General features: G+C 60.5%; 56 protein-coding genes, 1 other RNA gene and 1 pseudogene (1 of these 58 running past the window's edge). 35 read left to right on the plus strand and 23 right to left on the minus strand.

Annotation, left to right across the window (positions count from 1 at the left end):
- Positions 1–61: 61 nt before the first annotated feature.
- Complete coding sequence (locus EJA70_RS16610) at positions 62–352, minus strand: hypothetical protein (protein WP_008084563.1); 291 nt, start codon at positions 350–352, stop codon at positions 62–64.
- 123 nt (positions 353–475) lie between these two features.
- On the opposite strand from EJA70_RS16610, the gene EJA70_RS16615 reads away from it, so the two are divergent.
- Positions 476–1,135, plus strand: a complete 660-nt coding sequence (locus EJA70_RS16615; protein WP_158832093.1) for a glutathione S-transferase family protein — start codon at positions 476–478, stop codon at positions 1,133–1,135.
- A gap of 119 nt (positions 1,136–1,254) precedes the next feature.
- On the opposite strand, the gene argH is transcribed toward EJA70_RS16615, so the two are convergent.
- Complete coding sequence (argH, locus tag EJA70_RS16620; protein ID WP_008084559.1) at positions 1,255–2,649, minus strand: argininosuccinate lyase; 1,395 nt, start codon at positions 2,647–2,649, stop codon at positions 1,255–1,257.
- A gap of 336 nt (positions 2,650–2,985) precedes the next feature.
- On the opposite strand from argH, the pseudogene EJA70_RS31390 reads away from it, so the two are divergent.
- The 8 genes and pseudogenes from EJA70_RS31390 to EJA70_RS16655 form a co-directional block, all read left to right on the plus strand.
- Positions 2,986–3,126: pseudogene (locus tag EJA70_RS31390) on the plus strand (sensor histidine kinase); the annotation flags it as partial.
- Positions 3,123–3,869, plus strand: coding sequence for a LytTR family DNA-binding domain-containing protein (locus EJA70_RS16625; RefSeq protein ID WP_007911111.1), 747 nt, complete (start codon positions 3,123–3,125; stop codon positions 3,867–3,869). The pseudogene EJA70_RS31390 and the gene EJA70_RS16625, both read left to right, overlap by 4 nt.
- Positions 3,870–4,008: 139 nt before the next feature.
- Positions 4,009–4,950 (plus strand): hydroxymethylbilane synthase, encoded by a 942-nt coding sequence (hemC, locus tag EJA70_RS16630; protein ID WP_158832095.1) that lies wholly within the window; start codon positions 4,009–4,011, stop codon positions 4,948–4,950.
- Complete coding sequence (locus tag EJA70_RS16635) at positions 4,947–5,708, plus strand: uroporphyrinogen-III synthase (protein WP_158832097.1); 762 nt, start codon at positions 4,947–4,949, stop codon at positions 5,706–5,708. Before hemC ends, EJA70_RS16635 begins: the two co-directional genes overlap by 4 nt.
- A 16-nt stretch (positions 5,709–5,724) precedes the next feature.
- On the plus strand, positions 5,725–6,870 hold the full coding sequence (locus EJA70_RS16640) for a uroporphyrinogen-III C-methyltransferase (protein WP_158832099.1): 1,146 nt from the start codon (positions 5,725–5,727) through the stop codon (positions 6,868–6,870).
- Positions 6,867–8,105: a heme biosynthesis protein HemY gene (locus EJA70_RS16645; protein WP_158832101.1), complete on the plus strand. Its 1,239-nt coding sequence runs from the start codon at positions 6,867–6,869 to the stop codon at positions 8,103–8,105. The genes EJA70_RS16640 and EJA70_RS16645 overlap by 4 nt, the downstream gene beginning before the upstream one ends.
- Positions 8,106–8,323: 218 nt before the next feature.
- Entirely contained in the window at positions 8,324–8,875 is a 552-nt protein-coding gene (locus EJA70_RS16650) for a disulfide bond formation protein B (RefSeq protein ID WP_158832103.1), read from the plus strand.
- A gap of 184 nt (positions 8,876–9,059) precedes the next feature.
- The gene (locus EJA70_RS16655; RefSeq protein ID WP_064116385.1) at positions 9,060–9,518 is read left to right on the plus strand and encodes an Rsd/AlgQ family anti-sigma factor; all 459 of its coding nucleotides are present in this window, start codon (positions 9,060–9,062) and stop codon (positions 9,516–9,518) included.
- A gap of 59 nt (positions 9,519–9,577) precedes the next feature.
- On the opposite strand, the gene EJA70_RS16660 is transcribed toward EJA70_RS16655, so the two are convergent.
- Entirely contained in the window at positions 9,578–10,243 is a 666-nt protein-coding gene (locus EJA70_RS16660; RefSeq protein ID WP_158832105.1) for an FKBP-type peptidyl-prolyl cis-trans isomerase, read from the minus strand.
- A 192-nt stretch (positions 10,244–10,435) separates the two neighbouring features.
- Here EJA70_RS16660 and EJA70_RS16665 point away from each other — a divergent pair, with 192 nt between their 5' ends.
- Positions 10,436–11,671: an AlgP family protein gene (locus tag EJA70_RS16665; protein WP_158832107.1), complete on the plus strand. Its 1,236-nt coding sequence runs from the start codon at positions 10,436–10,438 to the stop codon at positions 11,669–11,671.
- Here the strand turns inward: EJA70_RS16665 and EJA70_RS16670 are convergent.
- Positions 11,668–12,129: a TIGR02444 family protein gene (locus tag EJA70_RS16670; RefSeq protein WP_158832109.1), complete on the minus strand. Its 462-nt coding sequence runs from the start codon at positions 12,127–12,129 to the stop codon at positions 11,668–11,670. The two genes, EJA70_RS16665 and EJA70_RS16670, sit on opposite strands and share 4 nt — an antisense overlap.
- A gap of 50 nt (positions 12,130–12,179) precedes the next feature.
- Here EJA70_RS16670 and EJA70_RS16675 point away from each other — a divergent pair, with 50 nt between their 5' ends.
- From EJA70_RS16675 to EJA70_RS16685, 3 genes are all read left to right on the plus strand, one after another.
- Complete coding sequence (locus EJA70_RS16675; RefSeq protein ID WP_158832111.1) at positions 12,180–14,090, plus strand: ATP-binding cassette domain-containing protein; 1,911 nt, start codon at positions 12,180–12,182, stop codon at positions 14,088–14,090.
- Positions 14,090–14,671, plus strand: coding sequence for a mechanosensitive ion channel family protein (locus tag EJA70_RS16680; RefSeq protein WP_008084536.1), 582 nt, complete (start codon positions 14,090–14,092; stop codon positions 14,669–14,671). Before EJA70_RS16675 ends, EJA70_RS16680 begins: the two co-directional genes overlap by 1 nt.
- A gap of 153 nt (positions 14,672–14,824) precedes the next feature.
- Positions 14,825–15,457, plus strand: a complete 633-nt coding sequence (locus EJA70_RS16685) for a LysE family transporter (protein WP_158832113.1) — start codon at positions 14,825–14,827, stop codon at positions 15,455–15,457.
- 183 nt (positions 15,458–15,640) lie between these two features.
- On the opposite strand, the gene EJA70_RS16690 is transcribed toward EJA70_RS16685, so the two are convergent.
- From EJA70_RS16690 to EJA70_RS16710, 5 genes are all read right to left on the minus strand, one after another.
- Positions 15,641–16,384, minus strand: coding sequence for a penicillin-binding protein activator LpoB (locus tag EJA70_RS16690; protein ID WP_158832115.1), 744 nt, complete (start codon positions 16,382–16,384; stop codon positions 15,641–15,643).
- 3 nt (positions 16,385–16,387) lie between these two features.
- The gene (lpoB, locus tag EJA70_RS16695; protein ID WP_008084530.1) at positions 16,388–16,975 is read right to left on the minus strand and encodes a penicillin-binding protein activator LpoB; all 588 of its coding nucleotides are present in this window, start codon (positions 16,973–16,975) and stop codon (positions 16,388–16,390) included.
- A gap of 36 nt (positions 16,976–17,011) precedes the next feature.
- On the minus strand, positions 17,012–17,386 hold the full coding sequence (locus EJA70_RS16700) for a YcfL family protein (protein ID WP_008084528.1): 375 nt from the start codon (positions 17,384–17,386) through the stop codon (positions 17,012–17,014).
- Positions 17,387–17,401: 15 nt separating this feature from the next.
- A complete protein-coding gene (locus EJA70_RS16705; protein WP_158832117.1) occupies positions 17,402–18,796 on the minus strand; it encodes a COG3014 family protein in 1,395 nt (464 codons plus the stop codon).
- 208 nt (positions 18,797–19,004) lie between these two features.
- On the minus strand, positions 19,005–20,405 hold the full coding sequence (locus EJA70_RS16710; protein ID WP_158832119.1) for a COG3014 family protein: 1,401 nt from the start codon (positions 20,403–20,405) through the stop codon (positions 19,005–19,007).
- Between the two features lie 191 nt (positions 20,406–20,596).
- Here EJA70_RS16710 and EJA70_RS16715 point away from each other — a divergent pair, with 191 nt between their 5' ends.
- Entirely contained in the window at positions 20,597–22,492 is a 1,896-nt protein-coding gene (locus EJA70_RS16715) for an FTR1 family protein (protein ID WP_158832121.1), read from the plus strand.
- A 111-nt stretch (positions 22,493–22,603) separates the two neighbouring features.
- Positions 22,604–23,059, plus strand: coding sequence for a YaiI/YqxD family protein (locus EJA70_RS16720; RefSeq protein ID WP_127930187.1), 456 nt, complete (start codon positions 22,604–22,606; stop codon positions 23,057–23,059).
- 88 nt (positions 23,060–23,147) lie between these two features.
- On the opposite strand, the gene elbB is transcribed toward EJA70_RS16720, so the two are convergent.
- The gene (gene elbB, locus EJA70_RS16725) at positions 23,148–23,816 is read right to left on the minus strand and encodes an isoprenoid biosynthesis glyoxalase ElbB (RefSeq protein ID WP_008084520.1); all 669 of its coding nucleotides are present in this window, start codon (positions 23,814–23,816) and stop codon (positions 23,148–23,150) included.
- Positions 23,817–23,931: 115 nt separating this feature from the next.
- Between elbB and EJA70_RS16730 the strand changes: the two genes are divergently transcribed.
- On the plus strand, positions 23,932–25,167 hold the full coding sequence (locus tag EJA70_RS16730) for a sterol desaturase family protein (protein WP_158832123.1): 1,236 nt from the start codon (positions 23,932–23,934) through the stop codon (positions 25,165–25,167).
- On the opposite strand, the gene EJA70_RS16735 is transcribed toward EJA70_RS16730, so the two are convergent.
- Entirely contained in the window at positions 25,148–25,798 is a 651-nt protein-coding gene (locus EJA70_RS16735) for a DedA family protein (RefSeq protein WP_158832125.1), read from the minus strand. The two genes, EJA70_RS16730 and EJA70_RS16735, sit on opposite strands and share 20 nt — an antisense overlap.
- A 207-nt stretch (positions 25,799–26,005) precedes the next feature.
- Here EJA70_RS16735 and hemB point away from each other — a divergent pair, with 207 nt between their 5' ends.
- Both hemB and ppk1 read left to right on the plus strand, forming a co-directional pair.
- Entirely contained in the window at positions 26,006–27,019 is a 1,014-nt protein-coding gene (gene hemB / locus EJA70_RS16740; RefSeq protein ID WP_158832127.1) for a porphobilinogen synthase, read from the plus strand.
- Positions 27,020–27,037: 18 nt separating this feature from the next.
- Complete coding sequence (gene ppk1 / locus EJA70_RS16745; protein ID WP_008084505.1) at positions 27,038–29,260, plus strand: polyphosphate kinase 1; 2,223 nt, start codon at positions 27,038–27,040, stop codon at positions 29,258–29,260.
- Between the two features lie 163 nt (positions 29,261–29,423).
- Here the strand turns inward: ppk1 and ppx are convergent, their stop codons facing one another.
- From ppx to EJA70_RS16770, 5 genes are all read right to left on the minus strand, one after another.
- Complete coding sequence (gene ppx, locus EJA70_RS16750) at positions 29,424–30,926, minus strand: exopolyphosphatase (protein WP_158832129.1); 1,503 nt, start codon at positions 30,924–30,926, stop codon at positions 29,424–29,426.
- A gap of 235 nt (positions 30,927–31,161) precedes the next feature.
- Entirely contained in the window at positions 31,162–31,899 is a 738-nt protein-coding gene (locus EJA70_RS16755) for an amino acid ABC transporter ATP-binding protein (RefSeq protein WP_008081407.1), read from the minus strand.
- Entirely contained in the window at positions 31,886–32,536 is a 651-nt protein-coding gene (locus tag EJA70_RS16760) for an amino acid ABC transporter permease (RefSeq protein ID WP_158832131.1), read from the minus strand. Before EJA70_RS16760 ends, EJA70_RS16755 begins: the two co-directional genes overlap by 14 nt.
- A complete protein-coding gene (locus EJA70_RS16765; RefSeq protein WP_158832133.1) occupies positions 32,533–33,207 on the minus strand; it encodes an amino acid ABC transporter permease in 675 nt (224 codons plus the stop codon). The genes EJA70_RS16760 and EJA70_RS16765 overlap by 4 nt, the downstream gene beginning before the upstream one ends.
- A 21-nt stretch (positions 33,208–33,228) precedes the next feature.
- Positions 33,229–34,014, minus strand: coding sequence for a transporter substrate-binding domain-containing protein (locus EJA70_RS16770; protein WP_158832135.1), 786 nt, complete (start codon positions 34,012–34,014; stop codon positions 33,229–33,231).
- Positions 34,015–34,270: 256 nt separating this feature from the next.
- Here EJA70_RS16770 and EJA70_RS16775 point away from each other — a divergent pair, with 256 nt between their 5' ends.
- From EJA70_RS16775 to EJA70_RS16805, 7 genes are all read left to right on the plus strand, one after another.
- Positions 34,271–34,978 (plus strand): FadR/GntR family transcriptional regulator, encoded by a 708-nt coding sequence (locus EJA70_RS16775; protein WP_158832137.1) that lies wholly within the window; start codon positions 34,271–34,273, stop codon positions 34,976–34,978.
- Between the two features lie 120 nt (positions 34,979–35,098).
- A complete protein-coding gene (gene trxA / locus EJA70_RS16780; protein WP_003206727.1) occupies positions 35,099–35,428 on the plus strand; it encodes a thioredoxin TrxA in 330 nt (109 codons plus the stop codon).
- A gap of 251 nt (positions 35,429–35,679) precedes the next feature.
- Positions 35,680–36,939: a transcription termination factor Rho gene (gene rho / locus EJA70_RS16785; RefSeq protein WP_003229334.1), complete on the plus strand. Its 1,260-nt coding sequence runs from the start codon at positions 35,680–35,682 to the stop codon at positions 36,937–36,939.
- A gap of 198 nt (positions 36,940–37,137) precedes the next feature.
- A complete protein-coding gene (locus EJA70_RS16790; protein WP_158832139.1) occupies positions 37,138–39,135 on the plus strand; it encodes an acyltransferase family protein in 1,998 nt (665 codons plus the stop codon).
- 69 nt (positions 39,136–39,204) lie between these two features.
- Positions 39,205–40,671 (plus strand): 4-hydroxy-3-polyprenylbenzoate decarboxylase, encoded by a 1,467-nt coding sequence (gene ubiD, locus EJA70_RS16795; protein WP_008081413.1) that lies wholly within the window; start codon positions 39,205–39,207, stop codon positions 40,669–40,671.
- Positions 40,671–41,639, plus strand: a complete 969-nt coding sequence (locus EJA70_RS16800; RefSeq protein WP_158832141.1) for a CDP-6-deoxy-delta-3,4-glucoseen reductase — start codon at positions 40,671–40,673, stop codon at positions 41,637–41,639. The genes ubiD and EJA70_RS16800 overlap by 1 nt, the downstream gene beginning before the upstream one ends.
- Before the next feature lie 222 nt (positions 41,640–41,861).
- Positions 41,862–42,530: a gamma-glutamylcyclotransferase gene (locus EJA70_RS16805; RefSeq protein WP_008081415.1), complete on the plus strand. Its 669-nt coding sequence runs from the start codon at positions 41,862–41,864 to the stop codon at positions 42,528–42,530.
- Here EJA70_RS16805 and glpT read toward each other — a convergent pair.
- On the minus strand, positions 42,506–43,855 hold the full coding sequence (gene glpT, locus EJA70_RS16810; RefSeq protein ID WP_008081416.1) for a glycerol-3-phosphate transporter: 1,350 nt from the start codon (positions 43,853–43,855) through the stop codon (positions 42,506–42,508). The genes EJA70_RS16805 and glpT overlap by 25 nt on opposite strands.
- A 223-nt stretch (positions 43,856–44,078) precedes the next feature.
- Here glpT and EJA70_RS16815 point away from each other — a divergent pair, with 223 nt between their 5' ends.
- Positions 44,079–44,711: a flagellar basal body-associated protein FliL gene (locus tag EJA70_RS16815; RefSeq protein WP_158832143.1), complete on the plus strand. Its 633-nt coding sequence runs from the start codon at positions 44,079–44,081 to the stop codon at positions 44,709–44,711.
- 176 nt (positions 44,712–44,887) lie between these two features.
- Positions 44,888–45,496, plus strand: coding sequence for a TonB family protein (locus EJA70_RS16820; RefSeq protein ID WP_158832145.1), 609 nt, complete (start codon positions 44,888–44,890; stop codon positions 45,494–45,496).
- Between the two features lie 51 nt (positions 45,497–45,547).
- Here EJA70_RS16820 and EJA70_RS16825 read toward each other — a convergent pair whose 3' ends face one another.
- Positions 45,548–46,525 (minus strand): NADPH:quinone oxidoreductase family protein, encoded by a 978-nt coding sequence (locus EJA70_RS16825; protein ID WP_158832147.1) that lies wholly within the window; start codon positions 46,523–46,525, stop codon positions 45,548–45,550.
- 150 nt (positions 46,526–46,675) lie between these two features.
- On the opposite strand from EJA70_RS16825, the gene EJA70_RS16830 reads away from it, so the two are divergent.
- Positions 46,676–47,083: a flagellar basal body-associated protein FliL gene (locus EJA70_RS16830; protein ID WP_045123128.1), complete on the plus strand. Its 408-nt coding sequence runs from the start codon at positions 46,676–46,678 to the stop codon at positions 47,081–47,083.
- A gap of 141 nt (positions 47,084–47,224) precedes the next feature.
- Here EJA70_RS16830 and EJA70_RS16835 read toward each other — a convergent pair whose 3' ends face one another.
- Positions 47,225–47,677 carry an EVE domain-containing protein gene (locus EJA70_RS16835; RefSeq protein ID WP_158832150.1) on the minus strand — a complete coding sequence of 151 codons (453 nt, stop codon included), beginning with the start codon at positions 47,675–47,677 and terminating at the stop codon, positions 47,225–47,227.
- Positions 47,678–47,874: 197 nt separating this feature from the next.
- Between EJA70_RS16835 and EJA70_RS16840 the strand changes: the two genes are divergently transcribed.
- Entirely contained in the window at positions 47,875–48,030 is a 156-nt protein-coding gene (locus EJA70_RS16840; RefSeq protein WP_008081430.1) for a hypothetical protein, read from the plus strand.
- A gap of 36 nt (positions 48,031–48,066) precedes the next feature.
- Here the strand turns inward: EJA70_RS16840 and EJA70_RS16845 are convergent, their stop codons facing one another.
- The 4 genes from EJA70_RS16845 to EJA70_RS16860 form a co-directional block, all read right to left on the minus strand.
- Positions 48,067–48,672, minus strand: a complete 606-nt coding sequence (locus tag EJA70_RS16845) for a 5-formyltetrahydrofolate cyclo-ligase (RefSeq protein ID WP_123454492.1) — start codon at positions 48,670–48,672, stop codon at positions 48,067–48,069.
- 79 nt (positions 48,673–48,751) lie between these two features.
- Positions 48,752–48,930: non-coding RNA, 6S RNA (gene ssrS / locus EJA70_RS16850), on the minus strand.
- 30 nt (positions 48,931–48,960) lie between these two features.
- A complete protein-coding gene (locus EJA70_RS16855) occupies positions 48,961–49,278 on the minus strand; it encodes a cell division protein ZapA (protein ID WP_008081434.1) in 318 nt (105 codons plus the stop codon).
- Positions 49,275–49,484 (minus strand): TIGR02449 family protein, encoded by a 210-nt coding sequence (locus tag EJA70_RS16860; protein WP_007911197.1) that lies wholly within the window; start codon positions 49,482–49,484, stop codon positions 49,275–49,277. The genes EJA70_RS16855 and EJA70_RS16860 overlap by 4 nt, the downstream gene beginning before the upstream one ends.
- Before the next feature lie 130 nt (positions 49,485–49,614).
- Between EJA70_RS16860 and EJA70_RS16865 the strand changes: the two genes are divergently transcribed.
- From EJA70_RS16865 to EJA70_RS16890, 6 genes are all read left to right on the plus strand, one after another.
- A complete protein-coding gene (locus EJA70_RS16865; RefSeq protein WP_016985920.1) occupies positions 49,615–50,175 on the plus strand; it encodes a YecA family protein in 561 nt (186 codons plus the stop codon).
- Positions 50,176–50,202: 27 nt separating this feature from the next.
- Complete coding sequence (pepP, locus tag EJA70_RS16870; protein ID WP_158832152.1) at positions 50,203–51,537, plus strand: Xaa-Pro aminopeptidase; 1,335 nt, start codon at positions 50,203–50,205, stop codon at positions 51,535–51,537.
- Positions 51,534–52,721, plus strand: a complete 1,188-nt coding sequence (gene ubiH, locus EJA70_RS16875; RefSeq protein WP_158832154.1) for a 2-octaprenyl-6-methoxyphenyl hydroxylase — start codon at positions 51,534–51,536, stop codon at positions 52,719–52,721. The genes pepP and ubiH overlap by 4 nt, the downstream gene beginning before the upstream one ends.
- Entirely contained in the window at positions 52,714–53,199 is a 486-nt protein-coding gene (locus EJA70_RS16880) for a DUF4442 domain-containing protein (protein WP_158832156.1), read from the plus strand. Before ubiH ends, EJA70_RS16880 begins: the two co-directional genes overlap by 8 nt.
- 9 nt (positions 53,200–53,208) lie before the next feature.
- On the plus strand, positions 53,209–54,426 hold the full coding sequence (locus EJA70_RS16885) for a 2-octaprenyl-3-methyl-6-methoxy-1,4-benzoquinol hydroxylase (RefSeq protein ID WP_178116880.1): 1,218 nt from the start codon (positions 53,209–53,211) through the stop codon (positions 54,424–54,426).
- A gap of 246 nt (positions 54,427–54,672) precedes the next feature.
- A protein-coding gene (locus EJA70_RS16890) for an extracellular solute-binding protein (RefSeq protein WP_158832160.1) crosses the window boundary here: on the plus strand, positions 54,673–55,487 show its 5' portion. The gene runs 190 nt beyond the window's last position; only the first 815 of its 1,005 coding nucleotides appear in the window; its start codon is at positions 54,673–54,675; its stop codon lies beyond the right edge, outside the window.

A 55,487-nucleotide genomic window follows, 5' to 3' on the forward strand; every position in this document is an offset into this window, starting at 1 on the left:
GCCTTCGGCAGCTCCTACAGGGGATTTATGTAGGAGCTGCCGCAGGCTGCGATCTTTTGATTCAGGATTTTTCTGGCGGCAACTCAGGCAGCGCACGCAGGGCCGCTTCGTACCATTCAGTATCAAATGCGCGATCTTCATCGAGCATCGCGTCGATTTCGTAGGCCAGCACGTGCGCCATCAGATTGAGGATTTCTTCGCGCTCGACGCCGACCAGGGTCAGTTTGTTGAACGTCGCTTTGGCGGCCGGCGGGTTGTCGCTTTCGATCTGGTTCTCGATGGCTTCGATCAACGTCGCTTCGGTGAACTCTTCTTCGTCGTTGTCATTGTCGATGTCTGTCGGCTCGCTCATGGCAGGCTCCTCAAGGAAAGGCGCCAGTTTACCCGCATTCAACGGCGTGATGCTGCTGGCGGGATTGGCCTGCACGTTCTATAAACAGGCACTGCCCACCCCGCACGGCCTGGAGGCTATGTGATGCTCAAGCTTTATGGATTCTCAGTCAGCAACTACTACAACATGGTCAAACTGGCGCTGCTGGAAAAAGGCCTGTCGTTCGAAGAGGTCACGTTCTACCCGGCGCAAACCCCGGAGTCCCTGACCATCAGCCCGCGCGGCAAAGTGCCGGTGCTCGGCGTCGATGGTGGTTACATCAACGAAACCGCGATCATCCTCGAATACCTGGAGCAGACCCAGAAAGGCACAGCGCTGCTGCCGAGTGATCCGTTCGAGCGTGCGCAGGTGTTGGCGATTGCCAAGGAAATCGAGCTGTACATCGAGCTGCCGGGGCGTGCCTGTTATGGCGAAGCATTTTTCGGCATGACTTTGCCGGACGCGATCAAGGAAAAGACCAAGACTGAATTGTTGCTGGGTTTTGCGGCCTTGGGCCGACACGGCAAATTCGCCCCGTACGTGGCGGGCGACAGCTTGAGTATTGCCGATTTGTACTTCCTCTACAGCGTGCCGCTGGCCTGTGCGGTCGGGCATAAGCTGTTCGGGATTGATTTGCTGGCGGAGATGCCGCAGGCGAAGGCGTTGCTGGAGCGGCTTGAGCAGAATCCGCATGTGCAGAAAATTGCGGCGGACAAGGAGGCGGTGATGCCGGCGTTTTTGGCGATGATCGCTGCCAAGAAGTGATTTTTGTAGCGTTCTGAAGTCAGTCATCGCTGGCAAGCCAGCTCCCACAGGTCTTTGGGTCGAACCAAAATTGTGTTCCAGCAAAGAACCCTGTGGGAGCTGGCTTGCCAGCGAAGCTTTTAGCGGCTGGCGATCAGCGCTTGACCGCGCACCACAGCAGCCTTGACCTGCGCCGGCGCAGTCCCGCCGATATGGTCACGGGCATTCACCGAGCCTTCCAGGGTCAACACGGCAAACACGTCCTGCTCGATCTGATCGCTGAACTGGCGCAGTTCTTCCAGGCTCATCTCGGCCAGATCCTTGCCCGTGTCCACGCCGTACTTCACGGCATGGCCAACGATTTCGTGGCAATCACGGAACGGCAAACCACGGCGCACCAGATAATCCGCCAGGTCGGTCGCGGTGGAGAAGCCACGCAGCGCCGCTTCACGCATGATCGCGTGCTTCGGTTTGATCGCCGGGATCATGTCGGCAAAGGCGCGCAGCGAGTCGCGCAGGGTGTCGGCGGCGTCGAACAGCGGCTCTTTGTCTTCCTGGTTGTCCTTGTTGTAGGCCAGCGGTTGGCCTTTCATCAAGGTCAGCAGGCCCATCAGTGCGCCGAACACACGGCCGGTCTTGCCACGTACCAGCTCTGGCACGTCGGGGTTTTTCTTTTGCGGCATGATCGAACTGCCGGTGCAGAAACGGTCCGGCAGATCGATGAACTGGAACTGCGCGCTGGTCCACAGCACCAATTCTTCGGAGAAACGCGACAAGTGCATCATTGCGATGCTCGCGGCCGAGCAGAATTCGATGGCGAAATCGCGATCGGAAACGTTGTCCAGCGAGTTGCCGCCAACCGCGTCAAAACCCAGCAGTTGTGCGGTGTATTCGCGGTCGATCGGGTAGGTGGTGCCGGCCAGCGCGGCGCTGCCCAATGGCATGCGGTTGGTGCGCTTGCGGCAGTCGACCAGACGCTCGTAATCGCGGCTGAGCATTTCGAACCAGGCCAGCATGTGGTGCCCGAAGGTCACTGGCTGCGCGGTCTGCAGGTGAGTGAAGCCCGGCATGATGCTCGCAGCTTCGCGCTCGGCTTGCTCCAGCAGGCCTTTTTGCAGACGGGTGATTTCGGCGAGGATCAGGTCGATCTCGTCACGCAGCCACAGGCGGATGTCGGTGGCCACCTGGTCGTTGCGGCTGCGCCCGGTGTGCAGTTTTTTGCCGGTGACGCCGATGCGGTCGGTCAGGCGTGCTTCGATGTTCATGTGCACGTCTTCGAGGTCGATGCGCCAGTCGAACTGACCGGCCTCGATTTCGCCCTGAATGGTGTTCAGGCCGTCGATGATGCTGTCGCGCTCGGCATCGGTCAGCACGCCGACCTTGGCCAGCATGGTGGCGTGGGCGATCGAGCCCATGATGTCGTGGCGATACAGGCGCTGGTCGAAAGTGACGGAGGCGGTGAAGCGGGCGACGAAGGCGTCGACGGGTTCACTGAAGCGGCCGCCCCAGGACTGATTGGTCTTGTCAGTGCTCATGAATTCGCTCGTATCGGCTTGAAGAAAAAAGGCGTGAAACGCTGGCGCGGATAATAACAGGGTTGCCCAGACTGTCGCTGACACCGGTCGATACGTTTTTTTCTCATTGGCTCAGTCATAGTCGGCGCTGCGCCCGGGAGATATGCGCAAGGATATTTTCCGATTGAGCAATATCGGCCCGACGAGCGTCTACAGTAGGACATAAGGGTCGGCGCGACTTTCGATCGCGCAAAGGTCTGGCCGCCGACTATAAGAAGAGGGGGGTGGGTGTAATTGTCCTTCGGCAATCCCCGTGAGAAACGCAGGAAACAGCGGGCTTTGAGCAGTACGACACGGACACTGGCAAATATTGCTGGCCGACGTACGGCACTTTTTGGCGCTCGGGCTAGTCTTAGCGTGGATCGCGGTGACGGACGTCACTTCACCTGTCTACGCTATCCTTGTGCGAGACTCACGCAGGAATCCAGCGCAATATGAATGTCCTGATCGTTGATGACGAACCACTGGCTCGCGAGCGCCTCAGCCGAATGGTGAGCGAGCTCGAGGGTTATACAGTTCTGGAGCCCAGCGCCACGAATGGCGAGGAGGCGTTGGCACTGATCGACAGCCACAAACCGGATATCGTGCTGCTTGATATCCGCATGCCGGGCCTCGACGGCCTGCAAGTTGCTGCCCGTCTGTGCGAACGAGAAACGCCGCCCGCCGTGGTGTTTTGCACCAGCCCCGATGAATTTGCCGTGGAAGCCCTGCAGGCCAGCGCCGTGGGCTATGTGGTGAAACCCGTGCGAACCGAACATCTGCATGACGCCCTGAAACGGGCGGAACGTCCCAACCGGGCGCAACTCTCGGCCCTGACCCGTCCCGCTGCCGAAAGTGGCACCGGCCCGCGCAGCCACATCAGCGCCCGCACCCGTAAAGGCATCGAACTGATCCCGCTGGATCAGGTGGTCTATTTCATTGCGGACCACAAATACGTGACCTTGCGCCACGAGGCCGGCGAAGTGCTGCTCGACGAGCCACTGAAGGCTCTGGAAGACGAATTCGGCGAACGCTTTGTGCGTATCCACCGCAACGCCCTGGTCGCCCGCGACCGCATCGAACGTCTGCAACGCACGCCGCTGGGGCATTTCCAACTGTTCCTCAAAGGCCTCAATGGTGATGCGCTGATCGTTAGCCGTCGGCACGTGGCCGGTGTGCGCAAAATGATGCAGGGCCTGTAATCCGGACATTTCCGGGCGGCTCACACTTCTTTCCATCGGGCATTGCAGGCCAGGGAGGCCGCGCCGACTCTGATTCAAGTCAAAGTGGATTTGGCTGAGCTGTTATTATCCGCCGTATCTATTCAGTACGGATTGATCCATGTCCTCTCGCGAAATCCGCATCGCCACCCGTAAAAGTGCGCTGGCCCTCTGGCAGGCCGAATACGTCAAAGCCCGTCTGGAGGCGGCCCATCCGGGCCTGCTGGTGACGCTGGTGCCCATGGTCAGTCGCGGCGACAAGCTGCTCGATTCGCCACTGTCTAAAATCGGCGGCAAGGGCCTTTTCGTCAAGGAACTGGAAACCGCGCTGCTGGAAAATCAAGCCGACATCGCCGTGCATTCGATGAAAGACGTGCCGATGGACTTCCCTGAAGGCCTCGGTCTGTTCTGCATCTGCGAGCGCGAAGACCCGCGCGATGCCTTCGTTTCCAATACCTATGAAAGCCTTGAAGCGTTGCCTGCCGGCAGCATCGTCGGCACCTCCAGTCTGCGTCGTCAGGCACAACTGCTGACCCGTCGCCCGGATCTTGAGATCCGCTTTTTGCGCGGTAACGTCAATACGCGTCTGGCCAAGCTTGATGCTGGCGAGTACGACGCGATCATCCTCGCAGCGGCCGGCCTGATCCGCCTCGGTTTCGAAGAGCGCATCACTTCGGCAATCAGTGTCGATGACAGCCTGCCGGCCGGTGGCCAAGGTGCGGTCGGTATCGAATGCCGCAGCGCCGACACGCAAATCCACGCCTTGCTCGCACCGCTGCATCACGCCGACACTTCGTCGCGCGTGACTGCCGAACGTGCCCTCAACAAACATCTGAATGGCGGCTGCCAAGTGCCGATCGCCTGCTACGCCGTGCTCGAAGGCGAGCAGTTGTGGTTGCGTGGTCTGGTCGGCGAGCCGAGCGGTGGCAAGCTGCTCAGCGCTGAAGCCCGTGCGCCACGTGCTAATGCCCAAGCATTGGGTGTGCAGGTAGCTGAAGATCTGTTGAGCCAGGGCGCCGCCGACATTCTCAAAGCGGTCTACGGCGAGGCAGGTCACGAGTGACCGCTTGGCGCCTGCTGCTGACGCGCCCTGCGGAAGATTGTGCGGCGCTCGCCGAGACGTTGGCGGCGCAGGGCGTTTTCAGTAGTTGTCTGCCGCTCCTGGACATTGTCGCGCTGCCAGTCTCTGACAAGATTCGTCAGGCGATTGCGCAGTTGCCGGGTTGCAGCGCGGTGATCGTGGTCAGCAAACCGGCGGCGCGCATTGCACTGGATTTGCTCGACGGCTCGCCTGCGCTGACGATGCCGTGGTTCAGCGTCGGTGCGGCAACCGCGCAGATTCTTCGCGATCATGGCCTGGATGTCAGCTTTCCCGCCGACGGTGATGACAGCGAAGCGCTGCTGCAGTTGCCGCGTCTGCGAGAGGCGGTCAGCCGACCGGGTGCGCAGGTGTTGATCCTGCGCGGGCAGGGCGGGCGCGAGCTGCTCGCCGAGCGTTTGCGTGAGCTAGGTGCTAGTGTCGAATATCTGGAATTGTATCGACGTGACCTGCCAGCCTATGCACCGCACGCGTTGCCGCAGCGTATCGCAGCGGAACGCCTGAACGGGCTGGTGGTCAGCAGTGGACAGGGTTTCGAGCACCTGCGCGAAATGGCCGGCGATGCCTGGCCCGAGATTGCGCAGCTGCCGTTGTTTGTTCCAAGCCCAAGGGTCGCCGAGCTGGCACGTGCCGCCGGGGCTAAAACAGTTGTGGATTGCCGCGGCGCGAGTGCCGCGGCTTTGCTGACGGCGTTACGGGAGCATCCCGGGCCCGTTCTCTAATGCAAAGGATGGATACGTGAGCGAAACAGCCTTGCCAAAAGATGATGTCCAGCCTGTCGTGCTTGAAAAGCAGGTTGAAACTCCACCGCCGGCCAATGAGCCGCGCCGAGGCAATGGACTGGCCATCGTCGCCCTGTTGCTCGGTGCTGCCGGCGTCGCGATCGGTGGCTGGGGTGTCTGGCAGGTCCGTCACCTGCAGACCAACACCCAACAACAGTCGGGCCAGGTGCAGGCGCTGAACGATCAGGCGCAGAGCCTGAAACTCAACGAGCAGCGTCTGACCGAGCGCCTCGCGCAGTTGCCGGGCGCCGACGAACTTGCCGAGCGCCAGCGTCTGGTGACGCAGCTTCAGGGCGATCAGCAACGCCTCAACCAACGCTTGGAAACCGTCCTCGGGGCGAGCCGCAAGGACTGGCGTCTGGCCGAGGCCGAACACCTTCTGCGTCTGGCCAGCCTGCGTCTTTCCGCGTTGCAGGACATCAGCAGCGCGCAGGCACTGGTGCAGGGCGCCGACGAAATTCTCCGCGAACAGAACGACCCTGGTTCTTTCGCTGCCCGCGAGCAAGTGGCGAAAACCCTGGTGGCCCTGCGCAGCACCGCGCAGCCGGATCGCACTGGGCTGTTCCTGCGCCTCGGCGCGTTGCGCGATCAGGTCATCGACCTCACCGAGCTGGCGCCGGAGTACAAGGATCGTGGCGAATCGTTGCTGGGCCTGACTGCCGACGGTGACGGCGCCAGTCGCTGGGCACAGTGGTGGGATCAGGTTTCGCGTTACATCCGTATCGATTTCAACGCCGACAAGAATGTTCGGCCGCTGCTGGCCGGGCAGAGCCTGAGCCAGGTACGTCTGGCCCTGAGCCTGGCGCTGGAGCAGGCGCAGTGGGCTGCGCTCAACGGACAGGCGCCGGTTTATACCCAGGCACTGGCCGAGGCGCGTGACGTGCTCAAAGGCAATTTCAATCCGGACAACCCGCAGAGCAAAGTGATGCTGGAGCAGGTTGGCGAATTGAGCAAAGAGCCGGTCACGGTCAACACGCCGGATCTGGCCGGCACTCTCAGCGCGGTGCGGGCGTATCTGGAACGGCGCAACGTCAATGCTGAAGAATCGGTGAAACCCTTCGCCAAGCCTGCCGCCAATACCGCGCAGGAGGCGACGCCATGAAGCGCCTGTATGTGATCGTGTTCCTGGTGATCGCGGCGACGGCGGCGCTGGGCCTGGCCATTGCTCAGCATTCCGGTTACGTGCTGGTCGCCTACAAGAGCTTTCGCTACGAAGCGAGCCTGTGGGCAACGCTGGCGGTCATCGCGGTGCTGTGGCTGCTGATCTGGGGCATCAAGGCGTCGGTCGAGCTGGTGATGACCTCCAGCGGCGTGGTTAATCCATGGTCACGGCGCAACCGCAGCCGTCGCGTGCAAGTGGCGATCGAACACGGTCAACTGGACCTGGCCGAAGGGCGCTGGGCCAGCGCGCAACGTCATCTGCATCGCGCGGCTGAAGCCGAACGCCAACCGTTGCTGTACTACCTCGGCGCTGCGCGCGCCGCCAATGAGCAAGGCAATTACGAAGAATGCGACCGTCTGCTGGAGCGTGCGCTGGAGCGTCAGCCGCAGGCCGAACTGGCGATTGCACTGAGCCATGCGCAACTGCAAACCGATCGTGGCGATACCGATGGGGCGCTGGTCACACTGCAAGCGATGCACGAGCGTCATCCGCACAATGCGCAGACGTTGCGTCAGTTGCAGCGCCTGTATCAGCAGCGTGGTGAATGGTCGGCGGTGATTCGCCTGCTGCCGGAGCTGCGCAAGGACAAGGTCCTGCCAGCGGCCGAACTGGCTGAACTCGAGCGACGCGCCTGGGGCGAGAACCTTTCGCTGGCGGCGCATCGCGAAGAGGACGGCACGGTGGGCCTGCAATCGCTCAATCGGGCATGGCAGCAACTGACTTCCGCGCAACGTCAGGAATCGCCGCTGGTGCTGGCGTATGCCGAGCAACTGCGGCAGTTGGGCGCTCAGGTGGAAGCCGAGGAAGTCTTGCGCGGCGCCATCAAACGCAAGTTCGACAGCCATCTGGCCCGCCTGTATGGCCTGGTGCGCGGCAGCGATCCGGCGCGTCAGTTGCAGACGGCTGAAGGCTGGCTCAAGGAGCATCCGAACGATCCGAGCCTGCTGCTGACCTTGGGGCGTCTGTGCCTGCAAACCAGCCTGTGGGGCAAGGCGCGCGATTATCTGGAAAGCAGCCTGCGCGTGCAGCGCAATCCGGAAACCTGCGCGGAACTGGCGCGTTTGCTGGCGCAGCTGGGTGATACCGAGCGCAGCAACCAGCTGTTCCAGGAAGGCCTCGGTTTGTTGGATGAGCGCCTGCTGGCGGCGCCGTTGCCGGTACCTGCTCGCGCCTGAAAACACGGGGGAGTTCGCTCCCTCGTTTTCGTTTCGCGACTATTGATTACCTGCAAATCAGCCTCGAAGGCAAAGTCCTACAGCGTGCTTTACCTTTTCCTCTCTACCCTGTCGGGTTTTCCCTACACCTTTACCGAAGTGTCGCCAGCCCACCGCCTTGAAAGGCTGACGCGCTTTCCTCTACCGTAACTGCCTGTCTCTACTGTTACGGAAAAGCCATGTCGTTGGCCTGCTCACGCTCCTTGTTTTTCATGGCTTTCACTGCGGGGGCCGTTGCCCTGGGAGCTTCCTATTACCTTGAATACGCGGTTGGCCTGGTGCCGTGCAGCCTGTGCCTGGTGCAGCGATTGTGCATGACGCTGCTCACAGCCTGTTGCGGACTGGCGGCGGTGCACGGCCCGCAACGCCTCGGTCTGTCGTTCTATTGGGTGGCCGCGCTGGGTGCCAGCCTCGGCGGAACCACTGCGGCCTGGCGACAGGTGTTGTTGCAGAGCGATCCGGTGTTGCAGTTGGCAAACTGTTCACCCGATCCCGCCACCTTGTTCAGCAACCTGCCATGGCTGTGTGCGGCGGTGCGGATGTTTAACGGCAGCGCCGATTGCGCGGAAATTTCCTGGACGCTGTTTGACCTGAGCGTTCCAGAGTGGAGCTTGCTGTTCTTTATGGCCGTCTCCGTGCTGGCGTTTTTTCAACTCGTGCGACAGGTCTGGAACGCTCTGCAACGACCGCTCAGCGGCGAAGCGTCGCACCGGGGGTTGGTCAGGGATTAAACACTTGTATGAACTTTATCTCCTGCGTACCTTGAAGCCATAGGCGCGCGGGCATAATCTGGCCCGCACGTGTCATTGGATTTATGTTGCTCGATGACGCTCTGCCCGTCCGCACTCCAAGCGATAAACCAGAAGAGAGGCGCGGGTGTAGAGCAGCATGACCCACAAGGGAAGAGAGATCGCCATGCTCGAAAGTTGTCAGAATGCTCAGGAACGCTGGGGTGGAGTTCATCTGCTGATCGACCGCTGGTTGCAAGAGCGTGAAGATCTGATCGGTGCCTACGACAAACTGGGTGCACAGCCTGAGTCGCTGTCCGAGAGCCGCAAGCCCTTGCAGGAGTTCTGCGGTGTGCTGGTCGATTACGTATCGGCCGGGCACTTCGAAATCTACGAACAGCTCACTGGCGAAGCCAAGGCGTTCAACGACAAGCGCGGCCTGGAACTCGCCGAGACAATCTATCCGCGCATCGACGTGATCACCGAGAAGCTGCTCGCGTTCAACGATCTGTGTGATGAAGGCAAATGCGTTGCCGAGAAATTCAAAGAGCTGGGTGGTTTGCTGCACGAGCGCTTCGAGCTCGAAGACTGCCTGATTGAAGTGCTGCACACAGCGCACAAGGAAGAGGATCCGGTTCAGGCCTGATCCTTTCTACCGATCAAAAAAAACGGTGCGCCCACAGCGCACCGTTTTTTATTGCCTGCTCAACTGGTCGCGCCGCGCAATTCCACTTCAAACACCAGCGGTGTGAATGGCGCGATCAGGTCACCGGCACCGTCCGCGCCATACGCTTGATCCGATGGAATCACCAGGCGCCATTTCGCGCCCACCGGCATGTTTTGCAAAGCGGTGCGCCAACCGGCGATCACGCTGTCGAGGTTGAACCATTGTGGCTGAGTGTTCTGATCGAACACGGTGCCGTCGGGCAAGCGACCGACATACAACACCTGCACTTTTCCATCCGGCCCGGCTTTGGCGCCAGTGCCTGGCGTCAGCTCGGTCAGGAGGATGCCGTCGGCCAATTCCTTCACGCCCGGTTTGGCTTTTTCTGCCGTGAGAAACCGCTGCTCGTTTTCCATCGCGGCATCACTGGAAGGCTGCGCCGAATGTTCGGCATTTTGTGCTTCGTGATCAGCCAGAATCTGTTCGATACGTGCTTCGCTCAGTGCCAGCGGCTTGCCTTGATAGGCTTGCTGCAAGCCTTCGACCAACGCTTGAATCTGCAACTGCGGGACTTCCTGACGCAGGCGTTCACCCAGGCTTGCACCAAGACTGTAGGCGAGATCGTGAGCGTCATTCGCGGTGGTTTTTTCGTCGGCGTGAGCCACTGAAAAAACCATGCAGAGGGATAAAAAAAGGTAGCGCGACATGGGCACTCTCCGTCCTGAGATGCGGTGGATTATGCCAGCGCAAACGTCTGCAACGGTGAACTGCTTTTGACTTGTCGAAGAACATTTTCACTTCGTTGCAACGCAACCGTTTCGATACTGTCAAGATGACCTAGCGGCGGTAGCAGCAGAGGTCTAGTATGAGCCGCATTCACGTCAGCCAGGAGGTAAACCATGTCGGCCACCAAGAAGCCTGTAAACACTCCGTTGCACTTACTCCAACAACTCTCGGGCAGCCTGCTCGAGCATTTGGAAAACGCTTGCTCGCAAGCCTTGGCTGATGCTGAAAAACTGCTCGCCAAACTGGAAAAGCAACGCGGCAAGGCGCAAGAAAAACTGCACAAATCGCGTACCAAATTGCAAGACGCAGCAGCTGCCGGTAAAGCCAAGGCACAGACCAAAGCCAAAGGCGCAGTGAAAGAACTGGAAGACCTGCTCGATGCGCTCAAGGATCGTCAGTCCGACACCCGCAGCTACATTCTGCAACTCAAGCGCGACGCCCAGGAAAGCCTGAAACTGGCCCAGGGTGTTGGCCGCGTTCAAGAAGCCGTGGGCAAAGTATTGTCGACTCGCTCGGCCAAACCAGCAGCGGCACCAGCGAAGAAAGCTGCTGCAAAACCTGCTGCAGCCAAAGCTCCAGCGAAAACTGCAGCAGCCAAGCCTGCTGCAAAAGCGGCTGCTAAAACCGCTGCCAAGCCTGCTGCAAAAGCACCGGTGAAAGCCGCTGCAAAACCAGCGGCCAAAGCAGCTGCAAAACCTGCAGTGAAGAAATCTGCTGCGGCGAGCGCTGCAAAACCGGCGGCTAAAACCACAGCGGCAAAACCTGCTGCGCGTACTGCCGCTGCCAAGCCGGCTACCCGTGCCGCTGCTGCTAAACCAGCCGCAAAACCAGCTGCTGCCAAAGCTGCTCCAGCGAAAACCGCCGCTGCTAAACCGGCCGCCAAACCTGCTGCCAAAGCTGCGGCAAAACCTGCTGCGGCAAAACCAGCTGCCAAGACTGCCGCTAAACCAGCAGCAGCCAAGCCTGCGGCAAAAGCACCAGCCAAAGCTGCTGCCAAACCGGCTGCAAAACCAGCCGTGAAAGCCGCCGCCAAACCGGCAGCCAAGCCAGCCGCTAAACCGGCCGCTGCTGCCAAACCAACGACTGTTGCCGCCAAGCCTGCTGCTGCAAAACCAGCCGCCAAGCCAGCTGCAAAACCTGCCGTTAAAAAGCCAGCCGCTGCCAAGCCAGCCGCTGCCAAGCCAGCTGCCGCCAAACCGGCTACCGCGCCTGCCGCCAAACCTGCCGCACCGGCTGTGTCGGCTGCGCCAGCGGCACCTGCTCCAGCCGCTACCACCTCGACCCCTTCGACTGCGTCATCGCCAGCCGCTGTGTCGAGCACCAGCAACAACCCAACCAGCGCTTCCTAAGTGCCGGTAGCCGCGACGCGCAGCACTTGCAGCGCGTCGCGGTTCGGGCTGGCTGCCATGCCGGCCAAGCCTTCCAGCCAGGTCATCGAACCTGCCTCGTTTCGCGTCCACTCCTGCGCCACACCCTCAAGCCGTGACAGCAACACTCGCTCAGCTTCCAGCTCAAGTGACTTGATCTGCTCGCGCATGCCTTTCAACACCGCATCATCCACCGCACGGGTTTTCCATTGCATGCGCAGTGCCCGCAGCGGCTGCACTACCTCGATATCCCACGGCTCGGTCAGCGCCTGAAGCTGGCGAACGCGTTGTTCATCGCAAGTCACCCCGCGTTGTTCCAGCCACAAACCACACAGCAGCAGGCACACATTCGCGCCCGCCGTTTGCAGTTGCAGGCAGGCGTCTTCCACGCCCGGACGGGCGTAGGTGGCAAGGGAAAAGCTCCACAGGTCAGAGGACATCGTGCTACTCGCGCCAGTTGTGAGCGAAGCTGGTAGACTCCGCCGCCATTATGATCCGACTTCAGAACCTGACTTTACAGCGTGGCCCGCAACGTCTGCTAGAAGACGCCGAGCTGACCCTGCACGCCGGCCACAAAGCCGGCCTCATCGGTGCCAACGGCGCCGGCAAATCGAGCCTGTTCGCTTTGATTCGGGGCGAACTGCACCCGGACTCGGGTGACTGCTTCCTGCCGGCTGACTGGCGCATCGCCCACATGCGCCAGGAAATCGAGACGCTCGAGCGCCTTGCCGTCGACTATGTGCTCGATGGCGACCTGCGTCTACGCGAGGTGCAACGTGACCTCGCTGCCGCCGAAGCGGCGCATGACGGTGCCGCTCAGGCCCGCCTGCACTCGGAACTCGACAGCGCCGACGGTTACACCGCCGATGCGCGAGCGCGCAAGTTGCTCGCCGGTCTGGGTTTCACCAACGAGCAGATGGATCGTCAGGTCGGGGATTTCTCCGGTGGCTGGCGGATGCGCCTGAACCTGGCGCAAGCCTTGATGTGTCCTTCGGACTTATTGCTGCTCGACGAACCGACCAACCACTTGGATCTCGACGCAATCATCTGGCTCGAAGAGTGGCTGAAAAGCTACCCGGGCACCTTGCTGCTGATTTCCCACGACCGCGATTTCCTCGACGAAGTCGTCGATCACGTCGCGCATGTCGATCAGCGCAAGATCACCCTCTACCGTGGTGGCTACACCGCGTTCGAGCGCGCGCGTGCCGAGCGTCTGGCCCAGCAGCAGCAGGCCTACGAGAAGCAGCAGGCGCAACGTGCGCACATGGAAAGCTACATCGCCCGCTTCAAGGCGCAAGCCACCAAGGCCCGTCAGGCACAGAGCCGGATCAAGGCCCTGGAGCGGATGGAAGAGTTGTCGGCAGCTCACGTCGATTCGCCGTTCGACTTTGTCTTCCGCGAGTCGACGAAAATCTCCAGCCCGCTGATCGACCTGTCCGATGCGCGCCTGGGTTACGGCGACAAAACCATCCTCGAGAAGGTCAAGCTGCAACTGACCCCGGGTGCACGGATCGGCCTGCTCGGGCCGAACGGCGCGGGTAAATCGACGCTGATCAAGAACCTCGCCGGCAAGCTCTCACCGCTCGGTGGACGCCTGACCCGTGGCGAGAACGCCGTGGTCGGCTACTTCGCTCAGCATCAGCTCGACTCGCTGGATTCCAAGGCCAGCCCGTTGCTGCACATGCAGCGTCTGGCACCGAGCGAACGCGAGCAGACCCTGCGCGACTTCCTCGGCGGTTTCGACTTCCGTGGCGCGCGCATCGATGAGCCGGTGCTGAATTTCTCCGGTGGCGAAAAGGCGCGTCTGGCCTTGGCGTTGATCGCCTGGGAACGTCCGAACCTGTTGCTGCTCGACGAACCGACCAACCACCTCGACCTGGAAATGCGCCTGGCGCTGACCATGGCGCTGCAGGAATTCAGCGGCGCGGTATTGGTGGTGTCTCACGATCGGCACTTGCTCAAAAGCACCACCGACAACTTCTACCTGGTCGCGGACGGCAAGGTCGAAGAGTTCGATGGCGACCTCGAAGACTATGCGCGCTGGCTGGTGGAATACCGCCAGCGCAACGCGCCGGTCAGCAACACTCCGGCCAACCCGGACAAGACTGACAAGAAGGCTCAGCGTCAGGCTGCAGCTGCCTTGCGTCAGCAACTGGCGCCGCACAAGCGCGAAGCCGACAAGCTTGAAGCTGAACTGGGCAAGCTTCACGAGAAGCTCGCCAAGGTCGACGCCAGCCTCGGCGACAGCGACATCTACGAGCCGGCGCGCAAGAACGAGTTGCGTGATCTGTTGGCCGAGCAAGCCAAGCTGAAGGTTCGCGAAGCCGAGCTGGAAGAAGCGTGGATGGAAGCCCTCGAGACGCTGGAAAGCATGCAGGCGGAGCTGGAGGCGCTGTCCTGATGGAAGCGTTCAAGCTGCCGCTGCCGGCGATGTGGGTCGAGCCAATCTGGCTGGGCGTGCAGATTCTGCTGATCCTGCTGGCCGGTTATCTCGCCCAACGCTTCGTTGCCAAGTGCCTGACCCGCTTGGGTGAGCGTTATCCGTTCCCGCCGCAGTTGCTGATGCCGCTGCGTGGCGTGCTGCGCTGGCTGATCATGGGCAGCGCGGTGATCTTTGTTTTGGAACGCCTCGGTGTTTCGGCCACGGTGTTGTGGACGGCGCTGTCGGGTTTCGTCGCGGTGGCGGCAGTGGCGTTCTTCGCGATGTGGAGTGTGCTGTCGAACCTGCTGTGCGCGATTCTGATCTTTACGGTCGGGCCGTTTCGGCTGGGCGATATCGTTGAACTGGTCGACACCACGGACAAGCCTGGCGTGAAGGGGCGGGTGGTGGCGATCAATCTGCTTTACACGACGTTGATCGAAGCGGAAGAGTTGGGGACGGGGAGCGCGATGGTGCAGGTGCCGAACAGTTTGTTCTTCCAGCGTTCGGTGCGGCGTTGGCGTGGGACGGATGTGTTTCCGTCTAGCGGGTTTGAGAAGTAGCTTTTCCAAGCAAGATCAAAAGATCGCCGCCTGCGGCAGCTCCTACAGGGATCGCATTCTCATGTAGGAGCTGCCGCAGGCGGCGATCTTTTGCTTTTAGCTCCGATCCGCATTAGCTTGAGCGTCTGTCACGATTCAGATGCGAGGTGTGCGATGGAGCTTCAAACATGGCTGGCGTTTTTTGCCGCCTGCTGGGTGATCAGTCTGTCCCCGGGTGCTGGCGCCATTGCGTCGATGTCCAGCGGTCTGCAATACGGTTTCTGGCGCGGTTACTGGAATGCCCTCGGCCTGCAGATTGGCCTGGCGGTGCAGATTGCGATTGTCGGCGCCGGCGTTGGCGCGATCCTGACCGCTTCGGCGACTGCCTTCCACGCGATCAAATGGTTCGGTGTCGCTTACCTCGTGTATCTGGCCATCAAGCAATGGCGCGCGCAGCCCATGGACATGAGCGATGACGCGGCGGTGCGGCCGATCGGCAAGCCGCTGGCATTGGTGTTCCGTGGTTTTCTGGTCAACATCAGCAACCCCAAGGCGCTGGTGTTCATGCTGGCGGTGCTGCCGCAGTTCATCAATCCGCATGCGCCGCTGCTGATTCAGTACGTGGTGATCGGCGCGACCATGATCTGCGTCGACCTGATTGTGATGGCCGGTTATACCGGTCTGGCCTCGAAGGTGCTGCGTCTGTTGCGCACACCGCAGCAGCAGAAGCGCATGAACCGCGCGTTTGCCGGGCTGTTCATTGGCGCGGCGGCGTTTATGGCGACGCTGCGCAAAGCAGCCGCCTAAACCTCACAGACACACAACTGTGGTGAGGGGATTTATCCCCGATGGGCTGCGCAGCGGCCCCTTCTTTTAAGATCAAGAGGGGGCCCGCTTCGCGAGCCATCGGGGATAAATCCCCTCACCACAAAGTCCACAGCACAAGAGTCCCCAGCACAAAGTTCACATCAGATTTGTGCAGGCCTGCAATCAGCGCAGGATCACCGGCGCAGTATCGCGCGGCAGGTTGTTGCGCTGCGGTGCTTCGCGCGGCTGCTCGTAACCGCCACCACCGAGCTGCATGCTCAGTTGACCGGCTACGTCTTCACCCAAGGCCTTGGACACGTCACGTACCACCCGTGGGCGGTTCAGTGAGATCTTGATGTCGCGATGGTTCACCAGTTTGGTGTCCTGCGCTTCGCCCATCGCCGTGAAGGCCGAGGTGATCTCGAAGGTCTTGGTGTTGATCAGGCTGAAGTCCGCCACCAGCGTCAGGCCCAGCACCGCCGAATAGCTGTCGGTGTTCGCCAGCTCGTTGATGTCCTGGGTGAAGTCGATGTCCGACACCGTCCCGAACAGCACATAGTCGGCACCTTTGAAGTTGCCGGCCTTGATCCGCTTGATCACATCGTAGATGTCACCCTTGGACGAAGCGGTGTACGGCGTGCCCTGGATCAGCTGGAACATGCCGGTGCGGAGAATTTCACCCTTGATGTCGCCGGTGAATTTACGCAGCTCGGCCTGCTCGATGTAGCTGGTGTTCGCTTCGTACTCGTTGTAGTTCGACGAGCCGCTGGAGCTGTAGTAACCCTCGCGGTAATTGTTCTGCGACGAAACGATGTGGATGTATTGCTCCACACGTTCCTGGTACGCCAGATCCGTTACCGCGACTTTCGGGGCCGCTTGCACGCTGAACGCGCAAGCCAGGGCCATCATGCCAATCCATGCGCGCATCAATTAACGCTCCGTGGTTTTGCGGATCTCTTTTTCGTCCATCCACTCGGCCAGACCGCTTTCAACGTCGATCAGTTGCAGGCTGAATTTGTAGAAGACGTCCTTGTAGTCGCTGCTGCGCTTGACGATCGAGCTGATCGAACCTTCCAGACGGTATTTGGCAGCAATCATGTTGCCAGTCTTGGCCACGGTGCTTTTCTTGTACAGACCGCTCTGGTTTTGCAGCTTGAGCTGGTCGACCTGGCTCTGCATGGCGGTGTTGTCGCTGGCGAAACGGGCGACGCCGGTCTTCATCAGCTGAGTCTTGATGCTGGTGGTGATCTCACGCGTGTCGATGTATTCGCTGGTCTTGTTCTTCACATCGTAGACCTGAACCACCGGGCGACCTTGCAGGATGCCGGACTGAGCCATCGAACGGGTCATCGACTCGGCAATCATCTGCAGGTCGGTCGAACCGAATTCGTTGGTCACGGTTTCAACGGCTTTGGTATCGCCGTAGCTGATGTTCTTGCTGCCCAGGGTCGGCGAAGTGTTGACGCAGCCGGAGGCCAGCAGGGCAATAACGGCGATGCAGGAAAAGCGTGCAAACATGGGAATGCTCTCTAAATCAGAAATAGGGTGGCGGGCTTACGGCGTCTTGAGTTCCAGACGGAAGTCCACGGCTTTCGGCGTCGGGGCGATGCCCTGGATGAAGCTGGTCTGGGCGCCGTACATCATCTGGCTTTTCCAGACTTCCTCGTCGGCAATCGGGAAGCCTTCCGGGCCGAGCCAGGCGAAGCGGTAGTAGAACGTCTTGTTGCTGTTGAGGGTGTTGCTCAACTGCACGTTGACGGTCATGAAACCGTTTTCGCGGGCGACGCGCATGGCGCCGACGACGATGTGTTTCTGCGGACCCATGGCCACGACTTTGCTCGCGGCGCTGCCCGGCTCAGGTGGTGGCGGGGTGGCGCAGCCGCTCGCCAGCAAGGCGAGGGCGGCGACGGCGATGAGTTTGAAGCGCATGCAAAGACTCCGTTCTTAAGGTTGTTTGAGGCTGGCGACGTTGGTCGCACTGGCACTCGGGATCACGTGGGCGGCCAGACCGCCAGCGAACACCTGGTTACCGACGGCGCGCAGGCTGATGACCTGATAACGCTGGTCGACGGTGACCTTGACCACCGAGCCGCCAACAGCGCTCGGCAGGGTAACCTGATGCTCGCCTTTTTTCAGGCGCAGACGCACCACTTGGGTGTAGTCCGGCAGGGTACGCCACGTACGGGTATCGGCACCTTCGAGCACAGCTGAAGAGATACCGACAGCCAGACCGGCCAGCGGGTTGGTTTCGTTGATCTTCTTCTGCGCCACGCCTTTGGTGATTGCGCGCACGGTGGTGCGCACGATGATCCCCGGCATGTCGTCGCGCAGGGCACGACGCGACATCGCCGTGGTGCTGTTGAGGGCCGTCAGGTCAACCTGCTGACCGTCGACACCGATCTGCGCGAAGGTGGCGGTGGAGGTGTCCGGTTTGATCACCGGGAACGACAGCGGCGTGATCACCACGCTGTTGGAAATCGGCAGCGGCAACGGAATGCGGATCGAGTCACGTGCCGGCGCCAGGCCGCTTTGCACCACGATCAGGATGTCGCTGTCGTCGGATTTGACCGGCTTGTCGAGGTTGATCAGCGCCTGCTCCAGCAGCGGCGTGTTCGGACGCAGTTCGGCGGCCTTGCGGTAGCCCGGTGCAGCCAGGCCTTTCTCGCCCAGGGCTTCATAGACGAAACCGGAGAGGTAATGGCTGAACGCACTCTGGTAGCTGTTCTTCAGGCCGACGACTTCCGGTGCATCGAGGCTGGCGACCGGATAACCCTGCAGGTCTTTGTACTGGGTCTTGACGCCTTCTTTCTCGGCCTCTTCTTCGCTCTTGAGGTATTCCTTGTCGCGCAGGTCGGCGATCACCGCTTCACGCTCGTGAGTCCGCTTGATCGCGGTGCGTGCGCCGTCAAAGTCATTCACCGCCAGCAGGTTCAGGGCCATCTGCGTGGTCAGCATGACTTTTTCATAGTCGTAGCCTTCGTAACGACGCACCTTGTCGTTGACGATGAAGCTGCCGAACTGAGCCAGGTACTTACCAGTGTCGAGCTTGACCGAGTCTTCCCACTGACCGACCACCTGATCGGCGCTGGTCCAGGCGCTCTGGCTGCCGGACAGGTCACCCTTGGCGCGCAGCAACTCACCTTTCTCGAAGTAATAGAGCAGGTCTTTGTCCGGGCCGCTGTTGTTCTTTTCCAGCAGGGTCAGCGCAGCCTCGACGTTGCCGGTCGCCAGTTGCTGATTGGTCTGGGCCAGTTCGGAGTCGTAATTGCGGAAAGCGGAACAGCCGGACAGCAAAGTGACCGCGCTGAGCGCGATCAAGGAGGGAGCGCGGAATGCCATGGGGGTACTTCTTCCCTGGAGTAAATACAGCCGCGGATGCTGGTCGGGCTGGTGTGACCCATCGACAGTGGCGCTGGCCTCCTGCCAATTCCTCATATCCTGAGGAGCTTTAATGCCGGTTCGCGTTAGCGAGGGCGCGGCATTATAAGCGGCGAATGGTGGCTATGTAATAGCTTTTTAATTGCACTGGTTTGTTAGGTGCCATTACTTATTTCAGGTTCGATACCACGCTGCTTACCGGTGCTCCACTGGACTGAAATGCACTGCCATTGGCAAATATTCGATCGCCCAGGGCGCGCAGACCAACGACTTGGCGGTTCTGGTCGATGCGGATTTTCAACGGAGCAGTCCCCGGGGTATTGGGGAGGCTGATCAAGTGGTCGCCCTTCTTCAGGCGCAGGCGCACGACTTGGGTGAGGTTGGGCAAGGTGCGCCAGGTGCGTGTGTCGGCCTGCTCGAAACCGTCCCAGTGGGTGACATACGAAGCTTTGCTCGGATCGCGTCGATTGTCCGTGGCCTGAACGTCCGCCGCCAGAAAGGCCCGGTAGGTGGTGCGCTGGATAATGCCTGGCATGTCGTCACGCAGGGTGCGCAAGGACATGTCGGTAATGCTGTTGACCGCGATCAGCTTGTTCTGCCGACCGTCGACGCTCACTTGATTGAAGGCGGGGGTCGACGTGTCGGGCACCATCACCGGGAACGAGACATTGGCGACGATGACCTGACCGTCCTCAAGCTTCACCGGATACGGTACGCGCACCGAGCTGCGGGCTGGCGCCAGACCGCTTTGGACGATGATCAGCACGTCACTTTCGTCGGCCTTCAGCCCAGGACTGTCGAGGTCGCGCAGGGCCTGCTGGAAAAACGCCATGTCCGGACGCAGCTCGATCGCCTGACGATAGCCGGGTGCCGCCAGATCTTTTTCACCGAGTGCCTCGTAGGTGAAGCCCGCGAGGTAGTGACTGAACGCGCTCTGATAACCGTTCTTCAAGGCAATCACGGCGGCCGATTCCAGCATGACTACCGGGTAGCCTTGCAGATCCTTGTAGTGAACGCGAGCGCCGTTGGCCTTGGCCGCGTCTTCGACCCGCTCGTATTCCAGTTCCCGCTGCCGGGCGATCAGTGCTTCACGCTCGTGGGTTTTCTTGATGTCGGCACGGGCGCCGTCGAAGTCATTCAGGGCCAGTTGATTCAGGGCCATTTGCGTGGTCAGCATGACCTTTTCGTAATCGTAGCCATCGTAGCGCCGCAGCTTGTCATTGATGATGCTGCCCCACTGATTGCCCATGGCGGCGAGCAACTTGTCGCCGGTGGTTTCTATGGTGTCCTGGCGCTGTATGACCATCTGCTCGGCGCTGCGCCAGGCGACCTGGCTCTGTGGGAACTCACCGCCAGCGCTCAATACCGCGCCCTTCTCGAAGTAATAGAGCAGATCCTTCTCTTCGCCCGGGTTGTGCGCCTCGATCAAGGCGAGCGAGCCATCGATGTTGCCGGCCTTGAGCTGTTGCGTAGTCTGTTGCAGTTCCAGGTCGTAATCGCGATACGCGGCGCAGCCGCTGACTTGCAAAATGGCGACGATCAGCAGCGATGGCAGCAGGCAATGGCGCATGAGCGGGTTCTTCCTTGAACGGACAGTACGAAGAGGTGACGCATTATAGGGGTGGATGATGGCTAACTGCTTTGATGATTTTTCAGGGGCCGATGAGCATCGTGGTGTTCACCTTGGCAACGACAAAGCTTGAGGGATTCGTCGTCGGAGTGAACAATATGTAACTCCGTATTTCCCCTTGAGAACCTTTCATGACTGCCTCGTCCCGCTTTCTGGCCTGGCTGGTGTTTCCGCTGTGCGCCCTGAGCAGTTTCAATCTGCTGGCCGATACCGTGGAAGGCGCGCCGCAAGCGCTGCACCTGCTTGATTACATCAGCGCCGATTACCCGCCGACGGTCGAGGCGGGAAAAATTCTCGACGACGCCGAATACCGCGAGCAGCTGGAATTCACTCAGGCGTTGCAGAGCCTGATCAGCGCGCTGCCGGCCAAGCCGGAAAAAATCGCGCTGGAGCAGGGCGTCGAGGCGCTGCACAGCGCGATCACGGCGAAGCAGGACGGTGCGGACGTCGCCCGCCAGGCGCGGCAACTTGGGGCGAAACTGGCCGTGGCCTATGAAGTCAGCCAGGCACCGATCATCACCCCGGACCCGACACGTGGCGCGCCGCTGTATGCGCAAAACTGCTCGGTGTGTCACGGCGACAGCGGCGCCGGTGACGGCCCGGCGGCGCTCGGCATGACGCCCGCGCCGGCCAACCTGCGTGACGCTGCGCGGATGGATCACCTGAGCCTGTATGCGATCTACAGCACCCTCGGTCAAGGCGTCGAAGGCACCGACATGCCGGCGTTCGCCGATCAGCTCGACGATCGCCAGCGCTGGGATCTGGCGACGTACATCGCCGGGTTCAGTGCCGATGCAACGGCCGCCAACTCCGAGAAAACCTACAACATTGCCGATCTGGCGCGTCAGACCCCGGCCGAAGTGCAAGGCGCCGAGGGCGCGCCAGCGGCGGCGACGTTCCGTGCCCAGCGTGCCCAGCCACCCCAGGTCAAGCGCGGCCCGGCGCAGTTGCTCGACTACACCGCGGCGACGCTGGACAAGAGTCTGGCGGCGTACCGTGCCGGTGAGCACGATCAGGCCTATGACCTGTCGGTAGCGGCGTATCTGGAAGGCTTCGAGCTGGTCGAAAGTTCGCTGGATAACGTCGACGCCAACGTGCGCAAAGACACCGAAAAATCGCTGATGGCTTACCGTCAGTCGTTGCAGGACGGTTTGCCGGTCGAGCAGGCCGAGCAGCGTCTGGACGCGGCCAAGGCCAAGCTGAAGGAGTCCGCCGGGCTGCTTGGCAGCGATGGCTTGAGCTGGTCGCTGAGCTATATCTCCGGTTTGCTGATTCTGCTGCGCGAAGGTCTGGAAGCGATTCTGGTATTGGCGGCGATTCTGGCGTTCCTGCGCAACACCGGCCAGCAATCGGCGGTGCGCAGCGTCAACGTCGGTTGGGGCCTGGCGTTGCTGGCGGGGCTGGGCACTTGGGCGCTGGCGGCGTATGTGATCGACGTCAGTGGTTCGCAACGGGAGTTGCTCGAGGGCGCGACGGCGTTGTTCGCCAGCGTCATGGTGTTGTGGCTGGGCGTGTGGATGCACGACCGTCGTCACGCAGCGGCCTGGCAGGATTACATCAAGAGCAGTCTGGTCGGCGGGGGCGGGCGCTTCGGTTTTGCGATCCTCGCGTTCTTCTCGGTGTATCGCGAGTTGTTCGAAGTGATCCTGTTCTACGAAACCCTGTGGTTGCAGGCAGGGCCAGCCGGGCATGACGCGGTGCTGGCAGGCGGGGCGACGGCGCTGGTGCTGCTGGTCGGTCTGGCGTGGGTGATTCTGCGCGGTTCGGCGAAATTGCCGCTGACGTTGTTCTTCAGCATCAACGCCGCGCTGCTCTGTGCGTTGTCGGTGGTGTTTGCCGGGCATGGTGTGAAGGCATTGCAGGAAGCCGGGATCTTCGGCACGCGGCCGGTGGCGTTCTTTGAGTTTGACTGGCTGGGGATTCATGCCGATGCGTATTCGCTGACGGCGCAGGCGGTGGCGATTCTGGCGATTGTGGTGTTGTATGGGCGTAGTTGGGTGGCTGAGAAGAAGCGGGTCGTCGCCTAAAAAGCATTCGCTGGTGCTCATAATCGCGGGCAAGCCACGCTCCCACAGGTTTAGCGTTAACCTTGTGGGAGCGGGCTTGCCCGCGATGCTTTTTGGAATGAGGAAACGATGATGCGTGTATGGATCGATGCCGACGCTTGCCCACGGGCGGCGAAGGATCTGGTGGTGAAGTTCGCCCTCAAGCGCCAGTACGAAGTGGTGCTGGTGGCCGGGCAGCCACAGATCAAGCCGGGGCTGGCCATCGTCAAATTGATCGTGGTACCGAGCGGGCCGGATGCGGCGGACGATTATCTGGTCGAGCACGCGGTGCCGGGGGAGCTGGTGATTTGCAGCGATATCCCGCTGGCCGATCGCCTGGTGAAGAAGGGCGTGGCGGCGCTCGACCCGCGCGGCAAGGAATTCGATGCGCAGAACATGGGCGAGCGGCTGGCGGTGCGCAACCTGTTCACCGACTTGCGTGAACAGGGCCAGATGAGCGGCGGCCCGGCGCCATTCGGCGATCGCGAGAAGCAGGCGTTTGCCAATGCGCTGGACCGGATTCTCACGCGCCTGACCCGCAAACCCTGAAAAGATCGCAGCCTGCGGCAGCTCCTACAAGGTCGGCGGGCGCGACATCAAACCTGTAGGAGCTGCCGAAGGCTGCGATCTCTTGATCTCAGGCGTCGTTTTCGTGGGTCAGTTCGAGCACGCGGTCGACCAGTTTGTTGATCCCCGAAGCAGCCTCGCTGATGTTCTGCGCCAGCATGTAAGCCGGGGTCGTCACCAGTTTGCGCGCCTTGTCTTCGATGATCTCGGTCACCGCGCAATCTTCGTGGGTGGCGCCCATCTTGTTCATCGCCGTCGCGGTGTCGGCGTCATTGCCGATGGTGCAGGTCACGCCCGGGCCGTAGATCTTCGCGGCCAGAGCCGGCGAAATGCACATCAAACCCACTGGTTTGCCCGCTTCGGCAAACGCCTCGGCCAAGGCCAGCACTTCAGGCTGCACGCTGCAGCCAGCGCCTTCCACAGCGAAGTTCGACAGATTCTTCGCCGCTCCAAAACCGCCGGGCACGATCAGCGCATCGAAGTCATCGACGTCGGCTTCGCGGATGTCCTTGATGTTGCCACGGGCAATCCGTGCCGACTCGACCAGCACGTTGCGGGTCTCGGGCATTTCTTCGCCGGTCAGGTGGTTGATCACATGCAACTGCGCGATGTTCGGGGCGAAGCACTGTACCTGCGCACCGCGTTGATCAAGGCGCAGCAGGGTGATGACGCTTTCATGGATCTCGGCGCCGTCGTACACGCCACTGCCGGACAGGATCACTGCGACTTTTTTGCTCATGGGTTTCTCTCCAGATTCATGGCGCTAAATGTCCACTAAATTGTCGCGCGTTGCCATAGGGTACACGGGCGGCTACACCTAGGATCTGTTCATACGATTGCGAGCAGGGCGCGTCATGGACTTCATTCTGTATGCGGTGCCGTTTTTCCTCGTGTTGATTGCGCTCGAACTGGTCGCCGACCGCTGGCGCGGGGTGAGCAACTATCGCCTCGCCGATGCGGTGAACAGCATCAGCACCGGCGTTTTGTCGACCACCACCGGGTTGTTGACCAAGGGCGTCGGCCTGCTGACGTATGCCTTTGCCCTCGATCATCTGGCCTTGCTCAGACTGCCGGCGGACCGCGTCTGGGTCTGGGTGTTTGCGTTCGTCCTCTACGACTTCTGCTACTACTGGCTGCACCGCATGGGCCATGAACGCAATATCCTCTGGGCCGCGCACTCGGTGCATCACCAGAGCGAGGAGTACAACCTTTCCACCGCGTTGCGCCAGACCAGCACCGGGTTTCTGCTCGGCTGGATTTTCTATCTTCCGATGGCCGTGCTCGGCGTGCCGTTGCTGGTTTTTGTCAGCGTCGCGGCACTGAACCTGCTTTATCAATTCTGGGTACACACCCGACACATTCCCAAGCTCGGCTGGTTCGAGTGGTTCTTCGTTACGCCGTCCAATCATCGGGCTCACCATGCACAGAACGCTCTCTACATGGATCGCAACTACGGCGGGGTGTTCATTTTTTGGGATCGTCTGTTCGGCACGTTTCAGGAAGAGGACGACAACGAACCGGTGATTTTCGGCGTGACCACGCCGCTGGCGAGCTGGAATCCGCTGTGGGCCAACCTGCAGTTTTATGCGCAGTTGTGGGAAGACGCGCGGCGGGCCGAGCGCAAGTGGGACAAGCTGCGGATCTGGTTCATGCGCACCGGTTGGCGCCCGGCGGACGTCGCGGCGAAGTATCCGATGAGCAAGCCGGATCTGGCCCGCTTCCGTAAATTCGAAGTGCCGCTTGAGCGTCGTCAGCAGTTTTACGTGGCGCTGCAGTTTTGCGTTTACATCGCGCTGGGCAGTTATCTGATGAATCTGGAGCGCAGTCTGCCGACCGCCGCGCTGTTGCTCGGCTGGGGCGCAGTGGCGTTCGGGGTGTTTACGTTGGGCGTGAGCCTGGAGAATCGCCCGTGGGCGCTGAAGGTCGAGCTGTTGCGGCTGGGGTTGAATGTGCCGCTGGTGTGGCTGGCGCCGCTGGTTGGTTTGTGGCCGGCCAGCCCGATGATCTGGGCTGGCTTGCTCGGGTACAGCCTGCTCAGCGGCATCGGGCTGTACAGCTGCCGTCAGCGCGTTACTCGACTGGCGGTTTAGGTTCGGCGGACTTGGCTGGTTCGGCGAGCTGGAGTTGTTCAGCTTTGGCGGCTTGCTCGTCCTCGTAGATCTTCTTCGCCAGGCGCGCATTCTTGAAGCGGCGACGCAGCCACAGGCCAACACCGAGTACCAGCAGCGCACCCAGCACCCACAGCTCGTACTTCTTGATGCTGCCGAGCATGCCTTCCAGCACCGCGCCGAAGTGGTAAGCCGCAGCCGCCAGCGCCGTGGCCCAGATCGCCGCGCCAATGCCGTTCAGCAGCAGGTAACGTCCCGGCGGATAGCCCGACAGGCCGATCGCCACCGGCATCACCGTGCGCAAGCCATAAACGAAGCGGAAGCTCAGCACCCAGATGTCCGGATGTTTGCGAATGTGCTCCAGCGCGCGGTCGCCCATCATCTGCCAGCGCGGTTTGCGCGCGAGTAATTTGCGCCCGTGCTTGCGGCCGAGGAAGTACCACAGCTGATCGCCGGCATAGCTGCCGAAGAACGCCACGACCACCACCACGTTGATGTCCATGTATCCACGAAACGCGAGGAAGCCCGCGAGCACCAGAATGGTTTCGCCTTCGAAGAACGTGCCGAGGAACAAGGCAAAGTAGCCAAAGTCATGCAGAAATTGTTGGAGCATTGTCTGGGTGCTGGCGAAATGAACGCGCAGCCTAACCCTTCGGACACATTCATGAAAGTGTCGAAATGTGTCTCGACGTGAACAATTCCTACACTGAGAATGGAATGCGGCTACGTGACACAGGTCTCACACAACTGTCATCTGTTGGTCATAATGGCCGTCTATAACTGTCACGCTCGCCCGTTTGCGCGGGCTCAGGAGTCCGCCGTGAGCTTTACCCCCGCCAACCGTCTGTTCCCTGCCACGCGCCTGCGCCGCAATCGCCGCGACGATTTTTCGCGTCGGCTGGTGCGGGAAAATGTGCTGACGGTGGATGATCTGATCTTGCCGGTATTCGTGCTCGACGGTGAGAACCGCCGCGAAGCCGTGGCCTCGATGCCCGGTGTAGAACGCCTGACCATCGACCTGCTGCTCGAAGAAGCCGCCAAGTGGGTCGACCTGGGGATTCCAGCGCTGGCGCTGTTCCCGGTCACACCTCCTGAATTGAAATCCCTCGACGCCGCTGAAGCGTGGAACCCTGAAGGCATCGCCCAGCGCGCCACTCGCGCCTTGCGTGAGCGCTTCCCGGAACTCGGCGTGATCACCGACGTTGCGCTTGATCCGTTCACCACTCACGGTCAGGACGGCATTCTCGACGAAGAAGGCTACGTCCAGAACGACATCACCGTCGACGCACTGGTGCGCCAGGCACTGTCCCACGCCGAAGCCGGCGCACAGGTGGTGGCGCCGTCGGACATGATGGACGGTCGCATTCAGGCGATCCGCGAAGCGCTGGAAATCGCCGGCCACGTCAATGTGCGGATCATGGCCTACTCGGCTAAATACGCCAGCGCCTATTACGGCCCGTTCCGCGATGCCGTGGGTTCAGCTTCGAATCTCGGCAAGGCCAACAAAGCCTCTTATCAGATGGACCCGGCCAACAGCCACGAAGCGCTGCACGAAGTCGGTGCGGACTTGTCTGAAGGCGCGGACATGGTCATGGTCAAACCGGGCATGCCGTATCTGGACATTCTTTTCCGGGTAAAAGATGCCTTCAAAGTGCCGACCTTCGTCTATCAGGTTAGTGGCGAATACGCCATGCACATGGCGGCGATCCAGAATGGCTGGTTGAGCGAGGCGGTGATTCTCGAATCACTGACCGCCTTTAAACGTGCCGGCGCTGATGGCATCCTGACTTACTTTGCTGTCCGTGCCGCTCAATTGTTACGAGAGCAGAAATAGCCCTCCCAGGAACATTCAATGAATACCGAAGGACTCACTGAAGTTGCAGTAAAAGAAGCTCAGCCGGTGGTGGAGCAGATCACCGAGACCCCGCCGGAACTGGAGCCAGCGCCACCCGCGCCGGCGGCCGAACCTGCGGCGGTGCCGGCGATTGCCATTCCCGGTCTGGATGACAGCAGCCTGTACATCCACCGCGAGCTCTCGCAATTGCAGTTCAACATCCGCGTGCTGGAACAGGCGCTGGACGAGTCCTATCCGTTGCTGGAACGTTTGAAGTTCCTGCTGATCTTCTCCAGCAACCTCGATGAATTCTTTGAAATCCGCGTCGCCGGCCTGAAGAAGCAAATCACCTTCGCCCGTGAACAGGCCGGTGCCGACGGTCTGCAACCGCATCAAGCACTGGCGCGGATCAGCGAGCTGGTGCACGGCCATGTTGATCGTCAGTACGCGATCCTCAACGACATCCTGTTACCGGAGCTGGAAAAGCATCAGGTGCGCTTCATCCGTCGCCGCAACTGGACGGTCAAGCTCAAGACCTGGGTGCGCCGCTACTTCCGCGACGAGATCGCGCCGATCATCACCCCGATCGGCCTCGACCCGACGCACCCGTTCCCGTTGCTGGTGAACAAGAGCCTGAACTTCATCGTCGAGCTGGAAGGCATCGACGCCTTTGGTCGCGACTCCGGTCTGGCGATCATCCCGGCACCGCGTTTGCTGCCGCGGATCATCAAGGTGCCGGAAGAAGTCGGCGGCCCGGGCGACAACTATGTGTTCCTGTCGTCGATGATCCACGCCCACGCCGATGACCTGTTCCAGGGCATGAAGGTGAAGGGCTGCTATCAGTTCCGTCTGACCCGAAACGCCGACCTGGCGCTCGACTCCGAAGATGTCGAAGACCTGGCCCGCGCGCTGCGTGGCGAGTTGTTCTCGCGTCGTTACGGCGATGCGGTGCGTCTGGAAGTCGCTGACACCTGCCCGAAACATCTCTCGGACTACCTGCTCAAGCAGTTCAACCTGAGCGAGAGCGAGCTGTATCAGGTCAACGGCCCGGTCAACCTGACGCGGTTGTTCAGCATCACCGGTCTGGACAGTCATCCGGAGCTGCAATACACGCCGTTTACCCCGCAGATCCCGAAACTGCTGCAGAACAGCGAAAACATTTTCAGCGTGGTCAGCAAGCAGGACATCTTGCTGCTGCACCCGTTCGAGTCGTTCACCCCGGTGGTCGACCTGCTGCGTCAGGCGGCGAAAGACCCGCACGTTCTCGCTGTGCGCCAGACTCTGTACCGTTCCGGCGCCAACTCCGAGATCGTCGATGCGCTGGTCGATGCCGCGCGTAACGGCAAGGAAGTGACGGCGGTCATCGAGCTGCGTGCGCGCTTCGACGAAGAGTCCAACCTGCAACTGGCCAGCCGTCTGCAAGCGGCCGGTGCGGTGGTGATCTACGGCGTGGTCGGTTTCAAGACCCACGCCAAGATGATGCTGATCCTGCGCCGTGAGGCCGGCGAAATTGTGCGTTACGCGCACCTCGGCACCGGTAACTACCACGCCGGCAACGCCAAGCTTTACACCGACTACAGCCTGCTGACCTCCGACGACGCCTTGTGCGAAGACGTCGGCAAACTGTTCAGCCAGTTGATCGGCATGGGTAAAACCCTGCGCATGAAGAAGCTGCTGCATGCGCCGTTCACCCTGAAGAAGGGCATGCTCGACATGATTGCCCGCGAGACCCAGTTCGCCGTCGAAGGCAAACCGGCGCACATCATCGCCAAGTTCAACTCGCTGACCGATCCGAAGATCATCCGCGCGCTGTACAAGGCCAGCCAGTCCGGCGTGCGCATCGATCTGGTGGTGCGCGGCATGTGCTGCCTGCGTCCAGGGATTGCCGGGGTTTCGCACAACATCCATGTACGCTCGATCATCGGCCGCTTCCTCGAGCACACCCGAGTGTTCTACTTCCTCAACGGCGGCGACGAACAGATGTTCCTTTCCAGCGCCGACTGGATGGAGCGCAACCTCGACAAACGCGTCGAGACTTGCTTCCCGGTAGAAGGCAAAAAGCTGCTGACCCGGGTGAAGAAAGAGCTGGAGCTGTACCTGACCGACAATACCCACAGCTGGAGCCTGCAGTCGGATGGCCGTTACATCCGCAACACGCCGACCGGCAACCAAAACCCGCGCAGCGCGCAGGCAACGTTGCTGGAGCGACTGGGCAGCCCGATATTGCCGGTGAGCAGCTGACTTTCAGCCGAATAAAAAAGGCGATCCCACGGGATCGCCTTTTTTGTACCCAAAATCCCTGTAGGAGCTGTCGAGTGAAACGAGGCTGCGATCTTTTGATCTTAAAAACAAGATCAAAAGATCGCAGCCTGCGGCAGCTCCTACAGGGGGGATTTGCGGTGTGTCAGTGGACGGTGAGGACGATGCCCACCCGCGTCAGCCAATCGGCTTCGAGGCCGAAATCCGCCTGCGTCAGTTGGTTCTCGTCCAGCCAGTTCTCCGGGAATTCCACATCCAGGGTGTTGCCCTTGGCGTGCAATACCACCTGCGGCATGGTCTGGGTGCCACGAATATGGTGGAACAGGATCGCAAAGCGCAGCAGCACGCACAGGCGGATCAGCTTGTCGTCGTCGTCGCCGAAGTCGGCGAACTTGTCCTTGGGAATATTGCGGCGATGGCCGCGCACCAATAGGGCGAGCATCTGCTGGTCTTCGCGGGAGAAGCCGGCGAGGTCGGAGTGCTCGATCAAATAAGCGCCGTGTTTGTGGTAGTGATAGTGAGCGATATCGAGGCCGACTTCGTGCACTTTCGCCGCCCAGCCAAGGAGTTCGCGCCAGATGCCGTCGTCCAGCTCCCAGTCCACCGCAACCTGATCGAACGCGTGCAAGGCTTTGCGCTCAACCCGTGCCGCTTGTTGCAGGTCAACGTGATAACGCTCCATCAACGAGGTCAGGGTGCGCTCGCGCACGTCTTCGTGATGATGGCGGCCGAGCAGGTCATAGAGCACACCTTCACGAAGTGCGCCGTCGCAGTGATCCATGCGTTGCAGTTCGAGGGCATCGAAAATCGCTTCGAGAATCGCCAGACCCGCCGGGAAAATGGTCCGGCGATCAGGCTTGATGCCTTCGAAATCGATCTTGTCGACGTCGCCGAGCTTGAACAGCCGACGCTTGAGCCAGGCCAAGCCTTCGGCGTTCACTTCGCCGGTGCCATGGCCGCCGGCCTTCAGCGCCAGGCCGATGGCGCGGATGGTGCCCGAGGAGCCGATGGCTTCATCCCAGGTCAGGCGGTGCAGGGCGTGTTCGATGCTCATGATCTCCAGCCGCGCCGCCGTGTACGCCTGGGCGTAGCGGGCCGGGGTGATCTTGCCGTCCTTGAAGTAGCGCTGGGTGAAGCTGACGCAGCCCATTTGCAGGCTTTCGCGCAGCAGCGGCTCGAAGCGCTGGCCGATGATGAATTCGGTACTGCCGCCGCCGATGTCGGCGACCAGGCGTTTGCCCGGGGTGTCGGCGAGGGTGTGCGACACGCCCAGGTAGATCAGGCGCGCCTCTTCACGGCCGGAGATGACTTCCACCGGATGGCCGAGGATTTCTTCGGCGCGGTGAATGAATTCGAGGCGGTTGCGCGCTTCACGCAGGGCGTTGGTGCCGACGATGCGCACGGCGCCCAGTGGCATACCGTTGATCAGTTGGGCAAAGCGCTTGAGGCAATCGAGGCCGCGCTGCATCGATTCTTCGTTGAGCTTGCGCTCATCGTCGATGCCGGCCGCCAGTTGAACCTTCTCGCCGAGCCGCTCAAGAATGCGGATTTCGCCGTTCTGGGCCTTGGCCACGACCATGTGAAAGCTGTTGGAGCCCAGGTCGATTGCGGCGATCAGGGACAGATTCTTGGCTTGGGATTGCGGCATGGTCAGGGGGTCTCGGTCGATAACCTCGACATCGTGCCACGATCAAACGCTGGCGCCAACGCGCACGGTTCAAACCCTTGATCTGACACAGGAGTGCGGGTGACCGCTGCGCGGTCAATCGCGGGCAAGCCCGCTCCCACAGGTTTTTGCGTCGAATGCACAATCCTGTTCCTACATAGAACCCTGTGGGAGCGGGCTTGCCCGCGATGAGGCCTTAAAAGCCCCTGCATCTCTTTCAGGCCACCGCTTCAACCGTACCAATGAAATTCGCCAGCTCCGCCGTCTGCGGATTGGCAAACAGCACCTTCGGATCGCCCACCTCATGCACCTTGCCGTGGTGCATGAACACCAGTTTGTCGCCGACCTCGCGGGCAAAACGCATTTCGTGGGTGACCATGATCAGCGTCATGCCTTCCTTGGCCAACTGCCGCACGACGCTGAGCACTTCGTTGACCAGTTCCGGGTCAAGCGCCGAGGTGATCTCGTCGCAGAGCAAAACCTTCGGCGACATCGCCAACGCCCGAGCAATCGCCACGCGCTGCTGCTGACCACCGGACAACCGATCCGGGAAGGCATCGAACTTTTCCCCAAGGCCAACGCGCTCAAGCATCTCGCGCGCCAGTTCCGCCGCCTTGGCTTTCGGCACTTTCTGCACCACCTGCGGCGCGAGCATGACGTTCTCACCGACGGTCAGGTGCGGGAACAGGTTGAATTGCTGAAAGACCATGCCGACCTTCTGCCGCAGACTGCGCAGGTCAGCGCGGGCAGCATCGAGGTATTCGCCATCGACTTCGATCACGCCATCGTTGATCGATTCCAGACCATTAAGCGTGCGCAACAGAGTGGATTTGCCCGAGCCGCTACGGCCGATGATCGCCACGACCTGGCCTTCCTCGACGCTGAGGTCAATGCCTTTGAGTACGTGGTGATCGCCGTAGTATTTATGCAGGGCGGAAATTCTAAGCAGAGGCATGCAGTCTCCTTTCCAGGTAGCGCGCACTGAGGGACAAGGGGTAGCAGAGCAGGAAGTAGCCGAGGGCGACGAGGCCATAGACCATGAACGGTTCGAAGGTGGCGTTGGCGAGCATGCCGCCGGTTTTGGTCAGCTCGGTGAAACCGATAATCGAGGTCACCGCGGTGCCTTTGACCACTTGCACCGAGAAACCCACGGTCGGCGCCACGGCAATGCGCATCGCTTGCGGCAGGATCACGTAGCGCAATTGCTCCAGAGGATTGAGCGCCAGACTCGCCGAGGCTTCCCACTGGCCATGCGCGATCGACTCGACGCAACCGCGCCAGATCTCCGCCAGATAAGCGCTGGTGAACAAGGTCAGGGCAATCGCTGCGGCCATCCACGGCGAGATTTCAATCCCGGCCAGCGCCACGCCGAAGAACACCAGAAACAGCTGCATCAACAGTGGCGTGCCTTGGAACAGCTCAATCCAGGTGCGGGCGATGCTGCTCGACACAGAGTTTATTGAAATGCGCATGATCAGGATCAGCAGCCCGACGAGGCCGCCGCCGATAAACGCCACCAGCGACAACGCCAGCGTCCATTGCAGGCCGATCAGCAGGTTGCGCAGGATGTCCCAGAAGGTGAAGTCACTCATGCGCGGCTCCCGCTTCGACTGATGTAGCGGCGACCGATCCAGTTGAGTAGCTGGCGAATCAGCAGCGCCATGCACAGATAGATCAGCGTGGTCAGCGCATAGGTTTCAAAAGCGCGGAAGTTGCGCGACTGAATGAAGTTGGCGGCGAAGCTCAGCTCTTCGGTGGCGATCTGCGAACACACCGCCGAGCCGAGCATGACGATGATGATCTGGCTGCTCAGCGCCGGCCAGACCTTGCCCAGCGCTGGCAACAGCGCCACGTGGCGGAACGCTTCGAAACGCGTCATCGCCAGCGCCGCGGCGGCTTCCAGTTGTCCGCGCGGAATTGCCTGAATGCCCGCACGAATAATCTCGGTCGAATAGGCGCCGAGGTTGATCACCATCGCCAACACCGCCGCCTGCCACTCGGAAATCTGCACGCCCAGCGATGGCAGGCCGAAGAAGATGAAGAACAACTGCACCAGAAACGGCGTGTTGCGGATCAACTCGACGTAGACGCCAAAGATTGCCGATAACGGGCGGATGTTCCACGCCCGCACCAACGCCCCGACAATCCCGACGCCGACCCCGAGCAACGCACCAATGGCCGTCAGCTCAAGGGTAAACAGCGCGCCGCGCAGCAACAGGTCGGTGTTTTGCACCACCGGCATGAAATCGAACTGATAAGCCATGAAGGTCTCCCGCGCAGTCGATCAGAGATCGGCCGGCAGCGGCTCTTTCAGCCAGGTCTGCGAATTCTTTTCCAGCGCGCCGTCAGCTTTGGCGGTGGTCAGGATGTCGTTGACCTTGGCCAGCAGCGCCGCTTCGTTCTTGTTCACGCCGACGTAGACGGGCGAATCCTTGAGCTTCACTTTCAGCGCCGGCACGCGTTTCGGGTTCTTTTCGCTGATCGCGACCATCACCACGTTGCCGCTGGCGATCAGGTCGACCTGCCCGGCGAGGTAAGCGGCGATGGTCGAGTTGTTGTCTTCGAAGCGTTTGATGGTCACGCCTTCAGGGGCGACCTTGGTCAGCTCGATGTCTTCGATGGCGCCACGGGTGACGCTGATGGTCTTGCCCTTGAGGTCGTCGAGGCTGGCGATGGCAGCATCTGGCGGGCCGAACACGGCGAGGTAGAAGGGTGCGTAGGCGCGGGAGAAGTCGATGACTTTCTCGCGCTCGGGGTTTTTGCCGAGGCTGGAAATCACCAGGTCGACCTTGCCGGTGGTCAGGAACGGGATGCGGTTGGTGCTGTTCACCGGGGTCAGTTCGAGTTTGACCTTGAGCTGGTCGGCCAGCAGTTTCGCCGTGTCGATGTCGAGGCCACGAGGTTTCATGTCCGGGCCGACCGAGCCGAACGGCGGGAAGTCCTGCGGCACGGCGACTTTCAGCGTGCCGCGTTTGACCACGTCGTCGAGGCCGTCGGCGTGAGCGGGTACCTGGCTGAGCAGCAGGCTGGAAAACAGAGCGGCGAGGAGGGCGCTGTAACGCTTGGTCATGGACAATCTCCGGATCGGCGAGAAGTGATTTCTGCGTTCGGACAGAGCATGCGCCGTGCCAATACATGGGTTTCGCCCCGGCAGACCGCGGTTTCAGCGGCTTTGTTCGGTCTTACTGGTCTGAACAGTCAGGTTGTTTTTCGCACTGCGATAGCGCATCAGGCTCGATCACCGAACCCCGCTGGGGCACGACTTGCCGGACTCGGCGAATAGCTTTACAACTAGCCGCACATTGGCCTGACGCGTCTGAAAAACCATGAATTCGATTTCCCGTGCGGTACCCGAAGTGGCGCTGCAAGCGATCCGCAAACTGATCACCGAACAGGGTTTCGGCGCCGGCGATGCCTTGCCGTCGCAACGGGACCTGGCGTTACAGCTGGGGGTGAGCCGGGCGTCGTTGCGCGAGGCGTTGTCGTCGCTGAGTGCGTTGGGCGTGGTCAGCATTCAACCGGGTAAAGGCGTTTTCGTGCAGGCGCCGATGGAGTTGTCGCGTGGCGACAGCGCGCCGGGCTGGTCATTCGCCGCGCAGGCATCGCCGCTGGATATCTTTCAACTGCGCTATGCACTGGAAGGTTTTGCCGCAGGTCTCGCGGCAGTGACGTTGAGCACGGTTGATCTGGATGCGCTGGAAGACAACGTCGCGGCCATGCGCGAGCAATTGAAGGCCAGCGACTTTGAAGCCGCGGCGAAACTCGACTTTGAATTCCACCGACGCATCCTCCTGGCCAGCGGCAATCAGGCGATGCTGAGCATCCTCACCGCCAGTGCCGAGATGTTCCTCGAGAGCCAGAAGCTACCGTTCATCCGTGCCGAACGCGCCATGGAAACCTGGCAGGAACACCGCAAAATCCTTCGCGCCCTCGCGCGCCGGGCCTCCGCTGCTGCGCAAAAAGCCATGCAGGAGCACGTACGCAACGCTGCGCTGCGCACCGGAATCGCCTTCATCGCCCCCGCTACCGCTTGACTTGAGCTATACCCAAACTCATGGGGCACCATAGCAAGACTCAATCATCTGCGGCTTCCTGAACAGGGGAAGGGCGGCTATGATGGGCCACGTTTTTTTGCTTACAACCTGGAGAATTCCATGAGCAGCGATCTTATCAAACACGTTAGCGACGCTAGCTTCGAAGCCGACGTACTCAAGGCCGAAGGCGCTGTCCTGGTCGATTACTGGGCTGAATGGTGCGGTCCTTGCAAAATGATCGCTCCGGTTCTGGACGAGATTGCCGAGACTTACAAAGGCAAGCTGACCGTTGCCAAACTGAACATCGACGAAAACCAGGAAACCCCGGCCAAGCATGGCGTGCGTGGTATCCCGACGCTGATGCTGTTCAAGAACGGCAACGTTGAAGCGACCAAAGTCGGCGCCCTGTCGAAGTCGCAACTGGCGGCTTTCCTCGACGCCAACATCTAAGCGTCGCTGCAAAGTGCCTGAAAAAAAGCCCCGCAAAATAGCGGGGCTTTTTGCGTATTCAGGGCTAGACGCTCCGAAACTCAGGTGGTACATTCGGCCCCGCACTGGTTTCTCCATTGCCCCCTGCTAGCCGTCGCCGACGCACTCCTTTTCGAATTAGTTCGCGATCCTGTCGCCTTCTCCGCGGCGCGGCCTCATTAAGCCAAAAGCTTAATTTCCCCCCCCTCCATAAATGATTACGTCATTCCTATATGAATCTGACTGAACTCAAGCAAAAGCCGATTACCGAACTGCTCGAATTGGCCGAACAGATGGGCATAGAAAATATGGCCCGTTCGCGCAAGCAGGACGTGATTTTCTCCCTGCTGAAAAAGCACGCGAAAAGCGGCGAGGAAATCTCCGGTGATGGCGTGCTGGAGATTCTCCAGGACGGCTTCGGCTTCCTGCGCTCCGCTGACGCTTCCTACCTGGCCGGCCCGGACGATATCTACGTCTCGCCAAGCCAGATCCGCCGCTTCAACTTGCGCACCGGTGACACCATCGTTGGCAAGATCCGCCCTCCGAAGGAAGGCGAGCGGTATTTCGCACTGCTCAAGGTCGACACGATCAACTTCGATCGTCCCGAGAACGCGAAAAACAAGATTCTCTTCGAGAACCTGACCCCGCTGTTCCCGACCGTGCGCATGAAGATGGAAGCCGGCAACGGTTCCACCGAAGACTTGACCGGTCGTGTGATCGACCTGTGCGCCCCGATCGGCAAAGGCCAGCGTGGTCTGATCGTTGCACCGCCGAAAGCCGGTAAAACGATCATGCTGCAGAACATCGCGGCAAACATCGCCCGTAACAACCCTGAAGTTCACCTGATCGTGCTGCTGATCGACGAGCGTCCGGAAGAAGTAACCGAAATGCAGCGCACCGTGCGCGGCGAAGTGGTTGCCTCGACCTTCGACGAGCCGCCGACCCGTCACGTACAGGTTGCCGAAATGGTGATCGAAAAGGCCAAGCGCCTGGTCGAACACAAAAAAGACGTGGTGATCCTGCTCGACTCCATCACCCGTCTGGCCCGTGCCTACAACACCGTGATCCCGAGCTCCGGCAAGGTATTGACCGGTGGTGTCGATGCCCACGCCCTGGAGAAGCCAAAGCGTTTCTTCGGTGCTGCGCGTAACATCGAAGAAGGCGGCTCGCTGACCATTATCGCCACCGCGCTGGTTGAAACCGGCTCGAAAATGGACGAAGTGATCTACGAAGAGTTCAAGGGTACCGGCAACATGGAGCTGCCTCTGGATCGCAAGATCGCCGAGAAGCGCGTGTTCCCTGCGATCAACATCAACCGCTCCGGCACCCGCCGCGAAGAGTTGCTGACCGCCGACGACGAACTGCAGCGCATGTGGATTCTGCGCAAGCTGCTGCACCCGATGGACGAAGTCGCCGCGATCGAGTTCCTGGTCGACAAGCTGAAAACGACCAAGACCAACGACGAGTTCTTCCTGTCGATGAAGCGCAAGTAACATCGCGGTGTGAACCGACAAAAATGGCGTCCCTCGCGGGGCGCCATTTTTTTGCCTGTTTTTTGCCCGAACGATGGGACGTTGGCGATCTGCTAAGGTCTGTCCCTTGCAAGAATGAGCCGCAACGTACGTGACCGTTTCCGCACAAGAGAATCAGGCTGTACAAATAATAACCAACTGATTGGCATTAAAGATTTTATGAGCACACTCGCTTATCGAAGGGATATCGACGGCTTGCGGGCAGTCGCGGTCATCGCCGTGGTGCTGTTCCATTTTGGCGTCCCGGGGTTTACCGGCGGATTTGTCGGGGTCGACGTGTTCTTCGTCATCTCCGGCTACCTGATCACTTCGATCATCTGGAACCAGCGGCAAGCCGGGCGTTTCAGCTTCGTCGAGTTCTGGGCACGCCGTGCGCGGCGGATTCTGCCGGCGCTGTTCGCGATGATCATTGCGGTGCTGGCGGTGGGCTGGTTCCTGCTGGCACCCAAGGATTACGAAGAGCTGGGGCGCTCGGTGCGTTATCAGGTGCTGTTCGTCTCGAACATTCTGTTCATGCGCCAGGACGGCTATTTCGACGTCGCATCTGACCTCAAACCGATGTTGCACACCTGGTCGCTGGCGGTTGAAGAGCAGTTTTACATCCTCTTCCCGCTGTTGCTGGCGGTGCTGTCCAGTCGCCTCAAGCACTGGCGGCTGGCGCTGTTCACGATTCTGCTGGTGTCCTTCGGTCTGAGCGTGTGGGCGGTCAGTCACCACCCGGAAAAAGCCTTCTTTCTGCTGCCAATGCGCGCCTGGGAACTGCTCGCCGGGGCGATGCTGGCGGTCGCGCCGAAGCATGCCTGGCGCTTGAAGCCGATGGCGGCGCAACTGTTGAGCCTGCTCGGCATGGGCCTGATCCTGCTGGCGGTGTTCGGCTACAGCAAAGCCACACCATTCCCCGGTGCGGCGGCGCTGCTGCCGGTGCTCGGTGTGGTGCTGCTGATTTTCGCCAACGGTCATCGCGAGACTGTTGTTGGTCAATTATTGAGCAGTAAGGTGATGGTCGGTTTCGGCCTGATCTCTTATTCCTGGTACCTGTGGCATTGGCCGGTGTTCGTGTTTTCCAGATATGCCAGCGTCGAGGAAATCAGCGCGCTCGATAACGCCGGATTAATTCTGCTGACGCTGGTGCTGGGTTATCTGTCGTGGAAATTCATCGAAACGCCGTTCCGCGAGCGCCGTCTGCTCGCCGGTCGTCGGCCAATTCTGATCGCTGGCGCCTTGGGCGTGCTGGTGCTGGCGCTGGCCGGGCAAACCCTGCGCTGGACCGATGGCTTGCCGTGGCGTCTGTCCGATCAGGCGCTGCAATATGCCCGTGGCCACGATTGGCGGCCGGAGCTGATGGCGTGCCTGGCGGACGACAAGAGGCCTGATGACAAACTGTTCTGTCATTACGGCGTGGCCGACGTGCCGGCGCAAGCGATGGTCTGGGGCGACAGTCATGCCACGGCGCTGATTCCGGTGTTCGATGACGGCGCGAAAGCCCATGACGTCAGCGTGATTCTGGCCAGTTCCCCTGGCTGCATTCCGGTGGAGGGCCTGGAACATGGCCCGGTATGTGCGCATTTCAACCGCCGGATCGAGCAGGCCCTGAAAGAGAAAACCGTCAGCGATGTGGTGCTGGTCGCGCGCTGGAGCCTGTATCTCTACGGCGATGCCAATGGCGACTTGGGCCACGTGCTGAGAACCCCTGACGGTCGTTACGATCGCGCCGCTGCCGAGCAACGTCTGGCCGCTGGCCTGCGCACGCGCGTTGCGCAACTGCGTGCCAGCGGCCATCGGGTCTGGCTGGTCAAGGAGGCGCCGCTGCAGGCCTTCAGCCCACCGTATCGCCTGACGCGACTGGCGATGCTCGATCGTTCGGTCGAGGGCGTTGGTCAGCAAGTTGCCGTACATCACGAGCGTCAGGTGTTTATCAGCCAGTTGTTCGCCGAGCTGGCCAAAGACCCGGCAGTGCGTGTGGTCGATCCGGCACCACGGCTGTGCGATGAGCGCGGTTTGTGTCACGCCGAACTCGACGGCTACTCGCTGTACACCGATGACAATCACCTCTCGGAAGTCGGCGCGCGTCTGGTGGCACCGATCATGGAACCGTTGTTCATTAACCTGCAGCGCCGGGGAAACCTCGGCAAGGCCCAGACGAATGCAGCCAAGTAAGCAGCGACAGGCTGCCACAGGGCTGCATAGCAGGTAGGATGTACGCCTATTTTGAGGGTGCCATCGTCAATGAAATTCAAGGATCTTCGGGATTTCGTGCAGCAGCTTGAGCAGCGCGGAGAGTTGAAACGCATCCAGATTCCCGTCTCGCCGGTGCTGGAGATGACTGAGGTGTGTGACCGCACGCTGCGGGCCAAGGGCCCGGCGCTGCTGTTCGAAAAGCCCACCGGCTACGACATTCCGGTGCTCGGCAACCTGTTCGGCACGCCCGAGCGGGTGGCCATGGGCATGGGCGCCGAGTCGGTCAGCGAGCTGCGCGAAATCGGCAAGCTGCTGGCGTTCCTCAAGGAGCCGGAGCCGCCGAAGGGCTTGAAAGACGCGTGGTCGAAGCTGCCGATCTTCCGCAAGATCATCTCGATGGCGCCGAAAGTCGTCAAAGACGCGGTGTGCCAGGAAGTGGTCATCGAAGGCGACGATGTCGACCTGGCGATGCTGCCCGTGCAGACCTGCTGGCCCGGCGATGTCGGCCCGCTGATCACTTGGGGTCTGACCGTCACCAAAGGCCCGAACAAGGAACGCCAGAACCTCGGTATCTATCGTCAGCAAGTGATCGGCCGCAACAAGGTGATCATGCGCTGGCTCAGTCACCGTGGCGGTGCGCTCGACTTCCGCGAGTGGTGCGAGAAGCATCCGGGCCAGCCGTTCCCGGTGTCCGTGGCCCTCGGCGCGGATCCCGCAACTATTCTCGGCGCCGTGACACCAGTGCCGGACAGCCTCTCCGAGTACGCTTTCGCTGGATTGCTGCGCGGTAATCGCACCGAACTGGTCAAGTGCCGTGGCAACGACCTGCAAGTGCCGGCCACCGCCGAAATCATCCTTGAAGGCGTGATTCATCCGGGCGAGATGGCCGATGAAGGCCCGTACGGCGACCACACCGGTTACTACAACGAAGTCGACAGCTTCCCGGTGTTCACCGTCGAGCGCATCACCCACCGGATCAAACCGATCTACCACAGCACCTACACCGGCCGGCCGCCGGATGAGCCGGCGATCCTCGGTGTGGCGCTGAACGAAGTGTTCGTGCCGATTCTGCAGAAGCAGTTTCCGGAGATCACCGACTTCTACCTGCCGCCGGAAGGCTGCTCGTACCGCATGGCCATCGTGACCATGAAGAAGTCGTACCCGGGGCACGCCAAGCGCGTGATGCTCGGTGTCTGGTCGTTTTTGCGACAGTTCATGTACACCAAATTCGTTATCGTCACTGACGACGATATCAATGCCCGGGACTGGAATGATGTGATCTGGGCGATCACCACGCGCATGGACCCCAAGCGCGATACGGTGATGATCGATAACACGCCGATCGACTATCTCGATTTCGCCTCGCCGATCTCTGGCCTGGGGTCGAAGATGGGCCTCGATGCCACCCATAAGTGGCCGGGCGAAACCACTCGCGAGTGGGGCCGTGTGATTGTCAAGGACGACGCCGTTACCCAACGGATCGATGCCATCTGGAATCAATTAGGAATAGATTGATGCGTGTAACCCTGCAGCCCTCCGGAGCGGTGCTTGAGATACGGCCCGGTGAGCGAATTCTCGATGGTGCGCGGCGCTTGGGCTACGAATGCCCGCAAAGCTGCCGCAACGGCAATTGTCACGTGTGTGCGGCGCTGCTGGTGGAAGGGCGCGTCGCGCAGGATGGCAAGGTGCACGATCATGGCGAGTTCTACACTTGCATAGCCGAGCCGCTGGAAGACTGTATTTTGCTGTGGGATGGCGTGCTTGCTTTGGGAGAACTGCCGGTGCGCAGCCTGTCGTGTCAGGTCATCGAATGCCGGGACGTCGGCGGCGACACCTGGCGCGTGCGTCTGCGTGCGCCGGCAGGCAAACCGCCGCGTTATCACGCCGGGCAGTACCTGATGATCGAGCGCGAGAACGGCGAGAAATCGGCGTTCTCCATGGCCTCGGCGCCGCATGGCGGGCGTGATCTGGAAATCCATGTGCTGGCGCGCGAAGCCAGTGCACTGAGCCTGATCGAACAACTGCAACGCAACCCGATGGTGCGCGTCCAGTTGCCGTTCGGCGACACGCACCTGGCGGAACTGCCCGACGGGCCGCTGGTGCTGGTCGCTGCTGGCACCGGCATGGGCCAGATTCACGCGCTGATCGAGCACTGCCGCGCCAACGGCTTCAAACACCCGGTGCATCTGTACTGGGGCGTGCGTCGTCCAGAAGATTTTTATGAAATCGAACATTGGGACGAATGGCTGAAGTTACCCAACCTGTTCCTGCACAAAGTCGTCAGCGATCAATGCGGTTGGGAAGGGCGTTGCGGCATGCTGCACGAAGCAGTCTGCGAAGACTTCCCCGATCTGAAACCGCTGCACGTCTACGCCAGCGGCTCACCGGCCATGGTCTACGGCACCCTCGACGCCTTGGTCGAAGCCGGGATGGACGCCCATCAAATGCGTGCCGACGTGTTTGCCTACGCGCCGCGCTCTTGAGCCGCGCTCTTGAGCCACGTTCCTAAGCCGTTATAACTCTCTATATAGCCGATCGGTATTTATGTAATTGCATAAATACCGCTAGGTTATATATCAATCAGGCAATCAATTAAGAACTGTGCCATGGCACTCAAATTGCCTTAAAACATATGTGCCTTATTGTTACAGCGGTGCGTTCTATTAAGTAATTCTTTACCCGCGGGGAGCTGAACGCTATTCGCCATGAGCGCCATTGAAAACGCTTTTCTGAATCTGAATTACCCTCCGCGGCTCGATCTTGGGCCGCAGCTCACGCACGAACAACTTCTCGCTTCCATGCAATCGACCATGGCGCGCCACAAGGGCGGGCCGGTATGGCTGTTCGCCTACGGTTCGCTGATCTGGCGGCCGGAATGTTCGGCGGTGGAAAGGGTGCGCGGACGCGTGCATGGCTACCATCGCGGCTTGTACCTGTGGTCGCACGAGCACCGCGGTACCCCGGAAATGCCCGGTCTGGTGTTTGGTCTGGATCGTGGCGGTTCGTGCAGCGGCTTCGCCTATCGCTTGCCGGAAGACAATCTTGATGCGGCGCTGTACGCACTGTGGAAACGCGAGATGCCGGTGCCATCCTATCGGCCACACTGGCTCAACTGCCGTCTTGCCGACGGTAGCCAGGTGCAGGCCTTGGGATTTGTATTGGAGCGACACCTGCCCAGCTATGCCGGCAACCTGCCGGATCACGTGCTGAGCCAGGTGTTCGAAAGCGCCAGCGGGCGTTACGGTACCACTCGCGATTATGTCGAGCAGACCGCACACGCCCTGCGCAGCCACGCCATGCCAGACCGCAATCTGGAGGCGCGGCTCAAGCGCTGTCAGTCACAGGCCGATCAAGCGACCGCTTCACGGCTCTGACTGGCGACTTGTTTGTGCCACAACGTCGGGGCCAGGAAGGCCATCGACAGCAGGCAAGCGCCTACCAGCAGGACAAAACCACCGTCCCAGCCGAAATGGTCAACGGTGTAGCCCATCGCCGCACTCGCCGCGACTGAACCACCGAGATAACCGAACAAGCCCGTGAAGCCCGCAGCGGTGCCGGCGGCTTTCTTCGGTGCCAGCTCCAGTGCCTGCAGACCGATCAGCATCACCGGGCCGTAGATCAGGAAGCCGATCGAGAACAGCGCGATCATGTCGACGGTCGGGTTGCCGGCCGGGTTCAGCCAGTAAACCAGCGTCGCGACAGTCACCAGTGCCATGAACACCATGCCGGTCAGGCCACGGTTGCCCCGGAAGATCTTGTCCGACATCCAGCCGCACAGCAGCGTGCCCGGAATACCCGCCCACTCGTAGAAGAAGTACGCCCACGAGGTTTTATCGACGGTGAAGCCTTTGGCTTCCTTCAGGTACGTCGGCGCCCAGTCCAGCACGCCGTAGCGCAGCAGGTAGACGAAGACGTTGGCCATGGCGATGTACCAAAGCATTTTGTTGCGCAGCACGTATTTGACGAAGATCTCTTTCGCACTGAATTCGTCTTCGTGGCTGGCATCGTAGCCTTCCGGGTAATCGTTCTTGTACTTCTCGATCGGCGGCAGGCCAACCGATTGCGGGGTGTCGCGCATGGTGATGAACGCGAACACTGCCACGCCCAGCGCTACGGCTGCCGGTACGTAAAACGCCGCGTGCCAGTCGTTGAACAGGCCCATGCCGAGCAGGAACAGCGGGCCGATCAGGCCGCCGCCGACGTTATGCGCCACGTTCCACACCGACACCACGCCGCCGCGTTCCTTCTGCGACCACCAGTGCACCATGGTCCGGCCACTTGGCGGCCAGCCCATGCCCTGAGCCCAGCCGTTGATGAACAACAGGATGAACATCATGGTCACGCTGGACGTTGCCCAAGGCGCGAAACCGAAAATGAACATCACCCCGGCCGACACCAGCAGGCCGAATGGCAGGAAGTAACGCGGGTTTGAGCGGTCGGACACCAGACCCATGAGGAACTTCGACAAACCATACGCGATGGCAATCGCCGACATGGCCAAGCCCAGATCGCCGCGGCTGTAGCCTTCGTCGATCAAGTACGGCATGGCCAGCGAGAAGTTTTTGCGCAGCAGGTAATAACCGGCGTAACCAAAGAAGATACCGGCGAAGATCTGCCAGCGCAGGCGTCGGTAGGTGCTGTCTATTTTTTCTTCAGGCAATGGAGCCTGATGTACGGCAGGTCGAAAGAAAGCAAACATTCAAGAGCTCCAAATTTCTTGTTTTGACTGCGGATGCGAATGTTACAGTTTCGTTACCGAAAATAGCACCGGTTCGCATCGGCAAAACAACGGAAAATGTTGGAAGTCGCGTGTTCTTTTACGAACCTGTCGCTCAGCTGTAAGAACGGGGCGTTTTTGTCGCCGTCAGAGGGTTGTGTCTTAGACTCGCGCTCAGTGAATTAACTGATCGCAGAGATGAACCATGGCTCCGAATGTGCGCAGGTTATTGCCGAAGTTGCTGATGGTGGCCGTCGTCACCGTTTCGGTGCTGGTGCTGAGTTTCGCCCACGGAGCTGGCGCATCGGGACTGCGCAACACCACCGTACTGATCGTCCGCCATGCGGAAAAACCGGACGTGGGCCGAGAGCTCAACGCCCAGGGCCAGCAACGCGCCGCCGCGTACGCTGACTATTTCACCCCGCTGAAACTGGGTGACGAAACACTCACCCCGCAACGCCTGATCGCCACCGCTGACAGCGCGCAAAGCATCCGTCCCCGGCAAACGCTGATTCCACTGTCCCAGCGCCTGCAACTGCCGATCGAACAACCCTTCGCCAACAACGACGTTGAAAAACTGGTCAGCCAGTTACGCTACAGCAATCAGGCGAAAACCGTACTGATCGCCTGGCACCACGGCCACATCAACAAACTCATCGCCGCATTCGGCGGCAATGGCCCGGCACTCATCGGCCAGCCGAAATGGCCGGTGGATGTTTATGACTGGCTGATTGTTTTGCGCTTCGACGACAAGGGGCAGTTGGTTGAATCGCGTAGCGAGAAAGTGCAGGAGCATCTGATGCCGGGCGACGTTGCTGAGGGAGTGGGAAGCGAATAGTCCGTCAGAAAAGTTACTTTGGCTTCTAACCGCATGGGTGGGGGCGTTTGTGGGGCGAAGTTTTAGGAAATGTCCTGCGTCCAATGGAGAAGGTGCGCCATTCAGTAAAAAGTTATTGCTCCGTAACCTTTGAGCTCTTGCCGGGATAGGCTTTGGCGTACTCAAGGGGTGAAATCATGCGGTGGTTTTTGGCTTTGTTTCTGATGGTGGCCTTCAGTGTTGCGCAGGCCGACGAAGTGTTTTTGATACCCGTTAAAAACCCCAAGGCGATTTATCCCAAAGCGCTACTGAGGGCTGGAATGATTGGCGACGTAAGGGCCAGTTTCCTTGTCAAAGCGGACGGTTCGGTCAGCAACATCCGGATTCTGAAAAGCGATCATCCCGATTTTGCCGCAGCGGCGGCTGATGCACTCAGCCATTGGCAGTTCAAATCGTGGACGATCGAAACAGATAAGCCTGCAGAGCTGGAAATCATAATTCCGATGGATTTCAGGTTCGATGCGCCGGACGATATCAATCAATGGCTCAAAGAATTGAGCTGTGCAGAGGTCAACGCTAACCTCGCCAGTTACCCAGAGTACGAGGGAGTCGATTTGGCTCCTTTTCATTACGTTCGCGGTTATCTCAATAACACGTTTTATCAGAAGCAACTGTCCACGGAGCAGCGCCTGGACTTGATTTCCCTGCTCAATCAGCGAGCCACGGAGATCATTGGCGCTTGCCAGAAAAACCCGACGCATAAATATGCGGGCTATCTACCGGAAGAAATCATCCGGCTGCTTTAGCTCAGGAAGATGGAGCCGGATCAGCATTGTTGCGATCCGGCTCCATCGGCTTCAGCGCACCTGAACCACAACCTTGCCCACAGCCTTGCGCTGCCCAAGATCATTAATCGCCTGCGCCGCATTACTCAGCGGATACACCTGCGACACCAGCGGTTTCAACTTGCCCTCGGCGAACCAGCCGAACAATTGTTGAAAGTTCGCCGCGTTGTCCTGCGGCTGGCGTTGGGCGAAAGAACCCCAGAACACGCCAAGCACCGCCGCACCTTTGAGTAACGCGAGATTGACCGGCAGCTCGGGGATGCGCCCGCTGGCGAAGCCGACCACCAGCAGGCGGCCGTTCCAGGCGATGGCGCGGACGGCTTGATCGAACAGATCGCCGCCGACTGGATCGTAAATCACGTCGGCGCCCTGGCCGTCGGTAAGGCGTTTGATTTCATCCTTGAGGCTGGCTTCGCTGTAGTTGATCAGTTCGTCAGCGCCGGCAGCCTTGGCCACTGCGAGTTTCTCGGCGTTGCTGGCGGCGGCGATGACGCGGGCGCCCATGGCTTTGCCGATCTCCACGGCAGCCAGGCCGACACCGCCGGACGCGCCGAGCACCAGCAGGGTTTCGCCCGGTTGCAGGTTGGCGCGTTGCTTGAGCGCGTGCATCGAAGTGCCGTAGGTCATGCTGAATGCGGCGGCAATGTTGAAGTCCATCGACGGCGGAATCGGCAGGACGTTATAGCCCGGCACCGCGACCTGTTCAGCGAAACTGCCCCAGCCGGTCAGAGCCATGACGCGGTCGCCGACCTTGAGGTGGCTGACCTTTTCGCCTACTTCGCGAACCACGCCTGCCGCTTCGCCACCCGGCGAAAACGGGAAGGGCGGCTTGAATTGGTATTTGCCCTCGATGATCAGCGTATCCGGGAAGTTGACCCCGGCGGCGTGCACGTCCAGCAGGATTTCGTTCTTCTTCGGGGCGGGGCTGGCGACCTCTTCCAGCACCAGCGATTCGGCAGGGCCGAAGGCTTTGCACAGCACGGCTTTCATCAGGGCTATTCCTTTGGGAGTGATGGCCGATAAGTGTAGGTGTGTCAGTCAACGGGTCAACGAGCATGCCCGACCCTGATAGTCAGCCATAAGCTTGTGCTTGCGCGGCGGGTCGTTATGCTAGGCCGCAAACCGGATAAGGAGCGAATTGTGAAAGCGTGGATCATGTTGTTGCTGGCCCTGTCTCTGCCTGTGGCAGCGCTGGCCGAAGAGGCCAAAGAAGGCGAGGCGCCGAAGGTCAACTACATCACCCTGAGCCCGCCGTTTGTGGGCAACTACGGGCTGGACGGCACGCCGAAGCTCAAGGTCTACAAGGCTGACGTGGCGTTGCGTGTGACGGGCGAAGAAGCGACCAAGCTGGTCAAGGCCAACGAGCCGCTGATCCGTAATCAACTGGTGGCGTTGTTTACCCAGCAGTCGACCGAGGCGATGAGCAGCATCGAGGGCAAAGAAAAACTGCGTCAGGAAGCGTTGAAGCAGACGCAGCAAGTGATGAATGACGAAACCGGCAAGCCGGTGGTTGAGGATCTGTTGTTCAACAACCTGATCATTCAATAAGCCATCCGTTGTCCGGGCGGGCCCCATCGCTGGCAAGCCAGCTCCCACAGGTTTTTCGGGTGGTCACAAATTATGTGTTCACTGAAAATCCCTGTGGGAGCTGGCTTGCCAGCGATTGCATTTTGGCAGGCGCCAAATGAATCAGGGTTTAAGCGCAAGCACCGCCGCCCATTGCTCTGGTGTGACCGGCATCACCGACAACCGCGAGCCCTTCTGCACCAGCGGCATCTCGGCCAGCGCCGTCTGCTGCTTCAGATAGTCCAGCTTCAACACCCGCGCAAACGTCTCGACGTGCTCAACTTCAATCGCACTCCACGCATTCTTCTCCGGCGTAGCCTTCGGATCGAAGTAATGACTTTCCGGCTCCAGTGCGGTGGGATCCGGGTACGCCGCTTCGATTATTTTGCCAATCCCGGCAATTCCCGGCTCCGGGCAGCTGGAATGGTAGAAAAAGAACTCATCCCCCACCGCCATCGCCCGCAGGAAGTTGCGCGCCTGATAGTTACGAACGCCGTCCCAGCGCGCTTTGCCGAGCTTTTCCAGACCTTTGATCGAGAGTTCGTCGGGCTCGGACTTCATCAGCCAATAGGCCATGGTTTTTGCTCCTGAAACGGTCATTGGGCAGGTTGTCGGGCAATTTTATGACAAACCGACGGTCGGTTGACGTCAGCGTTTGCGCAGCGGTTCACGTTGCCGCAAAATGCCGGCCTTTAAAGCTTGACGCTGCTGCACGGCCTACAAACGGAAACCGCTGCTGTCATCGTGATGATGTGCCTTGAGGGGGGCAATCGATGAAACGCAAACCGGATTTACTATGGACTTTGGTAATTTTGTTTGGCTTGGGCGTTGTGACCACCGGTTACGCGCAGAGCCTGTGGACGACCAAGGCCGACGCACCGATCGAAGTTGCGCAACAGGTTCAACAGTCGACAGCCTTCAAGCGCTGAAACTGATCTTTCGACGCCGCTGATCTGCGCGGCGTCCTATCCCGCGAAATACCACGCCTTGTCGCTGACCGTGCCTTGTAACGGCACATCCCAACTCGCCTGCGCCAAGCGTTCGACCTTCTGACACTCATGGGCCAGCCCCAGCAGCGTCGGCTTGCGCCAGCTTTTACGGCGCGCCAGATACGCCAGGCTGCGATCGTAAAAACCGCCGCCCATGCCCAGTCGCCCGCCGACATCGTCAAACCCCACCAACGGCAACAACACCAGATCCAGCGCCCAGACTTTGCGTTGCCGGGCCAGATTGGCCCGCGGTTCGAGAATGCGGAAGCGATTGGGTTTGAGTTTCTCGCCGGGACGAATCCGCTGGAAGACCATCTTGGTTCGCGGCCAGGCACTCAGCACCGGCAGGTACGTGGCCTTGCCCCGACGCTGCGCTTCACGCAGCAGCAGGCGCGGGTCGATTTCACCGTCGGTGGGCAGGTACAGAGAGATATGTTTGGCCCGGCGAAAGTGCGGGTCTTGCGCCAGTTGCCGGTAGAGGCCTTTGGCGGCCTGGCGTTGCTCGCTTTTGCTCAGCGAGCGGCGCGCCTTGCGCAGCAGGCGGCGGAGTTGCGGGCGGGGCAGCAGCGCGGGTTCGGTCATGGTTCGGCTTCGGCAGGTTGGACGAAAACGTACGCATAAAAAATCCGATGGCGGTTTTCACCGACATCGGATTCGAATCAGGCTCCCCGGATGAACCGCTGTCAACTTAGCCCTTGAACCCGAAAGTTCAAGGTGGAAGATGCAGTAGACTTTAAGGCTTTCCGTCTAGCGGACATGCACACCAGCCCAACGTGCAACTTCCAGGGTAGTGCGAATCGGCTCAGGGACATCGTCAACTGGCAAGCACCCCAGGGAGTGCCGCGAGTATACCGCAAGCGGCCAGTCGAATCAGCCCTTGGTGTTGGTCTGATCGTCGGCGAGTACCAGATCGACACGATCGAGCAAGTCGCGCACCTGTTCACGGGTCGAACCGCTGGCCTGGATGTCCGGGCGCTCTTCTTTGTGCAAGAGGTCGTGGGTGATGTTCAGCGCGGCCATCACGGCGATGCGATCGGCGCCGATGACTTTGCCGCTGCTGCGGATCTCGCGCATCTTGCCATCGAGGTAGCGCGCGGCGCTGACCAGATTGCTGCGTTCTTCCTGCGGGCAGATGATCGAATATTCTTTATCGAGGATCTGCACGGTGACGCTATTGCTTGAACTCATGAGTCTTGCTCCAGGGCCTTGAGGCGCGAAATCATCGATTCGACCTTACGCCGGGCGATTTCGTTTTTTTCAATGAGGTGAGCGCGTTCCTCGCGCCAGGTCTTTTCCTGAGCTAGTAAGAGTGCATTTTGACTCTTAAGTTGCTCGACTCGGCCAATCAGCAGTTCGAGTCTGGCCATCAGCGCTTGCAGGTCGGTGTCTTCCATTGTGTCCACTGGGTCGGAGTCTGTCTGATGGGATAGCTGGCGGACAGCCTTTAATAGTCTTGGCGAGTCTGTCGATGTAGGATACAAGGCCTTCATTCTAGACATAGCGCCGTCTGGCGCCTAGCTGCCCATGACCATTGCGAATTCCCCGTACCAAGCCTTTGCCACCCTGCTGACCTCCAGCGGCCACAACGTCTCGCCTGCCGAACTGCATGGCGTGCTGCTCGGACGCAGCTGCGCCGGTGCCGGCTTCGATAACGAAGGCTGGTTGATCGACGCCGCCGAACTGCTCGAAGGCGATATCCAGGACAACGTCCGCAACGCCCTGATCGGCCTGCAAGAGATGGTCAAAGGCGAGCTGACCGGCGACGACGTCACCGTTGTCCTGCTGCTGCCGACCGATGACGCACCGCTGGCTGACCGCGCCGCTGCACTGGGCGAGTGGTGCCAGGGCTTCCTCAGCGGTTTCGGCCTGAACTGCCGCGACAGCAGTATGCTCAGCACTGAAGCCACCGAAGTGCTGCAGGATCTGGCCGCCATTTCCCAGGTGCAAGATGCACTGGAAGAATCCGAAGACGGCGAAACCGATTACATGGAAGTCATGGAGTACCTGCGCGTCGCGCCGCTGCTGCTGTTCTCGGAAACCAAGAAAACCGACGTGCCGCCAGCCGCCAAACCGTCGCTGCATTAATCGCGTGCCAGGGAAAGCCATCTGCCCATGACCCATATCCCCAAAGCGGAATACAGCCGTCGCCGCAAGGCCCTGATGGCGCAGATGGAACCCAACAGCATCGCGATCCTGCCCGCCGCGGCGGTGGCGATTCGCAACCGCGACGTCGAGCACGTCTACCGTCAGGACAGCGACTTCCAGTACCTCAGCGGATTTCCCGAGCCGCAAGCTGTCATCGTCCTGATGCCCGGCCGCGAGCACGGCGAGTACGTGCTGTTCTGCCGTGAACGCAACGCCGAACGCGAATTGTGGGACGGCCTGCGCGCAGGGCAGGAAGGCGCGATCCGCGACTTCGGTGCCGACGACGCTTTCCCGATCACCGACATCGACGACATCCTCCCGGGCCTGATCGAAGGCCGCGACCGGGTGTATTCGGCGATGGGCAGCAACCCCGAATTCGACCGTCACTTGATGGACTGGATCAACGTCATCCGCTCCAAGGCGCACCTTGGCGCCCAGCCGCCGAACGAATTCGTTGCCCTGGATCATCTGCTGCACGACATGCGCCTGTATAAATCGGCGGCAGAAGTGAAGGTCATGCGCGAAGCCGCACGGATCTCGGCGCAAGCCCACATCCGCGCGATGCAGGCCAGTCGGGCCGGGCTCTACGAGTACAGCCTCGAAGCCGAACTCGACTACGAATTCCGCAAGGGCGGGGCGAAAATGCCCGCTTACGGTTCGATCGTCGCCGCCGGACGCAACAGCTGCATCCTGCATTACCAGCAGAATGACGCGTTGCTCAAGGACGGCGATCTGGTGTTGATCGACGCCGGTTGCGAGATTGATTGCTACGCCAGCGACATCACTCGTACCTGGCCGGTCAACGGCAAGTTTTCGCCCGAGCAGAAAGCGATCTACGAATTGGTGCTGGCCTCGCAGGAAGCCGCGTTCGCCGAAATCGCTCCGAACAAGCATTGGAATCAGGCGCACGAAGCCACGGTTCGGGTGATCACCACGGGGCTGGTGAAACTCGGATTGCTGCAAGGCGAGGTTGACGAGTTAATCGCCAGCGAAGCCTATAAAGCCTTTTACATGCACCGCGCCGGTCACTGGCTGGGCATGGATGTTCATGACGTCGGCGAGTACAAGGTCGGCGGCGAATGGCGCGTGCTGGAAGTCGGCATGGCGCTGACCGTGGAGCCGGGCATCTACATTGCCCCGGACAATCAAAACGTCGCAAAGAAATGGCGCGGCATTGGCGTGCGCATCGAGGACGACGTGGTCGTGACCAAGACTGGCTGTGAAATCCTCACCACCGGCGTACCGAAAAGCGTCGCTGAAATCGAAGCGCTGATGGCGCAAGCAAGGACACACGCGGCATGAGTCGAGTCAATCTGGCAATCATCGGTGGCGGTCTGGTCGGCGCCAGTCTGGCGTTGGCCTTGCAGGCCGGGGCCAAGGCGCGCGGCTGGAAGATAGTGCTGATCGAGCCGTTCGCCCCCGGCGACAGTTGGCAGCCAAGCTACGACGCACGTTCGTCGGCGCTGTCGTTCGGCTCGCGGCAGATTTATCAACGCTTGGGCGTGTGGCAGGAAATCTCCCGCCGCGCCGAGCCGATCAAACAGATTCACGTCTCCGACCGTGGTCGTTTCTCCACCGCGCGTTTGTCGGCGATGGAAGAGGGCGTGCCGGCACTCGGTTATGTGGTGGAAAACGCCTGGCTCGGCCAGTGCCTGTGGCAGCACGTCGATAAGGACGTGATCAGCTGGCGTTGCCCGGCAGAAGTCACGCGCATGGAACCGCTGCCCGACGGCTATCGCCTGACCCTTAACGATGAAACCACGCTGGAATGCGACCTCGCGGTGCTCGCCGATGGCGGTCGCTCCGGGCTGCGCGAGCAGTTGGGCATCAACGTGCGCAAGCGTCCGTACAACCAGAGCGCGCTGATCGCCAACATCACCCCGAGCGAAGCGCATAACGGCATGGCTTTCGAGCGCTTCACCGACGAAGGGCCGATGGCGCTGCTGCCGCTGCCGGACAACCGCTGCGCCCTGGTCTGGACGCGTCTGGGCATGGACGCGCAACGTCTGGCCGATTTGAGTGAACGCGATTTCCTCAGCGAATTGCAGGGCGTGTTCGGTTACCGCCTCGGCACGTTGAAACAGGTCGGTGCTCGGCATTTATATCCGTTGACGCTGGTCGAGGCTGAGGAACAAGTGCGCTCGCATCTGGCCGTGCTCGGCAACGCCGCGCACAGCCTGCACCCGATAGCCGGACAGGGTTTCAACCTGTCGCTGCGCGATGCCGATGCCTTGGCCGCTGCACTGCTGGCCAGCGATAAACCGCTGGGCGATTTCGCCACCTTGCAGGCGTATCGCGAGCGTCAGCGTCTCGATCAGGACCTCACCGTCGGCTTCTCCGATCAGGTCACGCGCCTGTTCGGCAGCACGCAGCCGCTGGTTTCGCTGGGGCGCAACATCGGCCTGCTTGGCCTCGATCTGTTGCCACCGGCCAAGCGCTGGTTTGCGCGTCAGGCCATGGGGTTGGGGACGCGTCCGGATGCTTAAGTGGTTGACGAATAAATTCGGCAAGGCGCGGTTGATGCGCTGGGTAATGACCTTCTACCCGCCGTACCTCGGCGCCGGTGTTCGGGTTCGGCACATCAGCGATGACTTCCGCGATGTTCAGGTGTCGATGGGTCTCGGCTGGTACAACCGCAACTACGTCGGCACCCAGTTCGGCGGCAGCCTGTATTCGATGGTCGATCCGTTCTTCATGCTGATGCTCATGGAGAACCTCGGTTCGAAGTACATCGTCTGGGACAAGGCTGCCGACATTGATTTCATCGCGCCGGGCAAAGGCCCGGTGTTTGCCCGGTTCAGCATCGACGAGACACTGCTCGGCGAGATCCGCCGGCAGACCGCCAATGGCGAGAAATACCTGCCGCAGTTGCAGGTCGACATTCATGACGGCGCCGGCAACCTTGTCGCGCGGGTCGGTAAAACCCTTTATGTGCGGCTCAAGCCGCAAGCGAGACAGGCTTAAAGCATGGACATGCGCGCAGATCTGCTGATTGTCGGAGCCGGAATGGTCGGCAGCGCCCTGGCGTTGGCGTTGCAGGACAGCGGGCTGGAAGTGCTGCTGCTCGACGGCAGCCCGCTGAGCGTCAAACCGTTCGATGCCGACACGGCGTTTGAACCGCGTGTGAGCGCGTTGTCCGCCGCCAGCCAGCGAATCCTCGAACGCCTCGGCGTGTGGGACGGCATCGCCGCACGGCGCAGCAGCCCTTACACCGACATGCACGTGTGGGATGGCAGCGGCACCGGGCAGATTCATTTCTCGGCGAGCAGCGTACACGCCGAGGTGCTCGGACATATCGTCGAAAACCGTGTGGTGCAGGACGCCTTGCTCGACCGTTTGCACGATTGCGATCTGGGCATGCTCGCCAACGCACGGCTGGAGCAGATGCGCCGTTCGGGCGATGACTGGTTGCTGACGCTGGCCGATGGTCGTCAGTTACGCGCGCCGCTGGTGATTGCCGCTGACGGCGCCAACTCGGCAGTGCGCCGTCTCACCGGGATGGCCACGCGCGAGTGGGATTACATGCACCACGCCATCGTCACCAGCGTGCGCAGCAGCCAGCCGCACCAGTCGACCGCATGGCAGCGCTTTACCGATCACGGGCCGCTGGCGTTTTTGCCGCTGGAGCGTAACGGGCAGCAGGATTGGTGCTCGATCGTCTGGTCGACCACGCCGAGCGAAGCCGAGCGTTTGATGGCGCTGGATGAGGCGGGTTTCTGCCGCGAGCTGGAGCGTGCTTTTGAAGGACGTCTTGGCGAAGTCATCAGTGCTGATCCGCGACTGTGCGTGCCGCTGCGTCAGCGCCATGCCAAGCGTTATGTGGCGGAAGGGCTGGCGCTGATCGGTGACGCGGCGCACACCATTCACCCGTTGGCGGGGCAGGGTGTGAACCTTGGTTTCCTCGATGCGGCGGTGCTGGCGCAAGTGCTGTTGCAGGCGGCAGAGCGCGGGGAGCGTTTGGCGGATGTGAAAGTGCTGAGCCGTTACGAGCGTCGGCGCATGCCGCATAACCTCGCGCTGATGGCGGCGATGGAAGGGTTTGAGCGGTTGTTTCAGGCCGATCCGTTGCCGGTGCGCTGGTTGAGGAATGCCGGGTTGAAGCTGGTGGAGCAGATGCCCGAGGCGAAAGCGTTGTTTGTGCGTGAAGCCCTCGGGTTGACCGGTGATCTCCCGGCCCTCGCCAAACCCTGAGATTTTCGTTGTTGCTGCTGACCTCATCGCGGGCAAACCCGCTCCCACAGTGGTCGGTGTGAAACATCAATGTTGGACACACCGAAAACCTTGTGGGAGCTGGCTTGCGAGCGACGGCGTCGGCAAACCCAACACAAAAATAACGCTGTGCAACATCTGGTAACTCCTTCAAAAAGAGTTCGATTGAGGTGGTAAATGTGAGTCCTTATCATTTGGCCCACATTTCCCGACCGAGAGACCACTCCCATGTTGGCACCCAAGCGTCTTCTGACCGCACTGGCCCTGACCCTGATCGGTAGCACCACGGCCCAGGCCGCTGATGAGGTGGTGGTTTATTCGTCGCGCATCGATGAGCTGATCAAACCGGTATTCGATGCCTACACCGCCAAGACCGGGGTGAAGATCAAGTTCATCACCGACAAGGAAGCGCCGCTGATGCAGCGCATCAAGGCCGAAGGTGAAAACGCCACCGCCGACCTGCTGCTCACCGTTGATGCCGGTAACCTCTGGCAGGCCGAGCAGATGGGCATCCTCCAGCCGTTCACCTCGAAAACCATCGACGCCAACATTCCCCTGCAATATCGCTCGTCCACTCACGCCTGGACGGGCCTGAGCCTGCGCGCACGCACCATCGCTTACTCCACCGAACGGGTGAAGCCGGGCGAACTGACGACTTATGAAGCACTGGCCGACAAGAACTGGGAAGGGCGTCTGTGCCTGCGCACGGCGAAGAAGGTCTACAACCAGTCGCTGACCGCGACCATGATCGAAGTTCACGGCGCGGCGAAGACTGAGGAAATCCTCAAGGGCTGGGTGAATAACCTGTCCACCGACGTGTTCTCCGATGACGTTGCAGTGCTGGAGGCAATCAATGCCGGCCAGTGTGACGTCGGCATCGTCAACACTTACTACTACGGTCGCCTGCACAAGCAGAAGCCGGAGCTGCCGGTGAAACTGTTCTGGCCTAATCAGGCGGATCGCGGCGTGCATGTGAACCTGTCGGGCATCGGCCTGACCAAACATGCGCCGCACCCGGAAGCGGCCAAGGCTTTGGTTGAGTG

It is taken from the genome of Pseudomonas sp. PB103, from assembly GCF_009764635.1.
Classification (GTDB): Bacteria; Pseudomonadota; Gammaproteobacteria; order Pseudomonadales; family Pseudomonadaceae; genus Aquipseudomonas.

Excerpts from the sequence above, each read along its gene's own strand:
- EJA70_RS16845 (WP_123454492.1), bottom strand. The coding sequence starts at position 48,672 with ATGACCGAACCCGCGCTGCTGCCCCGCCCGCAACTCCGCCGCCTGCTG.
- EJA70_RS16625 (WP_007911111.1), top strand. The coding sequence starts at position 3,123 with ATGAATGTCCTGATCGTTGATGACGAACCACTGGCTCGCGAGCGCCTC.
- EJA70_RS16680 (WP_008084536.1), top strand. The coding sequence starts at position 14,090 with ATGGAAGCGTTCAAGCTGCCGCTGCCGGCGATGTGGGTCGAGCCAATC.
- EJA70_RS16880 (WP_158832156.1), top strand. The coding sequence starts at position 52,714 with ATGCTTAAGTGGTTGACGAATAAATTCGGCAAGGCGCGGTTGATGCGC.
- EJA70_RS16800 (WP_158832141.1), top strand. The coding sequence starts at position 40,671 with ATGCGTGTAACCCTGCAGCCCTCCGGAGCGGTGCTTGAGATACGGCCC.
- EJA70_RS16660 (WP_158832105.1), bottom strand. The coding sequence starts at position 10,243 with ATGTCGCGCTACCTTTTTTTATCCCTCTGCATGGTTTTTTCAGTGGCT.
- EJA70_RS16835 (WP_158832150.1), bottom strand. The coding sequence starts at position 47,677 with ATGGCCTATTGGCTGATGAAGTCCGAGCCCGACGAACTCTCGATCAAA.
- glpT (WP_008081416.1), bottom strand. The coding sequence starts at position 43,855 with ATGTTTGCTTTCTTTCGACCTGCCGTACATCAGGCTCCATTGCCTGAA.
- ppx (WP_158832129.1), bottom strand. The coding sequence starts at position 30,926 with ATGCCGCAATCCCAAGCCAAGAATCTGTCCCTGATCGCCGCAATCGAC.
- EJA70_RS16765 (WP_158832133.1), bottom strand. The coding sequence starts at position 33,207 with ATGGCTTATCAGTTCGATTTCATGCCGGTGGTGCAAAACACCGACCTG.
- EJA70_RS16670 (WP_158832109.1), bottom strand. The coding sequence starts at position 12,129 with ATGTCCTCTGACCTGTGGAGCTTTTCCCTTGCCACCTACGCCCGTCCG.
- EJA70_RS16775 (WP_158832137.1), top strand. The coding sequence starts at position 34,271 with ATGAATTCGATTTCCCGTGCGGTACCCGAAGTGGCGCTGCAAGCGATC.
- EJA70_RS16840 (WP_008081430.1), top strand. The coding sequence starts at position 47,875 with ATGAAACGCAAACCGGATTTACTATGGACTTTGGTAATTTTGTTTGGC.
- rho (WP_003229334.1), top strand. The coding sequence starts at position 35,680 with ATGAATCTGACTGAACTCAAGCAAAAGCCGATTACCGAACTGCTCGAA.
- EJA70_RS16755 (WP_008081407.1), bottom strand. The coding sequence starts at position 31,899 with ATGCCTCTGCTTAGAATTTCCGCCCTGCATAAATACTACGGCGATCAC.
- EJA70_RS16825 (WP_158832147.1), bottom strand. The coding sequence starts at position 46,525 with ATGAAAGCCGTGCTGTGCAAAGCCTTCGGCCCTGCCGAATCGCTGGTG.
- EJA70_RS16815 (WP_158832143.1), top strand. The coding sequence starts at position 44,079 with ATGGCTCCGAATGTGCGCAGGTTATTGCCGAAGTTGCTGATGGTGGCC.
- EJA70_RS16885 (WP_178116880.1), top strand. The coding sequence starts at position 53,209 with ATGCGCGCAGATCTGCTGATTGTCGGAGCCGGAATGGTCGGCAGCGCC.
- EJA70_RS16770 (WP_158832135.1), bottom strand. The coding sequence starts at position 34,014 with ATGACCAAGCGTTACAGCGCCCTCCTCGCCGCTCTGTTTTCCAGCCTG.
- EJA70_RS16805 (WP_008081415.1), top strand. The coding sequence starts at position 41,862 with ATGAGCGCCATTGAAAACGCTTTTCTGAATCTGAATTACCCTCCGCGG.
- EJA70_RS16610 (WP_008084563.1), bottom strand. The coding sequence starts at position 352 with ATGAGCGAGCCGACAGACATCGACAATGACAACGACGAAGAAGAGTTC.
- pepP (WP_158832152.1), top strand. The coding sequence starts at position 50,203 with ATGACCCATATCCCCAAAGCGGAATACAGCCGTCGCCGCAAGGCCCTG.
- EJA70_RS16710 (WP_158832119.1), bottom strand. The coding sequence starts at position 20,405 with ATGCGCCATTGCCTGCTGCCATCGCTGCTGATCGTCGCCATTTTGCAA.
- EJA70_RS16615 (WP_158832093.1), top strand. The coding sequence starts at position 476 with ATGCTCAAGCTTTATGGATTCTCAGTCAGCAACTACTACAACATGGTC.
- trxA (WP_003206727.1), top strand. The coding sequence starts at position 35,099 with ATGAGCAGCGATCTTATCAAACACGTTAGCGACGCTAGCTTCGAAGCC.
- EJA70_RS16675 (WP_158832111.1), top strand. The coding sequence starts at position 12,180 with ATGATCCGACTTCAGAACCTGACTTTACAGCGTGGCCCGCAACGTCTG.
- EJA70_RS16820 (WP_158832145.1), top strand. The coding sequence starts at position 44,888 with ATGCGGTGGTTTTTGGCTTTGTTTCTGATGGTGGCCTTCAGTGTTGCG.
- EJA70_RS16855 (WP_008081434.1), bottom strand. The coding sequence starts at position 49,278 with ATGAGTTCAAGCAATAGCGTCACCGTGCAGATCCTCGATAAAGAATAT.
- EJA70_RS16720 (WP_127930187.1), top strand. The coding sequence starts at position 22,604 with ATGCGTGTATGGATCGATGCCGACGCTTGCCCACGGGCGGCGAAGGAT.
- EJA70_RS16650 (WP_158832103.1), top strand. The coding sequence starts at position 8,324 with ATGTCGTTGGCCTGCTCACGCTCCTTGTTTTTCATGGCTTTCACTGCG.
- EJA70_RS16705 (WP_158832117.1), bottom strand. The coding sequence starts at position 18,796 with ATGGCATTCCGCGCTCCCTCCTTGATCGCGCTCAGCGCGGTCACTTTG.
- EJA70_RS16860 (WP_007911197.1), bottom strand. The coding sequence starts at position 49,484 with ATGGAAGACACCGACCTGCAAGCGCTGATGGCCAGACTCGAACTGCTG.
- lpoB (WP_008084530.1), bottom strand. The coding sequence starts at position 16,975 with ATGTTTGCACGCTTTTCCTGCATCGCCGTTATTGCCCTGCTGGCCTCC.
- EJA70_RS16790 (WP_158832139.1), top strand. The coding sequence starts at position 37,138 with ATGAGCACACTCGCTTATCGAAGGGATATCGACGGCTTGCGGGCAGTC.
- EJA70_RS16645 (WP_158832101.1), top strand. The coding sequence starts at position 6,867 with ATGAAGCGCCTGTATGTGATCGTGTTCCTGGTGATCGCGGCGACGGCG.
- elbB (WP_008084520.1), bottom strand. The coding sequence starts at position 23,816 with ATGAGCAAAAAAGTCGCAGTGATCCTGTCCGGCAGTGGCGTGTACGAC.
- hemC (WP_158832095.1), top strand. The coding sequence starts at position 4,009 with ATGTCCTCTCGCGAAATCCGCATCGCCACCCGTAAAAGTGCGCTGGCC.
- EJA70_RS16730 (WP_158832123.1), top strand. The coding sequence starts at position 23,932 with ATGGACTTCATTCTGTATGCGGTGCCGTTTTTCCTCGTGTTGATTGCG.
- EJA70_RS16735 (WP_158832125.1), bottom strand. The coding sequence starts at position 25,798 with ATGCTCCAACAATTTCTGCATGACTTTGGCTACTTTGCCTTGTTCCTC.
- EJA70_RS16700 (WP_008084528.1), bottom strand. The coding sequence starts at position 17,386 with ATGCGCTTCAAACTCATCGCCGTCGCCGCCCTCGCCTTGCTGGCGAGC.
- EJA70_RS16690 (WP_158832115.1), bottom strand. The coding sequence starts at position 16,384 with ATGCGCGCATGGATTGGCATGATGGCCCTGGCTTGCGCGTTCAGCGTG.
- ppk1 (WP_008084505.1), top strand. The coding sequence starts at position 27,038 with ATGAATACCGAAGGACTCACTGAAGTTGCAGTAAAAGAAGCTCAGCCG.
- ubiD (WP_008081413.1), top strand. The coding sequence starts at position 39,205 with ATGAAATTCAAGGATCTTCGGGATTTCGTGCAGCAGCTTGAGCAGCGC.
- EJA70_RS16715 (WP_158832121.1), top strand. The coding sequence starts at position 20,597 with ATGACTGCCTCGTCCCGCTTTCTGGCCTGGCTGGTGTTTCCGCTGTGC.
- ubiH (WP_158832154.1), top strand. The coding sequence starts at position 51,534 with ATGAGTCGAGTCAATCTGGCAATCATCGGTGGCGGTCTGGTCGGCGCC.
- EJA70_RS16685 (WP_158832113.1), top strand. The coding sequence starts at position 14,825 with ATGGAGCTTCAAACATGGCTGGCGTTTTTTGCCGCCTGCTGGGTGATC.
- EJA70_RS16665 (WP_158832107.1), top strand. The coding sequence starts at position 10,436 with ATGTCGGCCACCAAGAAGCCTGTAAACACTCCGTTGCACTTACTCCAA.
- EJA70_RS16655 (WP_064116385.1), top strand. The coding sequence starts at position 9,060 with ATGCTCGAAAGTTGTCAGAATGCTCAGGAACGCTGGGGTGGAGTTCAT.
- EJA70_RS16865 (WP_016985920.1), top strand. The coding sequence starts at position 49,615 with ATGACCATTGCGAATTCCCCGTACCAAGCCTTTGCCACCCTGCTGACC.
- EJA70_RS16760 (WP_158832131.1), bottom strand. The coding sequence starts at position 32,536 with ATGAGTGACTTCACCTTCTGGGACATCCTGCGCAACCTGCTGATCGGC.
- argH (WP_008084559.1), bottom strand. The coding sequence starts at position 2,649 with ATGAGCACTGACAAGACCAATCAGTCCTGGGGCGGCCGCTTCAGTGAA.